53 protein-coding genes (1 of these 53 cut by a window edge) are annotated in these 56,363 nt (G+C 67.5%); 28 read left to right on the top strand and 25 right to left on the bottom strand.

The window, feature by feature from the left end; all coding sequences use genetic code 11:
• The 6 genes from EES48_RS13250 to EES48_RS13225 form a co-directional block, all read left to right on the top strand.
• Positions 1-5 carry the final stretch of an efflux RND transporter periplasmic adaptor subunit gene (locus tag EES48_RS13250; protein WP_122468064.1) on the top strand. Its footprint begins 1,195 nt before the window's first position, so 5 of the gene's 1,200 nt are visible here — the last part of the coding sequence; its start codon lies off the left edge, out of view; it ends in the stop codon at positions 3-5.
• A gap of 17 nt (positions 6-22) precedes the next feature.
• On the top strand, positions 23-3,268 hold the full coding sequence (locus EES48_RS13245; RefSeq protein WP_122468061.1) for an efflux RND transporter permease subunit: 3,246 nt from the start codon (positions 23-25) through the stop codon (positions 3,266-3,268).
• Positions 3,265-4,740 (top strand): efflux transporter outer membrane subunit, encoded by a 1,476-nt coding sequence (locus tag EES48_RS13240; RefSeq protein WP_122468058.1) that lies wholly within the window; start codon positions 3,265-3,267, stop codon positions 4,738-4,740. The genes EES48_RS13245 and EES48_RS13240 overlap by 4 nt, the downstream gene beginning before the upstream one ends.
• A 71-nt stretch (positions 4,741-4,811) precedes the next feature.
• Positions 4,812-6,005 carry an acetyl-CoA C-acyltransferase gene (locus EES48_RS13235; protein ID WP_122468055.1) on the top strand — a complete coding sequence of 398 codons (1,194 nt, stop codon included), beginning with the start codon at positions 4,812-4,814 and terminating at the stop codon, positions 6,003-6,005.
• 71 nt (positions 6,006-6,076) lie between these two features.
• A complete protein-coding gene (locus EES48_RS13230; protein ID WP_122468052.1) occupies positions 6,077-6,820 on the top strand; it encodes a DUF6065 family protein in 744 nt (247 codons plus the stop codon).
• Between the two features lie 62 nt (positions 6,821-6,882).
• Positions 6,883-7,422, top strand: coding sequence for a MarR family winged helix-turn-helix transcriptional regulator (locus EES48_RS13225; RefSeq protein WP_122468049.1), 540 nt, complete (start codon positions 6,883-6,885; stop codon positions 7,420-7,422).
• On the opposite strand, the gene EES48_RS13220 is transcribed toward EES48_RS13225, so the two are convergent.
• The 7 genes from EES48_RS13220 to ccmA form a co-directional block, all read right to left on the bottom strand.
• Complete coding sequence (locus tag EES48_RS13220; RefSeq protein WP_122468046.1) at positions 7,419-7,919, bottom strand: hypothetical protein; 501 nt, start codon at positions 7,917-7,919, stop codon at positions 7,419-7,421. The two genes, EES48_RS13225 and EES48_RS13220, sit on opposite strands and share 4 nt — an antisense overlap.
• Positions 7,920-8,005: 86 nt before the next feature.
• Positions 8,006-8,269 (bottom strand): hypothetical protein, encoded by a 264-nt coding sequence (locus tag EES48_RS13215; RefSeq protein ID WP_122468042.1) that lies wholly within the window; start codon positions 8,267-8,269, stop codon positions 8,006-8,008.
• Between the two features lie 48 nt (positions 8,270-8,317).
• On the bottom strand, positions 8,318-8,854 hold the full coding sequence (locus EES48_RS13210) for a DsbE family thiol:disulfide interchange protein (protein WP_122468260.1): 537 nt from the start codon (positions 8,852-8,854) through the stop codon (positions 8,318-8,320).
• Positions 8,855-8,892: 38 nt separating this feature from the next.
• Complete coding sequence (ccmD, locus tag EES48_RS13205) at positions 8,893-9,045, bottom strand: heme exporter protein CcmD (protein WP_240623363.1); 153 nt, start codon at positions 9,043-9,045, stop codon at positions 8,893-8,895.
• Complete coding sequence (locus tag EES48_RS13200) at positions 9,042-9,761, bottom strand: heme ABC transporter permease (RefSeq protein ID WP_122468039.1); 720 nt, start codon at positions 9,759-9,761, stop codon at positions 9,042-9,044. The genes ccmD and EES48_RS13200 overlap by 4 nt, the downstream gene beginning before the upstream one ends.
• 54 nt (positions 9,762-9,815) lie before the next feature.
• Entirely contained in the window at positions 9,816-10,481 is a 666-nt protein-coding gene (ccmB, locus tag EES48_RS13195; protein WP_122468035.1) for a heme exporter protein CcmB, read from the bottom strand.
• Positions 10,478-11,074 (bottom strand): heme ABC exporter ATP-binding protein CcmA, encoded by a 597-nt coding sequence (gene ccmA / locus EES48_RS13190; protein ID WP_122468032.1) that lies wholly within the window; start codon positions 11,072-11,074, stop codon positions 10,478-10,480. The genes ccmB and ccmA overlap by 4 nt, the downstream gene beginning before the upstream one ends.
• Positions 11,075-11,423: 349 nt before the next feature.
• Here ccmA and acnA point away from each other — a divergent pair, with 349 nt between their 5' ends.
• Positions 11,424-14,132, top strand: a complete 2,709-nt coding sequence (acnA, locus tag EES48_RS13185) for an aconitate hydratase AcnA (RefSeq protein WP_122468029.1) — start codon at positions 11,424-11,426, stop codon at positions 14,130-14,132.
• Between the two features lie 775 nt (positions 14,133-14,907).
• On the opposite strand, the gene EES48_RS13180 is transcribed toward acnA, so the two are convergent.
• The gene (locus tag EES48_RS13180; RefSeq protein ID WP_122468026.1) at positions 14,908-15,480 is read right to left on the bottom strand and encodes a PH domain-containing protein; all 573 of its coding nucleotides are present in this window, start codon (positions 15,478-15,480) and stop codon (positions 14,908-14,910) included.
• Between the two features lie 372 nt (positions 15,481-15,852).
• Here EES48_RS13180 and EES48_RS13175 point away from each other — a divergent pair, with 372 nt between their 5' ends.
• Positions 15,853-16,926 carry a helix-turn-helix transcriptional regulator gene (locus EES48_RS13175; RefSeq protein WP_122468023.1) on the top strand — a complete coding sequence of 358 codons (1,074 nt, stop codon included), beginning with the start codon at positions 15,853-15,855 and terminating at the stop codon, positions 16,924-16,926.
• 136 nt (positions 16,927-17,062) lie between these two features.
• Complete coding sequence (locus tag EES48_RS13170; RefSeq protein ID WP_122468020.1) at positions 17,063-17,638, top strand: hypothetical protein; 576 nt, start codon at positions 17,063-17,065, stop codon at positions 17,636-17,638.
• A 112-nt stretch (positions 17,639-17,750) separates the two neighbouring features.
• Here EES48_RS13170 and EES48_RS13165 read toward each other — a convergent pair whose 3' ends face one another.
• Positions 17,751-18,638 (bottom strand): hydrogen peroxide-inducible genes activator, encoded by an 888-nt coding sequence (locus EES48_RS13165; protein ID WP_122468017.1) that lies wholly within the window; start codon positions 18,636-18,638, stop codon positions 17,751-17,753.
• Positions 18,639-18,762: 124 nt separating this feature from the next.
• Between EES48_RS13165 and EES48_RS13160 the strand changes: the two genes are divergently transcribed.
• From EES48_RS13160 to ispG, 5 genes are all read left to right on the top strand, one after another.
• Positions 18,763-19,278 carry a prolyl-tRNA synthetase associated domain-containing protein gene (locus tag EES48_RS13160; protein ID WP_122468253.1) on the top strand — a complete coding sequence of 172 codons (516 nt, stop codon included), beginning with the start codon at positions 18,763-18,765 and terminating at the stop codon, positions 19,276-19,278.
• Between the two features lie 75 nt (positions 19,279-19,353).
• Complete coding sequence (gene trxA, locus EES48_RS13155; RefSeq protein ID WP_122468015.1) at positions 19,354-20,247, top strand: thioredoxin; 894 nt, start codon at positions 19,354-19,356, stop codon at positions 20,245-20,247.
• On the top strand, positions 20,247-20,903 hold the full coding sequence (locus tag EES48_RS13150; protein WP_122468013.1) for an LON peptidase substrate-binding domain-containing protein: 657 nt from the start codon (positions 20,247-20,249) through the stop codon (positions 20,901-20,903). Before trxA ends, EES48_RS13150 begins: the two co-directional genes overlap by 1 nt.
• A gap of 8 nt (positions 20,904-20,911) precedes the next feature.
• A complete protein-coding gene (locus EES48_RS13145) occupies positions 20,912-21,106 on the top strand; it encodes a Trm112 family protein (RefSeq protein WP_122468010.1) in 195 nt (64 codons plus the stop codon).
• A gap of 57 nt (positions 21,107-21,163) precedes the next feature.
• The gene (gene ispG / locus EES48_RS13140; RefSeq protein ID WP_122468008.1) at positions 21,164-22,318 is read left to right on the top strand and encodes a flavodoxin-dependent (E)-4-hydroxy-3-methylbut-2-enyl-diphosphate synthase; all 1,155 of its coding nucleotides are present in this window, start codon (positions 21,164-21,166) and stop codon (positions 22,316-22,318) included.
• 7 nt (positions 22,319-22,325) lie between these two features.
• On the opposite strand, the gene EES48_RS13135 is transcribed toward ispG, so the two are convergent.
• Positions 22,326-23,303, bottom strand: a complete 978-nt coding sequence (locus EES48_RS13135) for a glycoside hydrolase family 5 protein (protein ID WP_122468006.1) — start codon at positions 23,301-23,303, stop codon at positions 22,326-22,328.
• A 16-nt stretch (positions 23,304-23,319) separates the two neighbouring features.
• On the bottom strand, positions 23,320-24,354 hold the full coding sequence (locus tag EES48_RS13130; protein WP_240623362.1) for a cupin-like domain-containing protein: 1,035 nt from the start codon (positions 24,352-24,354) through the stop codon (positions 23,320-23,322).
• A 238-nt stretch (positions 24,355-24,592) separates the two neighbouring features.
• Between EES48_RS13130 and EES48_RS13125 the strand changes: the two genes are divergently transcribed.
• From EES48_RS13125 to EES48_RS13090, 8 genes are all read left to right on the top strand, one after another.
• Entirely contained in the window at positions 24,593-27,841 is a 3,249-nt protein-coding gene (locus EES48_RS13125) for a TonB-dependent receptor (RefSeq protein ID WP_122468001.1), read from the top strand.
• A 72-nt stretch (positions 27,842-27,913) separates the two neighbouring features.
• The gene (locus EES48_RS13120) at positions 27,914-29,434 is read left to right on the top strand and encodes a tryptophan halogenase family protein (protein WP_122467998.1); all 1,521 of its coding nucleotides are present in this window, start codon (positions 27,914-27,916) and stop codon (positions 29,432-29,434) included.
• A complete protein-coding gene (locus EES48_RS13115; protein ID WP_122467995.1) occupies positions 29,431-30,906 on the top strand; it encodes a tryptophan 7-halogenase in 1,476 nt (491 codons plus the stop codon). The genes EES48_RS13120 and EES48_RS13115 overlap by 4 nt, the downstream gene beginning before the upstream one ends.
• Positions 30,903-32,411, top strand: coding sequence for a tryptophan halogenase family protein (locus tag EES48_RS13110; protein WP_122467992.1), 1,509 nt, complete (start codon positions 30,903-30,905; stop codon positions 32,409-32,411). Before EES48_RS13115 ends, EES48_RS13110 begins: the two co-directional genes overlap by 4 nt.
• 231 nt (positions 32,412-32,642) lie before the next feature.
• Positions 32,643-33,854, top strand: a complete 1,212-nt coding sequence (locus EES48_RS13105) for a tyrosine-type recombinase/integrase (protein WP_122467988.1) — start codon at positions 32,643-32,645, stop codon at positions 33,852-33,854.
• A gap of 349 nt (positions 33,855-34,203) precedes the next feature.
• The gene (locus tag EES48_RS13100) at positions 34,204-34,929 is read left to right on the top strand and encodes a helix-turn-helix transcriptional regulator (RefSeq protein WP_122467985.1); all 726 of its coding nucleotides are present in this window, start codon (positions 34,204-34,206) and stop codon (positions 34,927-34,929) included.
• A 223-nt stretch (positions 34,930-35,152) separates the two neighbouring features.
• Entirely contained in the window at positions 35,153-35,386 is a 234-nt protein-coding gene (locus tag EES48_RS13095; protein WP_162998171.1) for a response regulator transcription factor, read from the top strand.
• A gap of 70 nt (positions 35,387-35,456) precedes the next feature.
• Positions 35,457-36,275, top strand: coding sequence for a TrmB family transcriptional regulator (locus tag EES48_RS13090; RefSeq protein ID WP_162998170.1), 819 nt, complete (start codon positions 35,457-35,459; stop codon positions 36,273-36,275).
• A gap of 52 nt (positions 36,276-36,327) precedes the next feature.
• Here EES48_RS13090 and EES48_RS13085 read toward each other — a convergent pair whose 3' ends face one another.
• The gene (locus tag EES48_RS13085) at positions 36,328-36,714 is read right to left on the bottom strand and encodes a hypothetical protein (protein ID WP_122467974.1); all 387 of its coding nucleotides are present in this window, start codon (positions 36,712-36,714) and stop codon (positions 36,328-36,330) included.
• Positions 36,701-36,931, bottom strand: a complete 231-nt coding sequence (locus EES48_RS13080; RefSeq protein WP_162998169.1) for a hypothetical protein — start codon at positions 36,929-36,931, stop codon at positions 36,701-36,703. The genes EES48_RS13085 and EES48_RS13080 overlap by 14 nt, the downstream gene beginning before the upstream one ends.
• A 479-nt stretch (positions 36,932-37,410) precedes the next feature.
• Between EES48_RS13080 and EES48_RS13075 the strand changes: the two genes are divergently transcribed.
• The 5 genes from EES48_RS13075 (at position 37,411) to EES48_RS15195 (ending at position 44,630) form a co-directional block, all read left to right on the top strand.
• On the top strand, positions 37,411-38,289 hold the full coding sequence (locus EES48_RS13075; protein ID WP_162998168.1) for a response regulator transcription factor: 879 nt from the start codon (positions 37,411-37,413) through the stop codon (positions 38,287-38,289).
• Positions 38,282-38,542, top strand: a complete 261-nt coding sequence (locus tag EES48_RS13070) for a hypothetical protein (protein WP_162998167.1) — start codon at positions 38,282-38,284, stop codon at positions 38,540-38,542. Before EES48_RS13075 ends, EES48_RS13070 begins: the two co-directional genes overlap by 8 nt.
• Positions 38,543-38,700: 158 nt before the next feature.
• Positions 38,701-39,012, top strand: a complete 312-nt coding sequence (locus EES48_RS13065; RefSeq protein WP_122467963.1) for a UrcA family protein — start codon at positions 38,701-38,703, stop codon at positions 39,010-39,012.
• A gap of 299 nt (positions 39,013-39,311) precedes the next feature.
• Entirely contained in the window at positions 39,312-42,410 is a 3,099-nt protein-coding gene (locus EES48_RS13060; protein WP_162998166.1) for a TonB-dependent receptor plug domain-containing protein, read from the top strand.
• Positions 42,411-42,683: 273 nt separating this feature from the next.
• On the top strand, positions 42,684-44,630 hold the full coding sequence (locus EES48_RS15195; protein ID WP_240623361.1) for a hypothetical protein: 1,947 nt from the start codon (positions 42,684-42,686) through the stop codon (positions 44,628-44,630).
• Here the strand turns inward: EES48_RS15195 and EES48_RS13050 are convergent.
• From EES48_RS13050 to EES48_RS13030, 6 genes are all read right to left on the bottom strand, one after another.
• Positions 44,603-45,679 (bottom strand): Kelch repeat-containing protein, encoded by a 1,077-nt coding sequence (locus tag EES48_RS13050; RefSeq protein WP_122467958.1) that lies wholly within the window; start codon positions 45,677-45,679, stop codon positions 44,603-44,605. The genes EES48_RS15195 and EES48_RS13050 overlap by 28 nt on opposite strands.
• A 71-nt stretch (positions 45,680-45,750) precedes the next feature.
• Complete coding sequence (locus EES48_RS13045) at positions 45,751-46,824, bottom strand: helix-turn-helix domain-containing protein (protein WP_122467955.1); 1,074 nt, start codon at positions 46,822-46,824, stop codon at positions 45,751-45,753.
• 27 nt (positions 46,825-46,851) lie between these two features.
• Complete coding sequence (locus EES48_RS14935) at positions 46,852-47,394, bottom strand: DedA family protein (protein WP_162998165.1); 543 nt, start codon at positions 47,392-47,394, stop codon at positions 46,852-46,854.
• A gap of 2 nt (positions 47,395-47,396) precedes the next feature.
• Positions 47,397-48,236 carry a hypothetical protein gene (locus tag EES48_RS14930; RefSeq protein ID WP_162998164.1) on the bottom strand — a complete coding sequence of 280 codons (840 nt, stop codon included), beginning with the start codon at positions 48,234-48,236 and terminating at the stop codon, positions 47,397-47,399.
• Complete coding sequence (locus tag EES48_RS13035) at positions 48,233-49,171, bottom strand: ABC transporter ATP-binding protein (protein ID WP_122467951.1); 939 nt, start codon at positions 49,169-49,171, stop codon at positions 48,233-48,235. Before EES48_RS13035 ends, EES48_RS14930 begins: the two co-directional genes overlap by 4 nt.
• Positions 49,171-49,575 (bottom strand): GntR family transcriptional regulator, encoded by a 405-nt coding sequence (locus EES48_RS13030; protein ID WP_122467948.1) that lies wholly within the window; start codon positions 49,573-49,575, stop codon positions 49,171-49,173. The genes EES48_RS13035 and EES48_RS13030 overlap by 1 nt, the downstream gene beginning before the upstream one ends.
• A 241-nt stretch (positions 49,576-49,816) precedes the next feature.
• Between EES48_RS13030 and EES48_RS13025 the strand changes: the two genes are divergently transcribed.
• Positions 49,817-51,757 carry a DUF3363 domain-containing protein gene (locus EES48_RS13025; protein ID WP_122467944.1) on the top strand — a complete coding sequence of 647 codons (1,941 nt, stop codon included), beginning with the start codon at positions 49,817-49,819 and terminating at the stop codon, positions 51,755-51,757.
• A gap of 15 nt (positions 51,758-51,772) precedes the next feature.
• On the opposite strand, the gene EES48_RS13020 is transcribed toward EES48_RS13025, so the two are convergent.
• The 6 genes from EES48_RS13020 to EES48_RS13000 form a co-directional block, all read right to left on the bottom strand.
• Positions 51,773-52,063 (bottom strand): hypothetical protein, encoded by a 291-nt coding sequence (locus EES48_RS13020; protein ID WP_122467941.1) that lies wholly within the window; start codon positions 52,061-52,063, stop codon positions 51,773-51,775.
• 591 nt (positions 52,064-52,654) lie between these two features.
• The gene (locus tag EES48_RS13015; RefSeq protein WP_122467938.1) at positions 52,655-53,518 is read right to left on the bottom strand and encodes a hypothetical protein; all 864 of its coding nucleotides are present in this window, start codon (positions 53,516-53,518) and stop codon (positions 52,655-52,657) included.
• A gap of 101 nt (positions 53,519-53,619) precedes the next feature.
• The gene (locus tag EES48_RS13010) at positions 53,620-54,123 is read right to left on the bottom strand and encodes a very short patch repair endonuclease (RefSeq protein WP_122467935.1); all 504 of its coding nucleotides are present in this window, start codon (positions 54,121-54,123) and stop codon (positions 53,620-53,622) included.
• Between the two features lie 2 nt (positions 54,124-54,125).
• Positions 54,126-55,607, bottom strand: coding sequence for a DNA cytosine methyltransferase (locus tag EES48_RS13005; protein WP_122467932.1), 1,482 nt, complete (start codon positions 55,605-55,607; stop codon positions 54,126-54,128).
• The gene (locus EES48_RS14925) at positions 55,607-55,783 is read right to left on the bottom strand and encodes a hypothetical protein (protein ID WP_162998163.1); all 177 of its coding nucleotides are present in this window, start codon (positions 55,781-55,783) and stop codon (positions 55,607-55,609) included. The genes EES48_RS13005 and EES48_RS14925 overlap by 1 nt, the downstream gene beginning before the upstream one ends.
• A gap of 70 nt (positions 55,784-55,853) precedes the next feature.
• Complete coding sequence (locus EES48_RS13000; protein ID WP_122467929.1) at positions 55,854-56,351, bottom strand: hypothetical protein; 498 nt, start codon at positions 56,349-56,351, stop codon at positions 55,854-55,856.
• Positions 56,352-56,363: the final 12 nt, after the last annotated feature.

Here is a 56,363-nt window from a genome sequence, read left to right as displayed (position 1 = left end):
ACTGAGCGCGGACCCCTGAATCATGAACATTTCCCGCTTCTTCATCGACCGGCCGATCTTCGCGGCCGTGATCGCGGTGTTCATCACCCTGATCGGCGTCTTCGCCTATCCGCTGCTGCCGCTGTCGCAGTATCCGGAGATCGCGCCGCCGACGATCACGATCAACACCGCCTATCCGGGCGCCTCGGCCGAGACCGTGGCCGAGACCGTCGCCGCCCCGATCGAGCAGGAGGTCAACGGCGTCGAGGGCATGCTGTATCTGTCCTCGTCCTCGACCTCGGACGGCACGGTCGGAATCACCGTGACCTTCCAGCCGGGCACCGACCTGGATGCGGCCCAGGTGCTGGTGCAGAATCGCGTCGCCCTGGCCGAGCCGCGCCTGCCCGAGCAGGTGCGCCAGATCGGCGTCACGGTGAACAAGCAGGAATCCGGCTTCCTGATGATCATCGGCCTGACCTCGCCGGATCAGAGCCTGGATAACGACTACGTCGGCAACTACGCCAACTCCCAGCTGCGGGACCGTCTGCTGCGCCTCGAGGGCGTCGGCAACGTCCAGGTGTTCGGCGGCGGCAACTACTCCATGCGGGTCTGGATCGACCCGGCCAAGGCCGCCGCGCGCGGCATGACCGGCCCAGACATCGTCAACGCCCTGCGGGCCCAGAACGTCCAGGCAGCCGCAGGCGCCATCGGCCAGCCGCCCTTCGCCACCAGCGCCGCGGCCTTCCAACTGCCGGTGCAGGTCCAGGGTCGCCTCGATACGCCGGAACAGTTCGCCGACGTCGTGATCAAGACCGACGCCGAGGGGCGCGTCACCCGCGTGCGCGACGTCGCCCGCGTCGAGCTGGGCGCCCAGGACTACGGCATCAACGGCTATTTCGACGGCCAGCGCGGCGTCGGCATCGCCGTGATCCAGCAGCCGGGCGCCAATGCGCTCGGAACCGCCGGCCGCGTGCTGGACGAGATCGCCGCCGTCGAGGCCGAACTGCCCCAGGGCATGGCCATCTCGGTCCCCTACAATCCCACGGAGTTCGTCGCGGCCTCGGTCGAGTCGGTTCAGCACACGCTGATCGAGGCGATCTTCCTGGTCGTCATCGTGGTCGTGGTGTTCCTGCAGACTTGGCGGGCCGCCATCATTCCCATCGTGGCCATCCCGGTGGCGCTGGTGGCGACCTTCGCGGTGCAACTGGCGCTGGGCTTCTCGATCAACTCGCTGAGCCTGTTCGCCCTGGTCCTGGCCGTCGGCATCGTGGTCGACGACGCCATCGTCGTGGTCGAGAACGTCGAGCGCTACATCCGCGAGGGGTTGACGCCCAAGGAGGCCGCCCACCGCTCCATGCAGGAGGTGTCCGGCGCGCTGATCGCCATCGGCCTGGTGCTGATCTCGGTGTTCGTGCCGACCATGTTCGTGCCCGGCATTCCCGGCATCTTCTATCGCGAGTTCGCGGTGGTCATCGCCACGGCCTCGGCGGTGTCGCTCTTGGTGTCGCTGACCTTGTCGCCGGCCATGGCGGCCCTGCTGCTCAAGCCGCACAAGCCGCATGACGGCACGCGCAAGAAGGGCCCGATCGGCGAGGTCGCCTATCGGCTCGGCTGGGCCGGCCGCAAGTTCAACCAGGGCTTCGACTGGCTGTCGGACCGCTATGGCCGCCTGACCGGACGCCTGGTGCGGATGGTGACCATCATGCTGGTGGTCTACGCCGGCCTTCTGGCCGTAACCGCCTGGCGGGTGATCGACACCCCGACAGGGTTCATTCCCGATCAGGACCAGGGCACGCTGATCGGCGTGGTCCAACTGCCGCCGGGCTCGTCTCTGGCCCGCACCGAGGCGGTGATGGAGCGCGCCTATGAGGTGATCAGCCAGACCGAGGGCGTCGACGGCACCGTGGCCTTCGCCGGCCTGGACGGCACCAGCTTCTCGTTCGGCTCCAACGCCGCGACCATCTTCGTGCGCCTGGACGAGTTCGCCGATCGCGAGAGCGCCGAGCTGACCGCCGCCTCCCTGGCCGGCGCCATCACCGGCGCCACCTCGGGCATCGAGGAGGCGCAGATCTTCGTCATCGCCCCCCCGGCCGTCCAGGGTCTCGGAACGGGCAACGGCTTCGAGATGATGATCCAGGACACCTCCGGCGGCGGCTATCGCGCGCTGGAGGGGGCCACCTTCGCCATGATGGGCGCCGCCGCCCAGGCGCCCACCGACGTGCAGCAGGTGTTCTCGACCTACAACACCGGCTCGCCGCGCATCACCGCCGACGTCGATCGCGACCGGGCGCTGATGATGGGGGTCCAGCCCAACGACGTCTTCTCGACGCTGGGGGTCTATCTCGGCTCGTCCTACATCAATGACTTCAACCTGCTCGGCCGCACCTTCCGGGTGACCGCCCAGGCGGAGCCGACGGCGCGCGACGACCTGGCCGACATCGCCAATCTGAAGACCCGCTCGGCCTCCGGCGCGATGGTGCCGCTGGGCTCGATCGCGACCCTCAGGGACGATTCCGGACCGTCCAGGATCGTGCGCTACAACCTGTTCCCGGCGGCGTCGCTGCAGGGGCAGGCCGCGCCCGGCGTGTCGTCCGGCGAGGCGCTGGAGATCATGGAGGGCATGGCCGCCCAGACCCTGCCCGACGGATTCAGCTTCGAGTGGACCGGCCTGGCCCTGCAGGAGAAGCAGTCGGCGGGCGGCGCTAGCCTGGTGTTCCTGATGGCGGTCATCTTCGTCTTCCTGGTGCTGGCGGCTCAGTACGAGGCGCTGACCCTGCCGCTGGCGGTCGTGCTGATCGTGCCGATGTGCATCCTGGCGGCGATGATCGGGGTCAATCTGGCCGGGCTGGACAACAACATCCTGGTCCAGGTCGGACTGGTGGTGCTGATCGCCCTGGCGGCCAAGAACGCCATTCTGATCGTGGAGTTCGCCAAACAGGCCGAGGAGAACGACGGCCTCAACCGCTTCGACGCCGCCGTCCGCGCCGCGCGCACCCGCCTGCGGCCGATCCTGATGACCTCCTTCGCCTTCATCTTCGGCGTGATGCCGCTGATGCTGGCGACGGGTCCGGGCGCCGAAATGCGCCAGTCGCTGGGCACCGCCGTGGTGTCGGGCATGCTGGGCGTGACCTTCTTCGGCCTGATCTTCACCCCGGTGTTCTACGTCGTCTGTCGCTGGCTCGCCGGCAAGATGCCCAAGGCGCCGGAGAAGGAGCGTCACATCCCGACCAGCTACGGCCTGCCGCCGCACGAATCCGCCGACGATCAGCCGGTGGGAGAGACCCGATGATCCGCATTCCGTCGACACGGGCCGCGCGCCCGACCCTGCTGGCCGTGTCGGCCGCGGCCCTGCTCGCCGCCTGCGCGGTGGGCCCCAAGCCGCCGGTTCCGACTGTGCCTCCCAGCGGAACTGGCGCCTTCGTCGGAACCGAGGGGTTCGCCACCGAGACGCCGGCCATCACCACCGCCGAAGCCCGCGACGACTGGTGGCGTCTCTACGCCGACCCGGCGCTGGACGCCCTGGTGTTGCAGGCGCTCGCCGAGAACAATGAGCTGGAGGCGGCCGAGGCCAATCTGCGCGCCGTTCGCGCGGCCCTGAGCCAGGCGCGGACCGCCCGGCTGCCGACCACCACCACCAGCGCGGGGGTGACCTACGGCCGCCAGTCGAGCTCGTCGTTCAGCATTCCGGGCCAGCCGACGACCGGCGAGCCTCTGGACGAGACCGAGGTCTATGACGTCGGACTGGACGTCGCCTATGAGATCGACCTGTTCGGCCGGGTCGGCGCTTCGATCCGCGCCGCCCAGGCCGACGCCGACGCGGTGGCGGCGGCGCTGGACGTGGTGCGGGTCACGGTCGCGGCCGAGACCGCGCGGGCCTATGCCGACGCCTGCTCGTCGAACGCCCAGATCGCCGTCGCCGAGCGCACCATCGAACTGCAGGCCGACACCGCGCGCCTGACCCAGACCCTGCTCGACGCCGGCTCGGGCAATGGCCTGGACGTGGCCCGCGCCCGTTCGGCGCTGCAATCGAGTCGGGCCGCGCTGCCGCCCCTGGTGGCCCAGCGCGACGGCGCGCTGTTCCGCCTGGCCACCCTGACCGGGGTCACTCCCGCCGAGGCCAGTCAGGCCGCCCGCGCCTGCGCCCGCCCGCCGCAGCTGACCCAGCCGATCCCGGTCGGTGACGGCGCCCAGCTGCTGGCGCGTCGACCCGACGTGGCCCGCGCCGAGCGCGACCTCGCCGCCGCCGCGGCGCGGGTGAACGTGGCCACCGCCGACCTCTTCCCGCGTATCTCCCTTGGCGGCTCGGTGGGATCGACGGCTCTGGACGCCGGCGACCTGGGCGACGACGGGTCCTTCCGCTTTTCGGTCGGGCCGCTGATCAGCTGGTCGTTCCCGAACGTCTTCGCCGCCCGGGCGCGGATCGAACAGGCCGGCGCCCTGTCCGACGCGGCGCTGGCCACCTTCGATCAGACGGTGCTGGTCGCCCTGCAGGAAACCGAGACGGCGCTGGCCACCTACGCCCGCGAACTGGATCGCCGCGCCGCGCTTCAGGCCGCCCGGGACGAGGCCGCGACTGCGGTGCGCCTGTCGCGGCTGCGTTTCGATGCCGGCGCCGACAGCTTCCTGCCGGTGCTGGACGCCGAGCGCACCCTGGCCGCCGCCGACGCCCAGTTGGCCAGCTCGGACGCCCTGGTGACGACCTATCAGATCGCCCTGTTCAAGGCCCTGGCCGGAGGCTGGACGGAGGCGCCGGCGGTCTGACCGGCTTGCCTTCGCGGACGGGAGGCACGATCTAGCGGCCCTAGCCCTTCAGCCGCCCAAGAGACCGCCTCATGACCGACGCCAGCACCGACCCCGTCGTCATCTGCTCCTTCGCCCGCACCCCCATGGGCGGCTTCCAGGGCGTGTTCGCCTCGGTGAAGGCCACCGAGCTGGGCGCGACGGCGGTGAAGGCGGCGGTCGAGCGGGCCGGACTGGACCCTGACAAGGTCGAGCAGATCTACATGGGTTGCGTCCTGCCCGCGGGCCTGGGTCAGGCGCCCGCCCGCCAGGCGGCGCTCGGCGCCGGCCTGCCGCGCTCGGTCGAGGCGGTCACCGTCAATAAGATGTGCGGCTCGGGCCTGCAGGCCGCGATGATGGCGCATGACGCGCTGAAGGCAGGGACGGCGGAGGTGATTGTCGCCGGCGGCATGGAGTCCATGACCGGTGCGCCCTACCTCCTGGCCAAGCACCGGGGCGGAGCCCGCATCGGCCACGACGCCATCAAGGACTCGATGTTCCTGGACGGGCTGGAGGACGCCTACGATCACGGCAAGCTGATGGGATCGTTCGCCGAGGACTCGGCCCGCGACTATCAGTTCACCCGCGAAGCCATGGACGAATACGCCATCGAGAGCCTGAGCCGCGCCCGCACCGCCATCGAATCCGGCGCCTTCGAGGCCGAGATCGCGCCCGTCGAGGTCAAGGGACGCAAGGGGGTCGAAACCGTCAGTCAGGACGAACAGCCACTGAAGGCAAACCCGGACAAAATCCCGACCTTGAAGCCTGCCTTTTCCAAGGACGGGACCATCACGGCCGCCAACGCTTCGTCGATCTCGGACGGCGCCGCCGCCCTGGTGATGACGCGCGAAAGCACGGCCAAGGCCCTGGGCCTGCCGATCGTCGCCCGCGTCGTCGCTCATGCCGCCCACGCCCAAGAGCCGGGCCAGTTCACCACCGCCCCGGTGCCCGCCATGCAGAAGGCGCTGAACAAGGCCGGCTGGTCGGTCGAGGATGTCGATCTGTGGGAGGTCAACGAGGCCTTCGCCGCCGTGGCCATGATCGCCATGAAGGATCTGGGCCTCGACCACGCCAAGATGAACGTCAACGGCGGCGCCACGGCCCTGGGTCATCCCATCGGCGCCTCGGGGGCGCGGGTGCTGTGCACCCTGCTGGGCGCGCTTCAGGCGCGCGGCGGCAGGAAGGGCGTTGCCTCGCTGTGCATCGGCGGCGGCGAAGCCGTGGCCATGGCCGTCGAAATGGCCTGACAATGGGGCTGACGAGGCCGCCCGCCTTGGCCTAAACAGCGGGCGGTCTTCCCTTCACGCCAGGTCCCGCGATGGAACTCGAGTGCTTCCCCATGACGCCGCGGCCGCCGGACATGATCCCCGGCCGCCAGACGCGCAACTGGATGGACGCCTTCGCCAGCCGGCATCCCTATCGCTGCCTGCCGCTGAACATGGCCAACACCACGGGGTGGGAGCTGCTGTGCCCCATGGGGTTCTCGGCCGAATGGAACGGCGGACCAAGCCAGGCCGACATCACCCTGCATCCGGATCGGCCGCATCCGGACTTTGCGCATTTCGTCACCTCGCACTTCTCGCGAGGCGTGCTGACGATGCACCCGCAGTATCTGTTCCGCACGCCGCCGGGCTGGGGGATGATGGCCTCAGGCTCGCCCAATCACGTCAAGGACGGCATCCAGCCGCTCGTCGGTCTGATCGAGACAGACTGGCTGCCCTTCCCCTTCACCATGAACTGGATTTTCACCCGGCCGGGACGGATCAAGTTCGAGAAGGGCGAACCCTTCTGCTTCATCAGCTTGGTCGAACATAGGAAGGTCGAGGCCTTCCAGCCGGTGATCAAGCCGCTCGAATCCGACCCGGTGATGCATGGCCAGTTCGACGCCTGGAACCGTCAGCGCACCGACTTCAACAAGCGGTTGGCCTCCGGTGAGCCCGACGCCGCCAAGGAGGCGTGGCAACGCTACTATTTCAAGGGCGAGCTGCCCGAGGCGTTGGGAACGGCGCCCGAGAGCCACGTCAACAAGCGCCGCCTGAAGACGCCGCGCGTCGGCTTCTGACGCGCTGTCGTCAAACCGCAACGCCGGGCTGCTAGCTGCGCCGTGAACGGAGCGGGGTCGGTATGGTCAAGGGCGACAAGACGCGGTCCAGGAAACAGGAAGGGCTGGACGGTTCGCCGGGCCACCTGATGCACCGGGCGCTGCAGCGGATGCTGGAGGCCTACGCCGCCGAGGCCGGCGCGGACGCTCCGACTCATCGCCAGTACGTACTTCTGGAAGCCGCCGCCCAGGCCACCGAGGCCGGCGGTCTCAGCCAGGCGGAGCTTGTGCGCATCACCGGCATCGATCGCTCGACCCTGGCGGAGCTGGCGGCGCGGATGACCACGCGGGGCTGGCTGGTGCGCGAACGATCCGATTCGGACGGCCGGGCTCGCTCGGTGACCCTGTCGGAAGAGGGCAGGGCGGTGCTGGATCAGGTCCGCCCTGCGGTGGCCGCCGCCGATAAGCGCTTCCTGGCGGCCCTGCCCAAGGCGCGGCGCGAGAAGTTCGTCGCGATCCTCACCGATCTGGCCGCCTCCGACGCCGCCGAAAAGGCCGAGGCTCGCCTGGCCGCCAGGGCCGCCAAGCGAGCCAAGAAGACTGGCAAGAAGGCCGAGGCCTAACGCTCGCGCGAGCGTTTCAGGGCGGGCTTGGCACCTTCGGCCGACAGCGCGCCGGACGGGGCGATCTTGGTGTTGGGTTGATCAGCCATCCCACGGCCGGCCGTGCGCGAGTCCGGCACGCCCTCCAGTGAACGGTTGCTCTTGCGGCGCAGCGCCTGACGCAGGTTTCGACTGGCGGTGTCGGCGCGGACGATGCCGCGACGCCGCTCCAGCTCCCTGTTGCCGCGCTTGACGGCCGCGACCAGAGCTCCGCGCCGCTTCTGGGCGCCGGGGCCCTCCGCATCGGCGCCGGCTCCTCGACCGCCGCCGGACTGGGCCTTGGCGCGGCGGCGATCCTGGGCGGTGTCGCGGGCACGGTCGCGTCGTTCGCGCAGCTGTTTGACCACCTTGCGCAGCTCGGCGTCCTTCAGTTCAGTGATCTCGGGGCGGCGGGTCTGGGCGACCAGGCCCCGCTCCTCGGCCGTCAGATGTTTCTCATAGGCTCGGGCATAGGCCATGGCCGGCTCCTTCCACGCTGTTCATGGGCATGGAAAACCAGCGCTAGGGCAGCGGAACCGTTCCCTTGCGACGGATGACGATGGCGTCAGACGCGAATGTCGAGCAGACGGCCGGGCCGGCCGGGCGCGTCTGCGCGCTCGGCATGACGCGTCTCGTCCATCGCCGCCGATCGAGCGGTGGCGGTCACCGACATCGGCTCGGCGCGTGCCGGAGCCTGCGGCGCCTTGGCGGCCTCCAGAGCGGCGCGGAAAAAGGCCTGGCGCGCCTCGATTCCCTGGGCCGTCAGGGCTCCCGGCGTCTGGGCCAGGGGGTTGGGTATGCCAACGGAAGACGGGCGAATCGGCATCATGCGATCATGGTTAACGCCAACTGGACGATCATGGGTTAACGCGCGCGATCAGGGGCGCCGGGGCGTATCCAGCGGCGCGATCAGCCGCTCCAGATCGGTCTGGTCGTTGATGGGGCCGGAGATCTTTCCGACGACGATTCCCTGGGCGTCGACCGCGAAGCTCTCGGGCACGCCCGAAATGCCCAGATCGAGCCCCGCCCGGCCCTCGCGGTCGACCATCACCAGGGCGAAGGGGTCGCCCAGTTCCTCCAGAAAGGCGCGGGTGTTCTCGGGCTCGTCCTTGTAGGCGATCCCGACGACGCGGACGCCCCGAGCCTGGAGCGCCATCAGCTGCGGGTGTTCGATCCGGCACGGCGCGCACCAGCTGGCGAAGACATTGATCACCATCGGTCGACCGACCGCGGCGGTCTTGAGGTCCAGTTCGCCCTCGCCCGACAGCAGCGGCAGCAGCGTCTCGGGGATCGGCTGTCCGATCAGGGCGTCGGGGCGATGCTCGGCGGTGTCGCGCTGGAGCGCCCAGAAGGCGAAGACGGCGGCGAGGGCGACCAGCACGGCGAGAGGCAGCAGGAACAGAGCCTTTCTCACGCCGATGGTGCGATCCCCATTGGGGCTGTCCGGGCGCGTCACCGTTTGGCCTCGTCTTTCAGCGCCCTGGACCAACGGCGCGCGGCCATGAGGGTGCGCACGACGACGAAGGCCAGGCCGAGCAGGCTCGCGCCCCAGGCCGGCCAGACGAAGGCGGCGTACTGGCCCATGTCCAAGGTCAGGCCGGTCACGCCATGGCCGCCCGGCGCTGGCGCAGGGTCAGAACGCGCCGGCGCGTCACCTCGGTGCGGATGGCGGTCACCCACACCGCCAGAAACAGCGCGCCATAGGCCGCCATCATGGTCAGGAGGGCCGGCAGGAAGGCAGGGTCGACCGAGGTCCCGCCCGAACGGATCAGCGAGGCCGGCTGATGCAGGGTGTTCCACCAGTCGACCGAGAACTTGACGATCGGCAGATTGACCAGCCCGACCAGGCCCAGCACCGCCGCGGCCCGCGCCGCCTTTTGCTCGTCGTCGATCGAGGCCCGCAGGGCCATGTAGCCGAGGTAGAACAGGAACAGCACCAGCACCGAGGTCAGGCGCGCGTCCCACACCCACCACGTCCCCCACATCGGCTGGCCCCACAGGGCGCCCGTGATCAGCGCCAGGGATGTGAACATCGCCCCCGGCAGGGCCGCGGCTCGGGCCGCGGCGTCCGCCAACGCATGGCGAAACACCAGGGCGAAGAAGCTGGATACGCCGAGCGCCAGATAGGCGCCGAGCCCCAGGGTCGCCGCCGGCACGTGGATGAACATGATCCGCACGGTCGAGCCCTGCTGATAGTCCTCGGGCGCCGAGAAGCTGAGCCAGACGCCGACCGCAAGCAGGATCGCCGCCGCGCCCCAGGCGAGCGGAACCAGCGGGCGCGTGACCCGCATGAACCGATCCGGATTGGCGAGGCCGAACATGGCGGGCTCCTTAGAACTCCCGGCGGTCGCTGACCAGAGACGCGACGCCGCGCCTCATGATTGAGCGTTGCGCACTGCCGCCGCAGCGGCCAGCGGGCTGACGGCGGCGGCGAACAGGGCGTAGGCGGCCAGCAGCGCCAGCGCCTGGAGCGGGGACTGGCCGTCGGCGGCGCGGGCCAGGGCGCCGCCGCCGAAAATCACCGGCGGGATGAACAGCGGCAGCACCACCGCCGCGATCAGAAGCCCGCCGCGCCGCGCGCCCAGGGCAAGGGCCGCGCCTAGGGCCCCGATGAAGCTGAACCCCAGGCCGCCGAGCAGGCCGGCCACGAGCGCCAGCGGCGCAAGGCTCGGCGCCAGGCCTAGCGCCAGCGCCGCGACGGGCGCGGCGAGGGCCAGCGGCAGGCCGGTGCCGACCCAGTGAGCCAGGGCCTTGAGCGCGCACACCGCCTCCAGCGGCAAGGGGCCCAGAGCCAACAGGTCCAGGGCGCCGTCCTCGTGATCCCGCTCGAACAGGCGCTCGAGGCTGAGCAGGCTGGCCAGGGCCAGGGCGACCCAGGCGACGGCGGCGGCCAGCGGCGCCAGCCGCGTCGGATCGGCGCCGGCCGCCAGCGGGATCAGGGTGGTCAGGGTGGCCAGGAAGCCGACCGCCACCAGCGGGCCGCCGCCCCCGCCCCAGCTGAGGGCCAGCTCACGCCGGAACAGGAGAGCGGCCGCGCTCACGACAGGCCGCCCAGATCGAGCGCCGCGGCCGGGATCGGCAGCGGATCGTGAACGGCCGCGAGGATGGCGCCGCCGCCCACCAGATGCTCGGCCATCAGTCGGCCCAGGGCCTCGCGCCAGCCGGCGTCCAGCGGAGCGAACGGCTCGTCCATCAGCCACAGGGGCCGGGGCGCCGCGATCAGCCGGGCCAGGGCCAGGCGGCGGCGCTGGCCCGCCGACAGCTTGCGCGTCTCGAGATCGAGCAAGGGGTCGAGGCCCAGCGTCTGGATGGCGTGCGCAGTCCCGGCCGCGTCCGCCCCCAGCCAGCGGGCCTGGAAGTCCAGTTCGTTACCGGTCAGGCGCTGGCCCTTCAGACCGTCCTGATGACCCAGAAAATGCAGCCGATCCCGCGCCTCGGCCGGCGGCTGGCCGTCGACGGCGATGGTCCCGGCGTCGGGGCGCAGAAATCCGGCGATGGCGCGCAGCAGCGAGGTCTTGCCCGCTCCATTGGCGCCGGTCAGGGCGACGGCCTGGCCTGCGTCCAGCGCCAGCGACAGGTCTCGAAACAGCACGCGCTCGCCGCGCGACAGGGAAAGACCGGTTACGCTCAACATGCCTTCCCCCCCTGCGGGGCAAGGTGGCGCGCGAAGCGAGACGGATGGGGGGTGTATCCGCCAGTGGTTGCGACAACGCGCGATCGAAGGCAGCCCGCCCCGCTCGACCAGCCCCCCCATCCGACCCGCTTCGCGGCCCACCTTCCCCTGCGAACGGGGAGGGAAGTGCGAACCCTTCGCAATGTCCCTGTCGACGACGTGGATACATGGACGCCGCGACCCAGCGTCGCTATATCCGGGCTCGCCGCAGCAGGCCTTCGCCGCGCGCCCTTGGGACCTGTGCGCCCCGGGGCAGACCGCGCGATGGCGCAACCGGATTGTCGGGCGGCGTTGACCAGAGGACTCCCCCATGCCGTCGATTGACAGCCTCAAGACCCGTCAGGATCTCTCCGTCGGGCGCAAGAAGTACGCCTATTACAGCCTTCCCGCCGCCGAGGAAGCCGGGCTGGCCGGGATTTCCCGCCTGCCGCGCTCCATGAAGGTGCTGCTGGAGAACCTGCTGCGCAACGAGGACGGCGTCTCCGTCACCGAGGCCGATCTCAGGGCCGTGGCTGCCTGGGTCGAGAACAAGGGCTCGGTTGAGCACGAGATCGCCTTCCGCCCCGCGCGCGTGTTGATGCAGGATTTCACCGGCGTTCCGGCGGTGGTCGATCTTGCCGCGATGCGCGACGCGATGGCCAAGCTGGGCGCCGACGCCACCAAGATCAATCCGCTGAGCCCCGTCGATCTGGTGATCGACCACTCGGTCATGGTCGACCATTTCGGCACGCCCGGCGCCTTCGTCCAGAACGTCGAGCGCGAGTACGAGCGCAACATGGAGCGCTACAAGTTCCTGCGCTGGGGCTCGTCGGCCTTCAACAACTTCCGTGTGGTGCCGCCCGGCACCGGCATCTGCCACCAGGTTAATCTGGAGCATCTGGGCCAGACGGTCTGGACGGGGACCGAAGGCAAGAAGACCGTCGCCTATCCCGACACCGTGGTCGGCACCGACAGCCACACCACCATGATCAACGGCCTGGCCGTTCTGGGCTGGGGTGTGGGCGGCATCGAGGCCGAGGCGGCCATGCTGGGCCAGCCGATCCCCATGCTGATCCCCGAGGTCATCGGCTTCCGCCTGACCGGCCGCCTGCCCGAGGGGGCCACCGCCACCGACATGGTGCTGACCGTCACCCAGATGCTGCGCAAGAAGGGCGTGGTCGGCAAGTTCGTGGAGTTCTTCGGCGACGCCCTGACGTCCCTGACCATCGAGGACCAGGCCACCATCGCCAACATGGCCCCGGAGTACGGCGCCACCTGCGGCTTCTTCCCGGTCTCGGCCGCGACCCTGGCCTATCTGACGGCCACCGGCCGCGACAAGGCGCGCGTCCAGCTGGTCGAGGCCTATGCCAAGGCTCAAGGGCTTTGGGTCGATGAGACGTCGGAGGATCCGGTGTTCACCGACGTGCTGGAACTGGACCTGGCGACGGTCGTCCCGTCCCTGGCCGGACCCAAGCGTCCCCAGGACCGGGTCGAGCTGACCACCGCCGCGCCCTCGTTCGAGACGGCCCTGGCCGATGTCTTCTCGCGCCCCACCGACGCGGCCCGCGCCAAGGTGGACGGCGAAAAGTTCGACCTCGGCGACGGCGATGTGGTGATCGCCGCCATCACCAGCTGCACCAACACCTCCAACCCCTCAGTGCTGATCGCCGCGGGCCTGGTGGCGCGCAAGGCCCATGCGCTGGGCCTGAAGCCCAAGCCCTGGGTCAAGACCTCCCTGGCCCCGGGCTCGCAGGTGGTCACCGACTATCTGACCGACGCCGGCCTGCAGGCGGACCTGGACGCGCTCGGCTTCAACCTGGTCGGCTATGGCTGCACCACCTGCATCGGCAACTCGGGCCCGCTGGACCCGGCGATCTCGAAGGCCATCAATGAGAACGGCGTGGTCGCGGCCAGCGTGCTTTCGGGCAACCGCAACTTCGAGGGCCGGGTGAACCCGGACGTCCAGGCCAACTACCTGGCCTCGCCGCCGTTGGTGGTGGCCTACGCCCTGGCCGGATCGATGCGGATCGACATCACCACCCAGCCGATCGGTCAGGACAAGAAGGGCAAGGACGTCTTCCTCAAGGACATCTGGCCGACCAATCAGGAAATCGCCGACATCCAGCGCAAGGCGGTCACGCCCAAGATGTTCGCCAAACGCTACGCCGACGTCTTCAAGGGCGACGAGCACTGGCAGGGCATCGCCGTCGAGGGCGGCCAGACCTACGCCTGGGACGACAGCTCCACCTATGTGCAGAACCCGCCCTATTTCGAGGGTCTGTCGATGGAGCCGACCCCGGTCGCCGATGTCACCGAGGCGCGCATTCTGGGGATCTTCGGCGACTCGATCACCACCGACCACATCTCTCCGGCCGGTTCGATCAAGAAGGCCTCGCCCGCAGGCGTCTATCTGACCAACCACGGCGTCGATCCGCTGGACTTCAACTCCTACGGCGCCCGCCGCGGCAACCACGAAGTCATGATGCGCGGCACCTTCGCCAACATCCGCATCCGCAACCGCATGACGCCCGACATCGAGGGCGGGGTGACCAAGCACTTCCCGTCGGGCGACACCATGTCGATCTACGACGCGGCCATGCGGTACCAGGCCGAGGGGCGTCCGCTGGTGGTCTTCGCCGGCAAGGAATACGGCACCGGCTCGTCGCGCGACTGGGCGGCCAAGGGCACCCGCCTGCTAGGCGTGCGCGCGGTCATCGCCGAGAGCTACGAGCGCATCCACCGCTCCAACCTGATCGGCATGGGCGTGGTCCCGCTGCAGTTCAAATCGGACGGCTGGAACCGCCTGGGTCTGACCGGCGAGGAGATCGTCACCATCCGCGGCCTGTCGGACGTCAACACCGGCAAGCTGAAGCCGCGCCAGGAGCTGTGGGTCGAGCTGTTCCGCCCGTCCGACGGCAAGATGGCCCGCTTCCCGGTCCGCTGCCGCATCGATAACCAGACCGAGCTGGACTACTTCAAGGCCGGCGGCGTGATGCCCTATGTGCTGCGGAACCTGGCGCGGGGCGACGCGGCGGAATAGGCCGCCGGGTCAGAGCGAATACGGAAAGGCCGGCGGAGCGATCCGCCGGCCTTTTTTGTTTCAGGCGCCGCTCACGAGCGGACGGTACGTAAGTCGGCAACGGGTGGAAAGGAGACCTACGGGACAAGCGGTCCAGGTGAGGATCGAGGCGTCCGTCCATCGTGCAAACCGTAGGCCTCCATGAACAAGAAGTAGTCGGCGTATCGCGGACGCTCAGCCGTCCCGCATGTGGTCTCTAACTGACGCTCACGGAGAGGCTCACCGGCCACCGAGACGAAGGGGGCTTGATCGTTCCTCGCTTCCAAGGTGTCGGCGTTTGGTCGGAAAAAACTGGCTTGAAATACTCTAAGCGTTCTTGCGCGACAGTCGATGTCGACCCACTCGTCGCTATAGGCTGGCGTCCTCCCAGCGGATAGCGGCAGCCCATTTCGGTGGACGGTATAAATGTGCAGGCGGAGACTACTGTTCGGCAGAGCAAGAGGGCTTCCGACTGCTGTGGCTGTTTCGTTATCGGCGTAGGCGACAAGGACATCGTTCCTTGGAAAGACGGGCCGGTCGCTCGTCGCTAACTGGAGTAGAAAAGCAGCTGCTACTGTAAGTTCGCTGATTGTCATGCCCGCATGAGAGCACAGGTGACGAATGTCGCCTATGGGTCGAGGCCGGTCACGACCTGACGAGTGGTAACCGGACATTCGGTCGACCACCCGAAAGCAGACTTTCTGAGCCGCTGCTATGGATGGTTATGTCGTCGTCTGACTGTCAATGTCTGCCGCTTTCACGTTTGAGGACGCGAGCCCTTTCGGATGAGCTTGTAGACTGTTCGTGCATTCTTGATGCGGAACATCTGGGTGGAAGATGCCGCTGGGGGTAACCACCAAGTCAGACCGCTCATAGCCAGAAACGCCATTTGGCTGCTGGACCCAAAAGTCAAAGTCCCAGTGCCATCACGGTGCTCGGAAAACTCCAGGCGCGGTAGCCGGTCAATCTTCATTGAACTGATCGTAGATCGGCGGAGGGTTAGAATGCGCTGGTCGGTGACCGCGTAGACCAACTGCTTCCGGATGTGCGCGTCATGAAGGAAGCGTCCGGCGATGAAATAGAGGCCGATCACGAGAAACGGCAGCCCCCAAAGCTTGAAGAACCAACCGGCCCCATCTTCTCCAAATGGAACAAACCAGACCGCAGCGTTCCAGAAGATCGCAAATCCACCCCAAAGGAGGCTGAACGGAATGAGAAAGACGTCTTTGCCAGCGAACGCCAAGCCCTGTTTTGGCTGACCTGCCCACAGCATGCGCTCGCCTGACAGTAGGTAGGGATCGAATGCCCGCGCCGATTTCTGGTCGTCCATCGGGTTACCAATAGGGGTGAGGTGCCTGAGACGCTAGACGGAGCAGCCCGAGCCCCAACGTCATGAGATGGTTGGAGTGTTCGACATCGATTCTCCGAAGCCTAACCGCGAGCCTGAGTGTTTGCTTTGCGTCGCGTCCCGTCATTGGCTCCATGCCGGCAACCGGACATTCGGCAGACACGCAGGCAGCGGACATTTCCCCACATCGGTGGGGGGTGGGGAACGGACCCTAGGTCAGCGCATCGGAGGTCGGACCTGAGGGCGGCGGGCCGGGAGCGGCGGAGAGACCGGCACTTGCCGGGTCACGCCTTTCATGTCACCTCGATCGCACCTCGCGAACCACGGTTCGTCGAGGCGAGCTGGGGGCCGGGCATGACGGACGCCTTGATCGACCGCATCTATGAATGCTCCGTCGTGCCGGAGCTGTGGCCCGACGTGCTGGACGACCTCGCCGCCCTGGCCCAGGCGCGGGGCGGGGTGATGTTCTCGGCGCGCCAGACCCTGAACTGGACGGCGTCAGACACTCTTCGCCCCGTGTTCGACGCCTATGTCGGCGACGGCTGGTTTCGGCGCTGCAGCCGGCGTCTGTGCCTTATGAGCCAGACCCAGCCCTCCTTCTTCGTCGAGCGTGATTTCTGGACCGATCAGGATCTCGACCGGGACCCGATCTATCGCGACTTCTTTCGGCCGCGTGGCCTGGGCTGGTCGGCGGGCACGGGCCTCAGGATTCCGACCGGCGACGACATCGTCTTCACCGTCGAGCGGGATTTCGAACGCGGCCCCATCGAGCCGGACCGGGTCGAGGCCCTGAACGCCCTGCGTCCCCATCTGGCGCGCAGCGCCCTGGTCACGGCCCGGCTGGGCCAGCAACGGGCCAAGGGCGCCGCCGAAATTCTGGAGGGCCTGGGACTGCCCGCCGCGCTGCTGGGCGACGGGGGCAGGGCGATCCAGGCCAGTCCGATGATCGAGGCGCTGGGCGACCATGTCGTGTTCACCGCCCACGGCCGCGTCTCCCTGACCGACCGACGCGCCAACGACCAGCTGGCCGGCGCCCTGGCGTCGATCAACACCGGCGCGGAGCCACGGTCGTTTCCCCTGCGCGACGGAGAGGGCCGCGCCGTCAAGGTCGTTCACGTCATGCCGGTGCGGCGCACGGCCCAGGATGTCTTCGGCCAGAGCTATGCGCTGCTGCTGATCACCCCGGTCGCGGCCGGGCGGGAACCCTCGATCGACCTGTTGCGGTCGCTGTTCGACTTCACCCCGTCCGAGGCGCGGGTGGCCGGCGGACTGGCCACCGGCAAGTCTGCCGAGGAGATCGCCGAACAGGGCGGGGTCGCGATCACCACCGTGCGAAGCCAGTTGCGCGGGGTGCTGGAAAAGACCGGCTGCTCGCGTCAGGCCGAGGCGGCGGCGCTGCTCGCCGGATCGGTCACCGTTCTTCACTGACCGCCAGCCGGTCGGAAACGCTCAGGCTTCATTCAAATGGATGAAGCCTGAGACGTCGCGCCGGACCAAAGTCCCTCATGGATCACCGCTCCGCCAAATCTCGGGGCGGCGCGAACCGTCTTGAGGAGGCGAACCGATGAAAACCCGAAACTCGATCACGACAGCCTGCGCCGCCCTGGCCCTGGCCCTGCCGACCGTCGCCCACGCCCAGAGACAGGCCGAACCGCAACTTCACGTGTCCTACCCCACGGACGCGGCCATGACCTGCGATCAACTGACTGCCGAGATCGCCCGCATGGAGCAGATTTCCGGCGTCTCCGCCCGAAACGCCGAGAACGCACGCGGCCAGGGCGCGATGGCCGATGGCGCGACCAGCGTGGCCCTCACCGCAGCGCTCCACTCCGGCGTGCTCGGTCGCGTTCCGGGCCTGGGCATGTTCGCCAACGCCGCCGGCGCCGCCGCTCGCCGCAGCGCCGAGGCGCGCGCCCAGGCCGAGGCCCAGCGAATCCAGACCGCCGACCAGCGGCGCACCTTGCTCAGCGGCATCTATCAGGGCCGCCAGTGTGGCGTCGCGCCCGCCCCGACCCCTATAGCGCCGGCCGCGACGTCCGTGGCGGCGCCGGCCGCTGACGCCTCACCCCCCGCCCCGCCCGTCGCTGCACCCTCGGTCGAGGCGACGCCGACCCAGACCCCGGCCGCCGCCGGCGCCTGATTGGCAAGGGGGCGACGATCGCCCCCGAGGTTGGGGACCCTGGCGCCTCGGCCGGCGATCGCGACGAGGCCGGCGGAGCCCACCGCCGGCCTCGCTTCAGCACGTTTCCGGCCTATTCCAGCGTCAGCGCCTCGGCCAGCATCCGGGCTTCCTTGGCGCGGCTGGAGCCGGAGCGCCAGGCGACCACGATCTCGCGCCGGGGGGCCGCGCCCTCCAGGCGCCGCACCACCACCGACGGCGTGTCGGCCAGACCCGCCTTGACCGCCATCTCGGGCAGGAAGCTGACGCCGAGCCCCGAGCCGATCATCTGCACCAAGGTGTGCAGGCTGGTGGCGGCGAAGACGTCCTCGCCGCGCGGCGCATCGATGTCGAAGGCGGCCAGGGCCTGGTCGCGCAGGCAGTGGCCGTCTTCCAGCAGGATCAGATCGTCGGCCCGGAGCGCGCCGGGGACCAGCGCCCCCTCGACCGCCAGCCGATGGCCGGCGGGGGCGGCGGCCAGGATCTCGTCCGAGCCGATCGATGCGCTCTCCAGCCCCGACAGGTCGTAGGGCAGGGCGATGACGGCGGCGTCCAGCGTGCCCGCCTTCAGCGCCGCCACCAGCCGGGGGGTCAGGTCCTCGCGCAAAAACAGCCTCAGCTTGGGATGGGCCGCCGTCAGGCCCGGGAGCTTGGCGGGCAAAAGGAAGGGCGCCACCGTCGGGATGACGCCAAGCCGGAATCGGCCGGACAGAGGCTTGCCGGCGTTTCGCGCGGCCTCGACCAGATCCTCGGTGCGGGCCAGCACGTCTGCGGCGCGCTTGACCGCCTCGGCGCCCACGGCGGTCAGCTGGACCTGACCCCGGGTGCGCTCGACCACCGGAGCGCCCAGCACCTTCTCCAGCTCCTGCACGCCCGAGCTCAGGGCCGGCTGGCTGACATGCGCCGCCTCGGCCGCGCGGCTGAACGAGCCATGCTCGGCGAGCAGTTTCAGATACTGCAGCTGGCGCAGGGTGGGCAGCACGGCGAGGCTCCGATCGTGGGGGTTGGCTGATAGGCCGCTGCTATCGCCCCGTCAAAGACCATCGACGATGTTTATCGAATGTCCCCCCTTGATCGTCGGGGCGGCGGGTGCTCCCAAGGATGGGATGTCCGAGCCCGCCTTCGATCGCGACCGCCTGCTGGCCTGGATGGCCGAGCGCGGCGTCGACCAGACCACCCTCGATCATCCCGCCGTGTTCCGCGTCGAGGAGGGGCTGGAGCTGAAGGCCGCCATGCCCGGCGTTCACACCAAGAACCTGTTCCTGAAGGACAAGAAGGGCCGGCTGTGGCTGGTTTCCGCGCGCCAGGACACGGTGATAGACCTGAAGTCCCTGCACCGGGTGATCGGCGCCGACCGGCTGTCTTTCGGCGCCGAAGCGCTGCTGTTCGATACTCTGGGCGTGCGGCCGGGGTCGGTGACGGCTCTGGGGCTGATCAACGACGCAGACCGCCGCGTGACCTTCGTGCTGGACCGCCGCCTCGCCGAGGCCGACGTCGTCAACTTTCACCCCCTAACCAACACCGCCACCACCGCGCTGAGGCGGGAGGCCTTTGACCGCTTCCTGAGCAAGATCGGCCGCCAGCCGATCGTGGTCGATTTCGAGGCCGGCGCCGTCGTCTGAGATTGCGACATCCGGTTCGCGCGACCATCTGGGCGGTATCGCGTTTCCCCAATTCACGACCGATCAAGAGCCGCCATGACCTTCGCCGATACGACCACCACACCCGAAGACCTGATCAAGGACGGCACCGACGCCGGCTTCATGCAGGACGTGGTCGAGGCCTCGCGCCAGCAGCCGGTGATCGTCGACTTCTGGGCGCCGTGGTGCGGCCCGTGTCGCCAACTGACTCCGGCTATCGAAAAGGCTGTTCGCGGCGCGCGCGGGGCGGTCAAGCTGGTCAAGATCAACATCGACGAGAACCCGGCCTATGCGGGCCAGCTGCGTGTCCAGTCGATTCCCACCGTCTACGCCTTCAAGGACGGCCAGCCGGTCGATGGCTTCCAGGGCGCCCTGCCCGAGAGCCAGGTGAAGGCCTTCATCGATAAGCAAGCAGGTGGAGAGCAGGGCCCGTCTGACGTCGATCAGCTGCTCGACATGGCCGAGGAGTCGGCGGGCCTTCAGGACTGGGGCGGCGCGGCCCAGGCCTATGCCCAGGTGCTGCAGCTGGAGCCCGATAACCAAAAGGCCGTCGCCGGCATGGCCTCGGTCTATCTGGCCGGCGGCGACGTCGAACAGGCGCGCCAGACCATCGCCATGGCCCCGGATCCGTCGAAGGAGCCTGCCGTCAACGCCGTGCGCGCCAAGCTGTCGCTGGGCGCCAGGCCGACCGGCGAGACGGCCCAGATCGAGAGCCGACTGTCTTCGGATCCGAGCGATCATCAGGCCCGGTTCGAACTGGCCGAGGCCCTCGCCGCCTCTGGCCAGTTGGAGGCAGCGATCGATCATCTGTTGAAGATCGTCGAGGCCGACCGCGACTGGAACGATCAGGCGGCGCGCAAGCAGCTTCTGACCGTGTTCGAGGCCGCCGGCCCCGGCTCGCCCATCGCCCGCGACGGACGTCGGCGCCTGTCGTCGATCCTGTTCGCCTGATGGCCCACGGCTACATCCGCGCCGGCGACCTGCCCCAGGTCATTCCCATCTTCCCGCTGGACGGCGTGCTGCTGCTGCCGCGCGGGCAGTTGCCGCTGAACATCTTCGAACCGCGCTATCTGAACATGATCGACGACGCCATGGCCGGCGACCGCATGATCGGCATGATCCAGACCCAGGGCGGGTCGCCCGAGGCGCCGGGTCTGGTCTCGGTGGGTTGCGCCGGCCGCATCACCAGCTTCGCCGAGTCCTCGGACGGTCGCTATCTGATCACCCTGACCGGGGTGGCGCGGTTCTCGGTTCTGGCCGAACTGCCCAGCCAGGCGCCCTATCGCCAGGTGCGCGCGGGCTTCCAACCGTTCGAGGGCGACCTGAGCGGCCCCGACGACGGCGAGGGCTTCGATCGCGAGGGCTTCTTCGACGCCCTGCGCCCTTATCTGGATCGCCGCATGCTGGAAATCGACTGGGAGACAGCCGAGGACGCTCCCACCGAGGCCCTGATCAATAGCCTCTCGATGGCCCTGCCGTTCGAGCCGGCGGAAAAGCAGTTGCTGCTGGAACAGCCTGGTCTGATCGACAGGGCCGATTGCCTTACGGCCCTGATGCGCATCGACGCCGCCGAGGCCGATGACGACGAGCCGCGATCCGTGCAATAGGGTCGGCCATGAGTGACGACTTCAACACCCCCGCCGAGGTCGATCCGCGCCTTCTGGAGGTGCTGGTCTGTCCGGTGACACGCGGACCTCTGACCTATGACCGCGAGGCCGGGGAGCTGATCTCGGCCGGAGCCAAACTGGCCTATCCGATCCGCGACGGCGTGCCGATCATGCTGGCGGACGAGGCGCGCGCCCTGGATTGACGCCGTTTCGCGCCTGTCGTGGAAAGGCCACGCGGATCGGCTTATGTTGAGGGCATCATGACCGCGCACTCCGACATCGGCCACATCCGCCCCTGGCGCCACATCGAGCGTCGTAACAGCCGTCAGATCATGGTGGGCAAGGTGCCGGTGGGCGGCGGCGCGCCGATCACTGTCCAGTCCATGACCAATACGCCGACCACGGATGCCGCGGCCACGATCGACCAGATCCGCCAGCTGGAGGAGGCCGGCGCCGACATCGTGCGCGTCTCCTGCCCCGACGAGGAGTCCACCGCCGCCTTTCGCACCATCGCCCGCGAGGCCAAGGTCCCGCTGGTCGCCGACATCCACTTCCACTACCGGCGCGGCATCGAGGCGGCCGAGGCGGGGGCCGCCTGTCTCAGGATCAACCCCGGCAACATCGGCAGCCCCGACCGCGTGCGCGAGGTGATCCAGGCGGCCAAGGATCACGGCTGCTCCATGCGCATCGGCGTCAACGCCGGCTCGCTGGAGCGTCACCTGCTGGAGAAGTACGGCGAGCCCTGTCCCGACGCGATGGTCGAATCCGCCCTGGACCACGCCCGTATCCTCCAGGACCACGACTTCCACGAGTTCAAGATTTCGGTGAAGGCCTCCGACCCCTTCCTGACCGTGGCCGCCTATCAGCAGCTGGCCGAGGTCATCGACTGCCCGCTGCACCTGGGGGTGACCGAGGCCGGGCCACTGCGCAGCGGCACCATCAAGTCCTCGATCGGGCTGGGCATGATGCTGTGGTCCGGCATCGGTGACACCATCCGGGTCAGTCTCGCGGCCGATCCGGTCGAGGAGATCAAGGTCGGGTTCGACATCCTCAAATCGCTGGGCCTGCGTCACCGGGGCGTGAACATCATCGCCTGTCCGTCGTGCGCCCGTCAGGGCTTCAACGTCATCGAGACGGTGGGCGTGCTGGAGGAGCGGCTTGCCCACGTGACCACACCGATGTCGCTGTCGATCATCGGCTGCGTGGTCAACGGCCCGGGCGAGGCCCTGTTCACCGACGTCGGCTTCACCGGCGGCGGCAAGGGGGCGGGCATGGTCTATCTGGCCGGCAAGATCGCCGGCAAGCAGGACAACGCCGGCATGGTCGATCACATCGTCGAACTGGTGGAAAAGAAGGCCGCCGAACTGGACGCCGAGCGCGCCGCCGCAAAAGCCGGGCTGATCGCGGCGGAATGATCCGCGTCTAGCGCTCCGCCGCCGAAGTCTCGGGATTCATGGTCCGCAGGCGGTCGCGGACCAGCCGTCCGGACTCCGTCAATTGATCGTCCGTCCAGCCGCCCTCGCCTGATGCCCCCGGTTGCAGAGCCGCGGTCGTCTCGACCTTGTCGGCGATTGACCAGTTGGCCTGGCTGATGTGGTTGTCTTCCATGAAATCCCACCAGCGGCGCACCTCGGCTTCGTCGATCGGGCCATCGCCGGTGGCTTCGCTGGTTCCCCATTCCGTCACGAACAGGGCCGCGCCCTGATCGAGCGCCGCCTGAGCCTTGTCGCGAAGCTGCTGACGATGGCTGCCGGCGTAGAAGTGCAGGGTGTAGGCGATACTGGCGAAGGGCAGCGGGTCGGCCGCGGCGATGTCGACGTCCTGGGACCAGGTCGGGGTTCCGGCCACGATCAGACCCTCGGGATCCAGCGCGCGGATCGCGGGGACCACGGCCATATGATAGGGTTTCACCACCTCGCCCCAGCCATGTTCGCGCAGCGGCTCGTTCCAGGTCTCATAGATGATGTTGGGATGGTCACCGTATTTCGAGGCGATATGGCTGAAGAACCGGATCGCCGCCTCGGGCTCTGGCTCATGGGCATGCCAGTCGACGATGACATAGAGGCCCGCGTCGATGGCCGCGTCGATTACCGCTTCGGCCTTGGCGGTCTCGCGCTCCGGGTGCTCGAGATATCCGCCCTCGGGAACGGCGACGGCGGCGCGAACCAGGGTGACCCGCCAGTCGTCCCTCAGCCAACGGATGGTCTCGGGCGTATAGTACTGCGGCATCCACTGACTCCAGAACAGCGACATGCCGCGCAGCGTCACGGGCTCTCCGTGCTGGTCCACGATGCGGTTTCCTTCGACGCGCAGCTGGCCGTGTCTTTCCACCGGCGTCTCGGCGACGGCGGGCGTCGCGAGAGACAGCAGGGCGGCGAGAGCGAAGAGAAGTCGGCGCATCGCGTGGTTCCTGAATTCAGCGGCTGAGGGTGCGCGCCAGGGCGGCGCGGATTTGGCGGGCGGTGCGGGGATCAAGCGGTCCTAACATGCCTTGGGCGTGCGGCGGCACATGTGCGGCGTCGACGGCCGCGTCATCGAACACATAGTGGTCGAACATGGCCCGCCAGGCCGCGCGATGGGTCGGCGGCAGGTCGCGGATGGCCAGCATCGCCAGCGTCAGGGCGTCCTGCGGCCGTCCTCGCTCGGCAGGCTGGGCGTCCCACCAGTAGTTCACCAGCATGTTCACCGCCTCGGTGGCCTCGACATGGTGCCACCAGAGATACGGAATGTAGAGAGCGTCGCCGGGCTCGAGCTCGGTGGTCCAGGCGGCGTCCAGCGCCTCCGCCAGCCGGGGAAAGCGATCCAGGTCGGGATCGGTCAGGTCCGCCAGGCTGATCTGGGCGCCGGCCGGGGTCAGTTCGAAGGGGCCGAGATAAAGGTTACGGGCCTGATCGGGCGGGAACAGGGTGAAACGCCGACGCCCCGCCACGCAGCAGGCGATGTTCTCTGACGGATCGTGGTGCGTCGCGACCACGCCGCGCGTGCCGACCCAGATGCGCGGCTCAATGGCGGGGTCCAATAGCGGCATCGGATTTTCGCGATCGAAGCCTGACAGCTGGCCGCGGGTCGACACCGACTGCACCGCCAGCGACGGTGCCTGAGCCTCCGATCCGTACTGGAGGATCGTGGTCAGGGCGTCGGCGAGCCGTAATTGCACGCGACGAAAATTGAAGCCCGTCAGATCGGCGTTGTAGTGAAACCGCCCCTGAGCGCTGGCCGGCGCCGTCAGGGCTCCGACCGGAGCGCCGGTGTCGCGTTCGACCAGATAGCGCCGCAGATCGTCGCCGCTCCGGCCCGCCTTAACCACCGGCCAGTCCGCCACCAGTCCGCGCATCACCACGGGGCGCCCCGCCGTCAGGATCTCGCGCTCGAAGAGATCGCGATCAACGTCGCGACGTTCAGGAATGGGGCGACCCCCAACCCGTTCGCCCGGTTCAGTCACAGCGGTCATGTCAACGTTGTTACACATTGCTACTTGGCGAGTCATGCCAACGTTGTCTAAAGCTGGAAACGACAGAATGACGCAGCAGCGTGCGGGGGCGCGCGGCCGGCCTCGAGGGGAGGCGGCGAAATCGGGAGAGCCTGGGCCGAGGGGCGGCCGGGGTGATCGCCGGATCAGATATCTCACTGTGTGAACGCCGGGCGCGAAACGACCCGGGATCAAGACATCGCTCGGGAGGCGAATCGGAATGAATAACTCGCTGCGGGGCCGTCGCGCCCTTCGTCATGGCGCGTCCTTGCTGGCGCTGGCCGCATTGGCCGTGTCCGCCGCTCCGGCTTTGGCTCAGGAGACTGAGCCTCCCGCCGATGAGGACGAGGCTGCGACCGAGCTGGAGGAGATCATCGTCACCGGCACGCGCCGGGCGCTGCAGACCTCGCAGAACATTCGCCGCAACGCCGACACCATCGTCGACACCATCACCGCCACCGACATCGGCGCCTTCCCGGACAAGTCCGTGGCCGAGGCCCTGCAGCGCGTCCCCGGCGTGACTGTGAACCGCTTCGCCGCCTCGGATGACACCTCGCACTTCTCGGCCGAGCCGTCGGGCGTGCTGGTTCGCGGCCTGATGCAGGTGCGCTCCGAATACAACGGCCGCGACACCTTCAGCGCCAACTCGGGCCGTGGCCTCAGCTGGGGCGACATCTCGCCGGAACTGATGGCGGGCGTCGATACCTACAAGAACCAGACCGCCGAACTGATCGAGGGCGGCATCGCCGGGACGATCAACCTGCGCACCCGCGTGCCCTTCGACCAGGGCCGGCTGATGCAGATTTCCGGCACGGTCAACTATGGCAACCTGTCGGACGAATATACGCCCGAGGTGTCAGCGATCTATTCCGACCGATGGGTCACCGACATGGGCGAGTTCGGCTTCCTGGCCAACCTCGCCTATTCCGACATCACCACCCAGTCCGAGATCATCCAGTATGGCCGGATGGGCATCTTCGAAAACGTGTTTGGGCCGGGAACCCAGTACATCCCGTCCAGCGTCGGCCTGCGCGAAACCGAGTATACCCGCGAGCGCAACGGCTACGCCTTCGCCGGCCAGTGGGAGAGCCCCGACGGCAAGCTGCTGCTGACCGGCCAGTACAATCGCTCGGACTTCTCCAACGAATGGCGCGAGCACGGCGTCATCAGCTACAACGCCGACATGTTCGCCCAGCCGGTGGACTTCGCCTACACGCCCGGCGGTCCGCGCTCGGTGTGGATTCCGTCGCCCGGCACGGGGGGCTCGCCCTTCGTGTTCGGCTCTGACGGCAATTTCCAGAGCGGCACCCTTCTGGTTCAGCAGACCGACACCTTCTGGTGGGGCGCCAATGAGGGCGAGTCGGCGGCGATCGCCGTCAACGACCAGGGCCGGGCCATGCTCAGCCCCTGCTACAACTGGCAGCCGGAATGCGTGAACCCCGTGCGGGGCGGAGACCTGAACGCGGTCACCCGGTTCAACCGCACCGAAAACATGACCCAAGACGCGGCGATCAACCTGCGCTGGGCCGTCAGCGACCGGCTGCGCACCAGCTTCGACCTGCAGTGGATCGACTCGACCGTCGAGAACTATGATGTCGAAGTCGGCCAATACACCTTCGCCAACCTGACCCTGGATAACACCGGCGACCGCCCGGTAATGACCCTGGGCGCGCCGACCAACATCAACCAGTCGGCGGGCGGGCTCTCGAACCCGAACAACTACCGCTACAATCACGTGATGGACCACATCGAGGACAGCGAGGGCGAGCAGTTCGCCGTGCGCGCCGATGCGGAATATGACATCAACACCACCTGGCTGGACTCGCTGCGGGTCGGCGTGCGCTTTGCCGATCGCGAGCAGACGGTCCGCTACAGCGGCTTCAACTGGGGCAATATCGCCAACAACTGGAACCTCGGCAGCGGCCAGGCCGCCTATTGGAACATCGACCGGCACGAGCCGAACGGCGCCTTCACCGGCTATCCGCGCGGCCTGTACGAGACCCGCCAGTTCGGCAACGACTTCTTCGGCCAGCAGGGCGAGTTCGTCTTCTTCAACATCGATCGTCTGGCGGAAGGCGGAGCGGACCTGCTCAGCTTCGACAACATCGGCGTGGGCCAGGATCAGTGGCGGCCGATCTGCACCCGTCCGGGTGAGGTCGATGGGTGTTTCCGGGCCAACGAGTTGAACGACGTCTCGGAGACCACCCAGGCGGCCTATGCGATGCTCAAGTTCGGCGGCCCCGACGCCTTCATCGGCGGCGCCCGTGTGTCGGGCAATATCGGCCTCCGCTACGTGCGGACCGAGAACGAGAGCACCGGCTCGCTGTCATACCCGGTCGTCTTCCCGCCCGAGACCCTGGAGTGCGACGATGTCGAGGTGATCCCCGGCCAGCCCGCCCCCGGCGTCCCGCAAACGATCGGCTGCTATCTCTCGGACGACGAGATCGCCTTCAATTCCGGCGGCGGATCGCGCAGCACGGCCGAATCCTCCAGCGACATCTGGCTCCCCAGCTTCAACATCAAGTTCGATCTGAACGACGAGTGGGCGCTGCGCTTCGCCCTGTCGCGGGCGATGAGCCGGCCGGACATCGGGCTGCTGAAGAACTATGTCGAAATCTCCCGGTCCCTGCCTGGCCAGGACCCGACCGATCCACGCTACACGCGCGGGCCCGACGGCCAGATCAACGGGGTCAATCCGACCTACACCGCCAACGCCTACAATCCCTATCTGAAGCCGGTCACCGCCGATCAGATCGACGCGGCGCTGGAGTATTACTTCGCGGACGTGGGCTCTGTGACGCTGACCTTCTTCTACAAGAAGTTCAACGATTACATCCAACAAGGCGCCTATGATCTGGATGTCACCAACGACGGGGTGACCCGCACGGTTCAGGTACGCGGCCCGATGAATGGCGACGGCGCCAAGGTTCAGGGCTTCGAGGTCGCCTTCCAGCGCTTCTTCGACTTCCTGCCGGGGGCGTGGGCCGGCTTGGGGATGCAGGCTAACTACACCTATCTCGAGAACCAGGGCGTCACGAACACGAACCTCAAGGTCGCCTCCGGCGGCGCCAGCGGTGACACGGCCCAACCGGGCAGCGCCGGCACGGTGCTGACGGTCGACCGCCTCGAGGGCCTGTCGGATCACCAGTTCAACCTGGTCGGCATGTACGAACGCGGTCCCTGGGCGGCGCGCCTGGCTTACAACTGGCGTTCGGAATACCTGGTCACGGCCGTGGACTGCTGCGTCTATCTGCCGATCTGGCAGGAGGAGATCGGCTTCCTCGACGGCTCGATCCGCTATCAGGTCAACGACAACCTCGAGCTCAGCCTGCAGGGGTCCAACCTGCTCGACAGCGAAACCAAGCTGTTCCAGCAGGTCTCGAACGCCGAAGAGGGCGGGGTGCTGACACCCAACGCCTGGCTGCGCAACGACCGGCGGGTTATCCTGGGCCTGCGCTTCCGCTACTGATCGGCGGACCGACGATCACAGGGCGCATCGTCAAGGCGACGATGCGCCCTGTTTCGTTTGACGGGAGACGTGATGCAGCGACCCTTGCGCGTGGTCATCCTGGGCGGCGGCACGGCCGGCTGGATGACGGCCGTCGCCTTGGTCAGCGTGCTCAAGCCGCATCAATGCGCCGTACAACTCATCGAATCCGACGACATCGGCACGGTGGGGGTGGGTGAGGCCACCCTGCCTCAGATGCGCGACTTCAACGCCATGGTCGGCATCCTCGAATCCGAGATGATGCGACGGACCAACGCCACCTTCAAACTGGGCATCGAGTTCAGGGACTGGGGTTTTCTGGGCTCCGACTATCACCACCCATTCGGCGCGCACGGCAAGCCGATCGGCGGGGTCGCCTTTCATCACCAATGGACCCGGGCGCGGCTGGCGGGCCATGACAGCGACATCGGCGAGTATTCCTACGCCATCGCCGCCGCCCGCCGAAACCGCTTCGACTTCCCGGCCGAAGACCACCAGGCGGTCAATTCGACCTATAATTTCGCCTACCACTTCGACGCCGGGCTCTACGCCCGATACCTGCGCGAAGTGGCCGAAGGGCGCGGCCTGAGGCGGATCGAGGGCAAGGTCAGGGACGTTGGTCTCAATCCCCAGACCGGCGACATCACCGAGCTGAGGCTTGAATCGGGCGAGACGGTCGAGGGCGACCTGTTCATCGACTGCTCCGGCTTTCGCGGGATGCTGATCGGCCAGACCCTGAACTCGCCGTTCGAGGACTGGACACGCTGGCTGCCCTGCGACCGGGCCCTGGCCGTGCCGACCGAGCGGTCTGAGGACTTCACCCCCTACACCCGCTCCACCGCGCTCGAGGCCGGCTGGCAGTGGCGTATTCCGCTGCAGCACCGCACCGGCAACGGCTATGTCTATTCCAGCGCCTTCATCTCGGACGATGAGGCGGCGACGCGGCTGATGGGCAATCTGGACGGCAAGCCCCTGGCCGATCCCAAGCCGATCCGCTTCCGCTCGGGTCGGCGCACCGCGTCCTGGACCCGGAACTGTATCGCCATCGGCCTGGCGTCCGGCTTTCTGGAGCCGCTGGAATCGACCAGCATCTATCTGACCCAGGTGGCGGTGCAGGCGCTGATCCAGCTGTTTCCCGACAGGGCGATCGACCCGGCCCTGGCCCGCGAGTTCAACCGGCGGGTCGATAACGAATACGACCGGGTGCGCGACTTCCTGATCCTGCACTATCACCTGAACCGTCGCGATGACGCAGAGATCTGGCGGCACTGCCGCGAGATGGAGATTCCCGACAGCTTGGCCGAAACACTGGCGCTGTTCGCCCATCGCGGGCACATCCCGCAGTATAAGGACGGGCTGTTCTCGCCGCCGAGCTGGCTGAGCGTGCTGGTGGGGCAGGGGCTGTCACCCTCCGGCTACCATCCGTTGGCGGACGCAGTTTCTCTGGAAGACGCCCTGGAGGAGATGCGCTGGTGGCGCGATCAGGTCTCGGATCGCGTCGAGCGCATGCCCAGCCACGCCGAGGTGGTGGCCGACTATTGCGGCGGCGCCGAACCGCTGAGGGCCCAGGCATGAGCCCGCCGGTTCGCACCGTCTTGATTGTCGGGCGGGACGCCGACGCCTGGCTGGCCGCGCTGGCGCTTCATCGGGCGGTCGGGCGCCTGGGCGTGACGGTCTCAGTGCTCGAGCTGCCCAGCCTGCTGACGCCGGCGGATGTTTATATCGGTCTGCCGTCTCTGGGCGGCCTGCACGCCTTGCTGGGGTTGGACGAGGCGGCGGTGATGGCGGCCGCGTCGGGCGCCCCCGTCCTGGGTCAGCGCTACGCCAACTGGGGCCGGACCAGACCGGCCTTCGTCCATGGTTACGACGCCCAGCGGGTCGGGATCGAGGATATCGATTTCCACCAGTTCTGGACCAGGGCGCGCGCCGAGGGCCTCCCGGTCGCCTTCGAGGATTTCCACCTTGCCTCGGCGGCGGCGCGCCAGGGGCGATCGGCGGTCGATGCTGAGGGCCGGACGGTCGAGGCGCCCATCGGCTGGGGCCGCAACCTCGACGCCCGGCGCTACGCCGCCCTGTTGCGCCGGGTCGCGATCCAGGCCGGCGTCACCGCTCGCAAGGGCAGGGTCGCGTCGGTCGAGCGCGACGGCGACCACATCCGCGCCGTTATCGACGACAGCGGCGAGCGACTTGAGGCCGACCTCTATCTCGACGCCTCGTGCGCCGAAGCCGTGCTGGCCGCCGGTCAGCCGGGTGCGGCGTTCGAGTCCTGGCGGGACCTGTTCGGCGTTGATCGGGTTATGGCGGCTTCGGCTGGTCGTCTTGATCCGCTTCCGGGCTTCAGCCAGATCGCCGCCTTCCGGGCTGGCTGGGTCGGGCAGTACCCGCTGGCCGACCGGACCGCTGTCGTGGCCTGCTACGATTCCCGCCTAATGGATGACTCGGCGGTGCTGGAGGCCCTGCCGGTGCTGACCGCGCGGGCGCTCGGCGTCGACGCCTCGGTGGAGGCTTTCGAGCCGGGCATGCGGCCCGCCTGGACCGGGAACTGCGTCGCCCTGGGCGCCGCCGCCGCGCGGCTGGAGCCTCTGGACGGCGCGCCGCTGCATCTGGCCCACATTGGCCTGTCACAGCTGATCGCCTGGTTCCCGGTCTCGACCGAGGCGATGCCCGAGGCGAAGGCGCACAACAGCGCTTTGCGCCGCCATGTCGAGGGCGTCCGCGACTTCCAGCTGGCCCACTACCGACTGAATCAGCGGTTTGACGAGCCGTTCTGGGACCGCGCCCGTTCGGCGCCGACGCCCGAGCGCCTGTCGTGGAAGCTCGAGGCCTTCGCCGCACGGGGTCTGCTTCCGACCTATGATGATGAGACCTTCCAGGAGCAGAACTGGACCCAGATCCTGATCGGTCACGGCCTGGTTCCCCGCGGCCATGACCCGTTGATCGACAAGGTCTCGCCCGAGGAGCAGATGGCGCGCTTTCGCGGCTTGCTGAAGCGCATCGCCGAACAGGTCCGCGACCTGCCCACCGCCGAGGAGGCCATGCGCCGATGACGCGCCCCGACACGCCGGTGCGCGACATCGTCATCGTCGGCGGCGGCACGGCCGGCTGGATGGCCGCCGCGGCCCTCGCCCGGATCGCCGGAACCCAGGCCTATTCCCTGACAGTGATCGAATCCGACGCCATCGGTACGGTCGGGGTAGGCGAGGCGACCATCCCGCCGATTCAGCTGTTCAACCGCCTGCTGGGGCTGGATGAGCGCGAATTTCTGCGCGCCACCCAGGGGACATTCAAACTCGGCATCGAATTCGTCGACTGGGGCCGGCTGGGCCACACCTATCTGCACCCTTTCGGCCTGTTCGGCGCCGAAATGAACGGCATCGACTTCGCCCACTACTGGCTTCGTGCGCTGGAGAGCGGCGGCGACCCGGACAATCTGCTCTATGTCGCCGAAGCCGAGGCCATGCGGCGTGGCCGCTTCATGCACGCGCCCCAGACCCGACCGGACGAGCCGGGCATAAGCTACGCGTACCATTTCGACGCCGGTCTCTATGCTGCGCATCTGAGAGGGTTTTCCGAGCAGCGCTGTGTCCGGCGGCTCGAGGGGAGGATCGTCGAGGTCGCGCGCGATCCCGAAAGCGGCCTGATCGCCGGCTTGTCGCTGGAGGATGGACGTCGGGTGAAGGGCGACTTCTTCGTCGACTGTTCCGGCTTTCGCGGACTGCTGATCGAGGAGGCGTTCCGGGCCGGCTACGACGACTGGAGCGAATGGCTGCCTGCCAACCGCGCGGTGGCCATGCCGTCGGCGCGCGTCGCCGATCCCGTGCCCTACACACGCTCGACGGCATCGGAAGCCGGCTGGCGCTGGCGGATTCCGCTGCAGCACCGGACCGGCAACGGCTATGTCTTCTGTGACGCCTTTCTCGACCAGGACCGCGCCGCCGAAGCCCTTCTCGCAGGGCTCGACGCGCCAGCCGAGGCCGAGCCGCGCGCGCTGAAATTCGTCACTGGTCGCCGTCGCAAGAGCTGGGTCGGCAACTGTGTCGCCCTGGGTTTGGCGTCAGGCTTCCTGGAACCGCTGGAATCGACCAGCATCCATTTGATCCAGGCCGGTGTTTCCCAATTGCTGGCCAACTTCCCGACGATCGCGGCCGAGCCGGACGCCGCCGCGCGCTTCAACGCCTTCATGGATGCGCAATACGAAAGCATCCGTGACTTCATCATCGCCCACTATGTCGTCGGAACGCGCGACGACACGCCCTTCTGGCGCCACTGCGCGGCGATCGATCCGCCCGACAGCCTGAAGGCGCGGCTGGAACGGTTCAGGCGGCGCGGCGAGGTGGGGGTGGCCAATCACGAGCTGTTCCGGGAGAGCAACTGGTTTCCGGTGCTCTATGGTCAGGGTCTGGTTCCGATGGGTCGCCACCCGCTAGCCGACAGCCTGTCCCCCGATGAACTGAACTTGAGCCTGGCCCGTATTCGGGCGGCGGTCCGGCGCCGCGTGGACGGCATGCCGGCTCACGGCGACTATCTGCGCCGCTGGCTCGCACCAGGCTGATCACTGACTGTCTCGGCCCAAATGTTGAATGAAATCAACAGCGGTGGCGGACAGAGAGTCGGTTTTTTCGCGTTTCAGGCATTTTCAGCCTGTTGAAAAGTCGCGTTTAGACAGAGACTTACTCAGAATCGACTGTTCACAGTTGTTCACTTTGTGCCTTCCAAGCGCAAAATTTTTGTTGGGTGGGATGGTGGATGTATTTCGACCGAGTTATAGTTCCGCTCGTCCGCCATGCCCCGCAAAGCCCTCGAACTCGGCCCGCTCGCTGTCTCCCGGCTCACGCAGCCGGGACTGCATATGGTGGGCGGCGTAGCCGGTCTGGGCTTACAGGTTCTCCCTACCGGCGGGAGAACCTGGGTTCTTCGCGCCACGATCGGGACCCGCAGACGGGAGATGGGTCTGGGCGGCTACCCGGACGTCACGCTCGCTAGAGCGAGAGAGGCCGCGCGAGAGGCGCGCGATGCCATTCGTCGCGGCATCGACCCGATCGAGGCGGGTCGCGATGCGCGGCGGGCGTTGAAAGCCGCTCCCCCGCCCATGATGACGTTCCGTTCAGCGGCAAAGGCGTACATCGCAGCGCACGAGGCGAGCTGGAAGAACCGTAAGCATCGCGATCAGTGGACGGCCACCCTCAGAAAGTACGCCTATCCGGTGCTTGGCGAAGTGGATGTGGCCGAGATCGAACTGCCGCACATCATGCGCGTCCTGGAGCCCATCTGGCTGACGAAGACGGAGACGGCCAAAAGGCTTCGCGGACGCCTGGAGATGGTCCTGGACTGGGCGACCGCCCGGGAGTTTCGTGCAGGACCCAACCCGGCTCGGTGGCGCGGCCATCTCGACAAGCTCCTGGCCAAGCCCTCCAAGGTTCGCCGTATCGTTCATCACAGGGCGCTTCCCGTCGACGATCTTCCGGGCTTCATGCAAGCGCTCCGGTCGAGCGAGGGGGCCGGGGCCAGGGCGTTGGAATTCGCGATCCTGACCGCGGCGCGATCCGGCGAGGTTCGCGGGGCGACCTGGAGCGAGATCGACACGACAAATCGGCTGTGGACCATCGACGGGGCGAGGATGAAGGCCGGGCGCGAGCATCGCGTCCCTCTGTCGGACGCTGCACTCCGTTTGTTGGCCGCTCTCCCGTCCGGAGGTCCGGAAGAGCCGGTGTTCCGGGCGGTGCTCGGCGGGAACCTGTCCGACATGACGATCTCGGCGGTCCTGCGTCGCATGGGCGTCGATGCCGTCCCCCACGGCTTTCGTTCGACCTTCAGGGACTGGGCGGCGGAGCGAACCACCTACCTGAACGAAGTCGCCGAGATGGCGCTGGCGCACACCGTCGGCAACAAGGTCGAGGCTGCCTATCGCCGAGGAGACCTGTTCGAAAAGCGGGTCGAAATGATGCGCGACTGGGCTCAGTTTTGCGAGGGCGGGCAACCCTCGCGAGCCGCGTAACCTGGTCGGCCTCGTTGGCTGGCGAAGCCGCACTGGACATCGGCGGGTCAGACTTGGCCTTACCGGAGATATGCAGGAATGCCGCTGGCCATTAAGTCCGAGAAAAAAGCGGCGTGTCCAGCTCAGCTCGAACCGGCGACTTCGCTGTGCTCGACCTTCTCCGGCGCCGGCGCCGGCGCCAGGCCTGGCTCGGCTTACCGGGAATTCACTAGGCGGGCGGCCGCGGTCCCTCCACGCTCTGAGTTGAGGAGTTTGGATCGAAGATGCGTAAGCGGCTTATTGCCAGCTTGGAGCGGAGCTCGACGCCCCCAGGAGAGGGCTCGATAGCTCGTCCCACCGCCCTGCCGAGATGGTGAGCGCGCCTGATCGCCTGTTAGAGGACACGCTGCGTTCGATCGAGCAGATCGGCGTCGCGTCGGGCCCCGAAGCGGTTATGGGCCAGGTCGCCGCCACGGTCGGCCGGTACGGCTACAGCGCGCTTGTCTTGACCAAACTGCCCGGAGCCGGGGACCGTGGGGGACCCCAGATCCTGCTCAATGGTTGGCCACAGGGCTGGAGCGAGCGCTACGAGGCTGCGGGCCACTTCGCGCATGACCCGATCGCCAGACACTGCGTCGCGTCGGCGTCGCCCTTCTCTTGGGACGAAGTTCCGCCGCCGCTCGTCGCGACGCGGTCGGCGGCGCTGATCGTGAGCGAGGCGTCCGAGTTTCAGCTGCGACGAGGCCTCTGCATTCCGCTCCCCTCGAGAAGCGGATCGGGCGGTCTGTCCCTGGCGGGCGACAAGGTCGAAGATACGCCGGGTCTGCGTCAAGCGATCAGGCTACTGGCCTATCGTGCTGACCAGGCCTTGGACGGCGGCTGGTTCAGCGCCCAGAAAAGACCGCTCACCGCCCGCGAGTGCGACGTGTTGAGCTGGATCGCCAGAGGCAAGACGGTTGCCGACGTAGCCGCCATCCTCCTCATATCGGAACACACCGTGGGCGAGCACCTCAAACACATCCGCCGCAAACTTGGCACAACCAACAGCGCTCACTCGGTGGTGAGGGCGCTTCAGCGGGGTCTGCTGCGACTTTAGCGTTGCCGGACATCGCCCTGAAACCGTGGCTTCGCAGAACCCTGAGTAGCAGCACTAGGATGACAGGGGGGAGGCTTGATCACGTCATCGGACATATCGACGCCGACATCGCCCGAATTTAACCTCCGGAATTAAACATTCGTAATCGCAACGGATTTTCCCCTCCTCCTTTTTGGAAGGAGTATTGTGCTGACGTCGCGGGATTGATTCAGTGGAGGGTGACTTGGCTGTCGCGGACCTAAACGAGGAAGATCGGCCCGCGCTCACTCCCCGCGAACGCGACGTGGTCAGATGGACGGCGCAGGGGCTGACGACGCGGGATATGGGCGCGCTGATGGGCATCTCGCCCCACACGGTGGGGGAGCACCTGAAGAATATCCGCCGCAAGCTCGGAACCCAGAATAGCGCCCACACGATCGCGGTCGCCTACCGTTGCGGCGAGCTGACGATCGACTGACGGAGGCCGGAATGTAACCTGTATGGCAACATTGTTGCCATATGATCGGCAAAGCTTCTATTGCGGGCCAATGAAGCTCGAAGAGCTGCCCCCCCTGTTAGCCCCTCTCGGCTTCACCGAGACTGAAGCGCTTGTCTATGGCGAACTCCTCAGCCGTCCGGATCAGACGGGTTATGGATTGGCCAAGGCGATCAGGAAGGGGCAGCCGGTCACCTACGCCGCCCTTTCCGGCCTCGAGGCGAAGGGGGCGGTCATGTCGAGCCTCGCCCCGGCGCGGGTGTATCGCGCCGTGCCTCCAGGCGAGTTGATCGCCGCCCTGAAGGCGGACTTTCAGAGAAAGTGTCAGCAAGCCGAGACGTCGCTTGAAACGTCGATCGCCGGCAGCTCGACCGACCAGATCTACCACCTCCGCTCAACCGAACAGGTCCTGGAGCGGGCACGGAGGATGCTGGCGCAGGCACGCTCGACGGTGCTGTTCGAACTCTTTCCCTTTCCCCTGAATGCGCTTCGAGGCGATCTGACGGCCGCCGCATGCCGGGACGGTGTCGCCGCAGTCGGGATGGTGCTTCGTTCCGAAGACCAGGTGGAAGGCGCACGAAGCCTCATTCCGGCCAACGCCTCGCAGATACGCGAGGTCTGGGACAGCGAGGTGCTTACCCTCATCGTTGACGCCGAGCAGGCGCTGGTCGCGACGTTTTCGGATGAGCGGGTTGTCCAGGGGTACTGGACCGACAGTCTCTATCTCGCCGTTCTTCTTCACAACGCCATTTCCGCCGATGTCGTGCTTCACGAGCGGGGCGGACCGGATTGGAAGGGGCCCAATCTTCACCTGTTCGGCAAAAGGCCGCCGGGGTTGGTGGCTCTCAACCGCGTTGCCGAAAGGCCATAGCCGAAGGTCGCGGAACCGTCCTGACGCCTCTGCGGGGCGAAGACAGGGAAGATCAGGCGTCGTCGGGGTCACCCGTCGATCCGATGGGGACGGATTTTGCGATGCAGGCGTCGATCCTGTCTCTCAATTCACGTCCCAAATCGCTCAGCACCAACGCTCGCACGCGCCCGAGCTGATCGACCCTGGCGAGCGCGCCTGAGACGTCGGCCGCCCTGCGGCCCGTCAGGACGGCGCCGGCCCGTGAGGCGGCCGCCATGTTCACCCCGGCGAGGTCTGCGAGTTCGCTGATGCACAACCCCTCATTCTCGCAGAGATAGAGGAATGCGATCATCGTCGGCGCCGTATCCAGCGCCGACTCCCGCATGAGCTCGATCGCCTCGAGGATCGTGTTCCGTTCGCGCAACGGCTTGTGGCCGTCGTCGGCGTCAGTGTCGGCCATTGGCGTAGCGGTTCACCCGTCCGGTGATGTCCCTTGGCGCGCCGCGCATGGCTCCGACCGGGCCGCGCTGGCGCCGGCGCTCCGTCAGCGTCAACTCAACGTCGGGGTATTGCGACTGCAAATCGCCGAGGATCGCCTCCAGTCGGCGCTGATGGTCGGCGGCGTCGCCCAAGTCCTCTGCGAGGATCTCTATGGTGAAGGTGGCGCGTATGTGCACCTGGATTTTCCTTTGAAACGAGCCCGAAGACTTGAGGGAATACTCGCTCGGTCCCGTCGGCCGCGCCATACCGTAAACCCGGTATCAGCGGCTGATGACGGGCTGAGGAGAGGCCGAACGCCGACAAGCCAGGGCGCGCGAAGTCCGACGTGGCGCGACGTGACAGCCCATTACGGCGACATTCTCGAGCCATCGCGCTCCGGCTTGAGCGTTGCCCAACCTCGTCAGCTCGTTGTGGATACTGGGAGATGAATGCAGCGGCCAGGCGCTGCCTTATACTTAGCCGATTTGCAATTCTGAAAATGACAGAGGCTTAATTCTAGGGGCATGGACATGATCGTTGCGCCTAAATAGATATTTCATAGCCATACGCAGAGTAGTGAAAGCAACAAGGGTATCGTTTAGTCATGAATGGCAGGGTTGCTGCATCGGCAGAGGCTTGTCGCGACCCTGCACGCCTCGCCCCGTGGCGCGAGGGGATGGCCGTCACAGCCCTTCTCGTGGGTCCGTCGGAAGCGGAATTCTGGAGCGTCACGGGGATGCTGACGGCCATGGGCTGTCAGGCCACACACGTCTCGGATCCCGAAGCGGCGGCGCAGGCCCTGGTCGCCCTCCGGCCCAGCCTGCTGCTCCTCGACGGCCGCCTGGAAGAGGCCGCCGTTTTATCCGCCCAGGCGTCCCGGGATGGAAGCCTGGTGGTCGTTCTGGCGACCAGCGCCGACGAGTCAGCGCAGATCAATGCCCTCAACGCCGGCGCTGACGACATCCTGGCTCGACCGGTGACCCTGACCGTGCTCGCCGCACGTATCAGAGCTCTGGTGCGGCGAACCCAGCTCAACGGGCGGCGGGACGATCCGCCGGAAGCGCCGCCCGGCTGGTCCGTCGACGTCGCACGGCGTCTCGCGACCAGCCGACATGGGATTGCTGTTCCCCTGCCCTTTCAGCAGGCCGCCTTGCTACAGCTTCTGATCGAGTCTCGTGCGGCAGTCGTGTCGCCGACCGACATCCTGGCCTCGCCGGGTTTCGAGCGGATGTCGGACGAAAGCGTGAGGGTCTGCATGTGCCGGCTCAGGCGACGCCTGATGGCGGTCGACCCCGCCGACCCCATTCGAACGGTATATGGTCGCGGCTATGCCTACGTGGGGCATCTGGTCGGGGCCGAAGACGATCCTGAGGAGCAAGAGCGAAACGCTGTCGATCGCAAGGCGGATGGCGCGTTTTTCAGGCCGCAGGCGGAGGCTCCTCGACAGGCGGGGCCATCGACGCCGGGGCCGGCCGGCGGGCCGACGCCGGTATTGCCCGCGAGCTTTGGGGGCGCCCCTCGCGTCCAGAGCGCTCAGGGGCTTCGAGATGGGTGACCGTAGAGACGCCGGCGCCCGTCGCCCCATGGCGCTCCGGGCCGTCATCACCGTCGACATAGACGCGGTGGACTTCATAGAAGCGGCTGAGCAGCAGGCGGACCTGCTCAAGGCCATCGAGCCCTTGAAACAGGAGTTCCCTGGCGCGCACCTGAAGATCATCGAGAGACGGTCGCGGCGCGCCGGTCTCGGCGTCTCGTCCGCACCGCAGGCGGACGCCCCGCGGTCCGAGAGCGGTCCTGCCCCATCATGATGGGAGAACGATTACTATCTTATCATGTTTTCATTACTGATAATATTATAGAGATGGATGCGAGTTAAATAGACTGCCGACATTAGTTCAATGCAGGATGATGCCAATAGAGGAATGCCCTGGGTGGTCCCGGGCATCTCTGTTGGAGGCTTAGGGCCATGTCGCTCTCACTTGTCGTCGCAGCGGCGCTTTCGATCACGGCTGCGGGGTCGCCCCTTTCGAAAGGCGACTATTCGATCGATATCCGCGGCATCGATTTCGCCACGCCGTCGGGCGCCGACGAATTCGACGCCAGAGTGTCGAGGGCGGCGCGACGCGCCTGCTCATCCGGTTATGTCGGCGTGCGGCGCGTGACCTGCCTGCAGCAGTTTCGGATTGAGGCGGCCGCCTCCCTCAAAGGCGAGTCGCGAGATTCCTACCTGGCGTCGAGGCCGCAATATGTCGCCGCCTTGGCCAATCGCGAGCTGTAGGTCGAAACACCTCTAAATCGAGGAAACTTCCGTCGACCAGCTGGACCATCCAGCTGGTCGCGTTGGTTCGTGCCCGCGGCCAATCGCAGACACTTACAGTAATGTAAACGTCTATACTGTTTCCAATCAGATACGGCACTCGCAAATTGGCCGCGAGATTGCTTTAAATCGTTCAACAATATGTCCAAAGGCGTCAGGTTACTGATGCGACCCGACGAATGGGGCCGATGTCCGCATCGGGTTCGAGGCCATGGGGCTGGTCGGCGCGTCGCCAAAAATCAGGAGATGTCACGTTGCGTATGACCACCAAGACCCGACTTCTGACCACGACGGTCATGGCTCTGCTGGCGGCCACCCCGTCCCTGGCCCAGGAAGTGTCCCAGCCGGCGGCGGACGGCCCGGCGTCAGCCGAGGACGAAGCGACCGAGCTGGAAGAGATCGTGGTCACCGGCACCCGCCTGCGGGTGAAGGATTACGTCGCATCGAACCCCGTGGTCACCGTCACGGGCGAGGCGCTCGAATACGCCGGCGTCACCAATGTCACCGACTTCCTGACCGATATGCCGGCGCTCGTCGGGTCCACGACGCTGCAGGACAATTCCAATGCAGGTTCGCGCGGCTCCGTCGGCCTGAATCTGTTGAACCTGCGCAACCTCGGCACCGATCGCACCCTGGTGCTCGTCGACGGCCGACGCCATGTGGCGAGCTCGGCCGGCAGCTCGGCCATCGACACCAACACCATTCCGATCGGCCTTATCGAAAACATCGAGGTGCTGACCGGCGGCGCGTCTGCCGTGTACGGCGCCGACGGCGTGTCGGGCGTGGTCAACTTCATCATGAAAGACGACTTCGACGGCGTGGACATCCGCGCCCAGACCGGCGTCTCCGATGCAGGCGGAGCCGAGAACACCTTCATCAGCGCTCTCGTCGGGCGCAATCTCCTGGACGGAAAGGCGAACCTGACCTTCGCGGGCGAGTATTCAACCACCGACCGGCTGGCCTCCGGCGACCGCGACTTCTCGAGCCTGAGCGGCGCCGAAACGGTCGTGGTCAACCCGAACTTCGACGAGGCGACCTTCGACCCCAATGATCCGGAAACCTATCAGCGGATCTTTCGGCGCGGTGTGCGCTATATCGATACGTCGCCGGGGGGCTCGGTCTACACCGATCTGAACTTCGGCTCGATCTTCGGCGATCCGGGCTCCCTCTCGGGCGTCGACTTCAACGGTGACGGCACGCCGTTCCAGGACGGGATCTACACCAGCGGCTTCTCCATGATCGGCGGCGACGGATCACAGTTGGCCGCCTTCGGGACCGACCTGATTCCTCAGCTGGACCGCTACTCGTTCAACGCCACGGCCCGCGTGGAACTGGCGCCGAACCACTGGTTCTTCGCCGAGGGCAAGTTCGTCCGCTCGGAAACCCAGTTCCAGTCCCAGCCGTCCTACGACTATTCTCTCTTTATTCCGATCGACAACCCCTTCATCCCGGATGCGATCTACGACGCGGCCACCGGACCGGGTGGCATAGCGAATGCTCTGGGCGGCGTCCTTGTCGCCCGGGACAATTTCGATCTCGATTTCATCCGCCGGGACATCACGCGTGACACGGCGCGCTTCGTGGCCGGGTTCGAGGGCGCCATCACGCCCAATCTCTCCTACGAACTGTCGTTCAACTATGGCCGGACGTCGGAGACCAACATCGAACTCAATAACCGGATCAACGAGCGTTACTACGCCGCCACGGATGCGGTGGACGAGGGCGAGTTCCTCACCGGCACGCCCAACGGCAACATCGTCTGCCGTTCCAACCTCGATCCGACCGCCGTTCCATTGGGCAACTATCCGGGCTTCGGTTCCGATCCTTTCGACGCCGACACCTGGGGGACCACCTTCACGCCCGGGGCGAACTCAGGATGCGTGCCGCTGAATGTGTTCGGCGACGGCTCCCCGTCGCAGGAAGCGATCGACTGGGTCATGGTGGAGTCGACCGCCCGCGAGCGGATCGAGCAGTTCGTGATCAACGGGTTCATCACCGGCGACACCTCTCCGTGGTTCAGCCTGCCGGCGGGTCCCGTCTCGTTCGTGCTGGGTGGCGAATATCGCCGCGAAGAGGCCCTGTCGCTGCCGTCGATCGAAGAGGCCCTGGCCGAACAGGCCGGCTATGACATCAGCTGGCTGGGCGCAGGCTCGACGCTCCGCGGTGAGTTCGAGGTCAAGGAGGCCTTCGCCGAACTCAACATCCCGCTTCTGCGCGACGTGCCGCTGTTCCAGGAGCTCACGCTCGGCGGCGCCTATCGCTACTCGGACTATACGACCGTCGGTGAGACAGAGGCTTGGGAAGGGCGTCTTCGTTGGGAGGTGATCGACGACCTTTCGTTCCGCTCCAGCATCGCGCGTGCGGTCCGGGCGCCGAACATCGCGGAGCTGTTCCTGCCTCTCTCGCAAACCTTCGCGTCGATCAGCGACCCCTGTGACGACAACAACTATCAGCTCGGCATCAATCCGGAGGTGCGGGAGGCGAACTGCCGCGCTGCGCTCGGCCTCGGCCCGAACGACCCCTACACCTTCAACAACATCGCCTCGTCCTCGATCGAGGGCGTGATCGGGGGCAACCCGGACCTGGGTTCGGAAACGGCCGACACCTTCACGGTCGGCGCTGTCGTGCAGCCACGGTTCCTGCCGGGCTTCTCCATGGCGATCGACTACTATGACATCGAGCTGACGGACGCGATCCAGTTCTTCTCGGCCCAGAACATCGTCAACAAATGCTACGACCTGCCGCAGCCGAACCAGTTCTGCGGCCTGCTGACGCGCGATCCAGCCAACGACCAGATCGACTTCTTCCAGCAGTTCGGCGTGAACGTCGCGTCCTACGTGGCGCGCGGCTACGACCTGTCCTTCCGCTACCTTCTCGACCCCGCCGATTTCGGCATCGAGCAGGATATCGGGCGTTTCGGCTTCTCGCTGGTCGCGGGCAAGACCGAAGAGTTGACCTTCACCGAAGATCCCAACGATCCGCTCAGCGCCGACGAAACAGTGGGTCAGGCCTTCGTGCCGGAGTGGCAGGCCAGCTTCGACGCGACCTGGGAATGGCGCAACCTGCTGGTCAACTACGGCTACAACTGGTTCGACGAAACCCGACGCTACGAAGGCGTTCCGGACAATTTCATCGCTCCGGAGTACGCCAACTACGCGGCGCGCTCCACGCATGACATCCAGGCGCGGTACAGCATCAGGGATGGCTTCGTGGTGTACGGCGGCGTGAACAATATCGGCGATCAGCAGCCGGACCGAGGCCTTCGGGACTATCCGGTCGGGCCGCAGGGCCGATACTTCTACCTGGGCGCCACCGCCAATTTCGCGTCCCTGGGATCGCTCCTGCGTAATCCTTTCTGACGGCAGCCGGAGTGATCATGAGCGGGGCCGTAAGGCCCCGCTCGCATGTCCGGCGCCTGACAACCGGCTCGAAGGGGGGGCTCGCGCATTCACACGCGCGCCCTCTTCGTGGCATCGCGGGCCCAGCATTCTGTTCGATTGGGCCCCCCGGAACATGCCCCTCCGACCCAGAACCCTCGAAGAATGGCGTCTCCAGGCCGGATCGAACCGGGGACGTCGCCGTCCCAATCGTCTCTCCCTTGCCGGCGCTTCGCCGGCCTTTCCGGAGAGACCATGCCTCAGCCGCCCGCCAGACGCCGCCCGGGACCGAAGCCACGCCCCGTCGTCGACTACCCCGAAAGCCTGTGGGACCCGGTCGACGAACCTTCAGGCTTCGCCGACGCCCTCGATTTCCACATCGCCCGCCACGGCGAGACGGTCTGGGCTCTGCACCGCGCCGTGCGGGCCAGGGGCGGGCTGATCGACCGCACGACGCTCGTCAGCTGGAGGCGGGGCGAAAAGCTTCCCTCGACGCCCGCGACGCTGAAGGCGGTGGCGCTGATCGAGGACCGCTATCGGCTCGCGCCGAATTCCCTGGCGTCGAAGGTGGCGCGCTCTCACGCGGTGCAGCGCCCGGCCATCGCCGGGGTCGCGCGGTCCGAGCAAAGGCGGCTGGCCTGGCATCTGCCGGACGATTTCCACGCGCGGTCCCCGGCCGAACAGGCTGAGATCATCCACTGGGTCCGGTCCAACATCCTGACGGGAGGGACCGCCTTCAGCCGCTTCCACATCGAGGTGTCGAAGCATCGCTTCGCCTTCCGCTTCGATCTCAGCAAGGGCGGGCGGCGGCCGTCGGGGATGGCCCCGCCGCCGCAGCTGGCCGAGGAGGTCGCTGCGCTCATCGCCTTCAAGAGCGCGACCCTGGCGCCGGCCGGCTATCGCCGCTCCGGCGTCTGGGGTCCTGAGACCGCCGCCCAGAGGGCCGAACATCTCGGCCTGCTGTTCGGGGCGTTGGCGGCGTCGCGGGACGGACCGGTGCGCGGTATGGGGCTCCGTCCCCAGGACCTGACGCTCGCGATGCTGGCGGTCCCCGCCGTCTGGGACTGGTACGTGCGTTGGCGGGAGGCGCGGCGAGGCTTCTACACCGGTTGGGAAGTCGACATGATCCTGCTCGGGGTCGCCTTCACCCGTCGGGAGACGGGTTGGCTGCGGCAGTCACCGCAGCTGGCGGAGCGCCTGGTCGCGGCGCCGGGCCTGATCGAAGCGGGGGACATCGAGACCATCCGCTCGGACTGGGATGCGGCCTGCGAGAAGATGCATTCCCACGGCCTCGCCCGGGCCAAGGAGATTCAGCGGGTGGCGAGGGTCCACCGCGATCCGTTCGAGCCCTTGTTACCAGTGCTGGAGGCGGCGAGCCCGGTCGCGGAGTACCGCAAGATCACCGACGAGATCCTGCGACGCATGCCGGACGCCCGGCGGGCGCCGCGCGCCGCCGCCGAGGCCTCGCGCGGCTTCCTCATGTTGCGGCTCGGCCTGCATACGGGGCTTCGCCAGAAGAACCTGAGGCAGCTGCTCTATCGGGAGCGTGGCCAGCCCGCTCGCACGGAACGCGAGCTGGAGGCCCTGAAACGCGGCGAACTGCGGTGGAACGCGCGGGAAGGCGGCTGGGAGGTCTTCATCCCCTGTGCAGCCTTCAAGAACGCGGACTCCGCCTATTTCGCGAAGCGGCCCTTTCGGCTTTTGCTTCCGGATCTGGGAGAGCTCTATGCCGTGCTTGAGCGGTATCTTGAGCGCGAGCGGGCGCTGCTGCTCGGCGACGCGACCGATCCCGGGGTCCTGTTCGTCAAGACGGTCAAGCGGACCAGCGCCGACGCCGCCTACAACCAGACCACCTTCTACGAGGCCTGGCGGCTGGCGATCCAGCGCTATGGCATCCGCAATCCCTACACCGGCAAGGGCGCCATCGAAGGCTTGCTGCCTCATGGGCCCCATAGCGTTCGCGATGTGCTCGCGACCCATGTGCTGAAACAGACGGGGTCCTACGAGCAGGCGAGCTACGCCATTCAGGATACGGCGGCGACGGTGGCGGCCCACTACGGGCGCTTCCTTCCGCAGGACAAGGCGGCGCTCGCGGCCAGGATCCTGAACCAAGTGTGGGAGACGGACGGAGCGGCGGTTCAGACTTCCAGCGAGAGCGCCGCCGGCCGGGGTGATCAATCGCAGGTCATCGGCGGTCGATAGACCTGCATGGCGTTGGTGCCGGTGTTGCCGCCGAGGGTGACGGCGCCCCCCGGGAGATGGATGCGCCCATCGAACACGGCGGCGCCCTTCAGACCGTGCACGGCGATCGGCAGATCGGCCAGGCGTGTCCAACGGTCGGCGCGGGGGTCATAGCCGTAGGTGGTGGGGGTGAGGCCGAGCACGTGGCTGCGTTCGCCCTCGCCGCCGAAGACGAACAGGCAGCCGGCGTGGACCGCGGCGGTGATCCCGCCGACGGCCGTGGGCAGGGGCGCGCCCCGGCTCCAGGTGCGCGTGGCGGGGTCGTAGATTTCGACCACATCGACGCGTTCGGCGCCCGCGCCGGGTCCGATGCGCCCGCCGGCGACAATCACCTTGCCGTCGATGGCCGCCATGGCGAGGTGGTTTCTCTGGGTCGGCATGTCCGGGAGCCGCTCCCAGCTGTCGGTCGACGGGTCATAGACCTCGAAGGCTGCGCCTCCAGGGGGGCGACCGCCGGCGACATAGATTTTGCCGTCGATCACCGCCTTGCCGCCGCCGCTGCGCGCGGTGGGCATGCGCGCCCGCTCGAGCCAGCCGCCGGCCGCCGGGTCATGCATCCAGACCGTGTCGACAAAGACTTCCGGCCGCCCGGTCGAGGCGCCGTCCAGTTCGCCGCCGATGACATACATGCGGCCGTCGACCGATGCCGCCATCATATGGTGCATGGGCTGCGGCAGGCGCGGACCCAGGCTCCAATGGTATGTCCGTGAATCATAGATCTGCACCAGGTCGGACGGCAGGCGACCGGGCGGATAGCCGCCCATCACCCACATGCGTCCGTCCATCTCTGCGATCGCGTGCTCGGACCGGGCCAGCGGCATGGCCGCGCCCAGACTCCAGCCCTCGACCTCGAGGCCGGGGGGATAGCCGCCCGTGATCCGTCCGTTCCAGGTCTCGGTGAGCAGGTCGCCCTGGGCGATGACGGTCGGGCGCGTCGCGTCGGGCTGGGCCGTGGCCGACGACGCCATGAGAAGCACCAGGGCGGCGATCGCCGCGCGGGTCGTGGTCATGTCGATCCTCCTCTGACGGAAGGCATCGGAACAGTCGGGTCCAGACCCTGCGCGCCCTTTTTCGAATTCGGCTAGGCGGACTCCGCAATCGGCGAGGCCGCGCGCAGGCTCGCCTCCAGCCGGAATTCGCTCGGCGTCATGCCCTCGGCCGCCTTGAAGGCCCGGTTGAAGGGGCCCAGCGAATTGAATCCGGCGTCGAGGGCGATGGTGGAGATCGGCACGTCGTGCTGGGCCGGATCGGCCAGGGCGGCGCGGGCCTCGGCCAGCCGCCAGGCGTTCAGATAGGCGTTGAAATTGCGATAGCCGAGCCGGCGGTTGATCAGTCGCCGCAGCGCATATTCCGGGGCGCCGATGCGCGCGGCCAGGGCGCCGATGGTCAATCCCTCGGCGCGGAAGGCCTTGTCGACCTCCATGGCGCGCCGCAACCGGTCGTGAAGCCGGACTTCCGAGGCTTCGCCGATGAAGGGCAGGTCGCGCACGCCGGGCGTGGCCGTGGCCGGCGCCCGGGCGAAGATCTCGGGGGTCCTCAGTCCCGCCACCAGCCAGGCCATGGCGAGCCCGGTGACGAAGATGCGGATGACATTGAGGTCAACCACCAGCGCCGACGGTCGGCCGGGAGCGAGGTAGGAGGTGGTGATCCCCACCATGAACAGGGCGCTGATCAGGACGAAGGCGACCCGTGTCCGCCGGCGCGACTCCAACAGGTCCGCGCCCCGTCCCCGCCAGGCGATCCAGGCGGCCGAGAGCGCCAGAGTCACCTGGGCGATCTGGTGCGGGACGCGGATCCAGTCGGTCGGCAGGCCCAGCCGGCCGGACACCATCCAGAGGCCCCCGCCGACCACCATGGTGCCCCAGATCACCCAGTCTTGCGGCCTCATGCGGAAGTCGTCATCGAACAGGGCGCGGGTGAACAGCCAGAAGGCGGCGGCCTTGCCGAAGGCGACAACGAGCAGCGGGAAGGCCCACTGGTGCGCCCAGAGGACGAAGGGCGGGATGTTCAGCGCCCACCAGCCGGTGCTAAGGGCGAACAGCGCCCCCAGGCGCGCCAGGGTGCGGTCGCCGCCGTCGCGCAGGAGGATGACGGCCAGCACCAGGAAGGTGGTGGCGGCGCCGCCTCTGAGGACCATTTCCAGGGCGTCAGGCATGGGGGCTCCCGAAGGACGCTCGGACAGTCAAACGCTAGCAGAAACCACGCCCGCGCCAAGCTTCAGACCGACCGCGGCGAGGTAGCCGGGCGCCAGCATCAGAGGAACCCACACCACCGCCGAGATGATGTTGAGGGCCTGAAACCGGCGCGAGGTCATGGCGCTCATGCCGGCGATCAGCGGGACGAAGGCCCGGACCGGTCCGGTGAACCGGTAGAGCAGCAGAACAGGCAGGCGGCTGGTCTTGAAGAACAGCCGGGTGCGGGCGACCTGCCGCCTCTGGGGGCGCAGCCAGCGGTGCCGAAAGGCGACGGGGCCGAGACGGCGTCCGAGCCAGTAGGACAGCGCGTCACCCAGGATCGCGCCCATCAGGCACCAGAAGATGATGGAGACGGGGTCGATGACGCCGCCGGCGCAGAGGCCGCCGGCCACCACCATGACGGCGGTCGCCGGGACGACGGCGCCGACGAAGGCCAGCGATTCCCCGAAGGTCAGCAGGCCGAGCAGCGGGCCGGCCCAGGCGAGGTGGCTATGCAGGGTGTTGTTGAGGAGCGTCTCGACGGCGTTCATGGTCAGACGTCCCTTGGCCGCAGCAGGGCGACGGTCACCGCCGAGAAGGTCACGGCGGCCCAGAACAGCAGGGCGAGGATCCAGTCCTGGAATGTCGGGAGCCCCGACCAGGCGATGACGCGGCGGCCGTCGGGAAGGGTGAGCTCGACATCGAGCCGCTCCAGCCCGCCGGTGACGAGGTGATCCAGACCGACGGGGCCGATGCCCAACCATTGGAGAGCGCGGGCGACCAGATCGTCGGGGCCGAGCTCGAGGCCGATCAGGGCCGCGACGACGCTCCCGATCAGCCAGACCGCGGGGCGCCGCAGACCCAGGACCCAGGCGGTCCCGAGGCCGTAGCTGACCGTGACGGCGGCGAAAGGCGTGACATAGCTCCACCAGGGCGCGACGCGCGCCAATGGTCCCGCCGACGGATCGGAAACGAGCCGGCGGACGTCCGTAAGGACGATCTCCCCGGTCGTGGACAGCGCGACCAGGCCGACCCAGGCCAGGACGAGGGCCAGGGCCGCCATCGCCCACAGCCATCCGGCCGTCATGCGGGCGATCATGTGTCCGTGCCGCCCGATGGGCATGGCGGCGAAGGGGGTTGGGCCGAAGGCGGGGGTCTGTTTCCACAGGGTCCAGGGCAGGGCGAAGCCGGCGGCGAACATCAGGGCGACCGGGACGATGGCGAAGTCCAGGGTCGAATCGGGCTGCATGTAGCCGGTCGCGATCGTCAGCGAGACGACGACGATGAAGCCCGCCACGAGGGCGGCTTCGAGCCTGAGCCCCGCGACCAGGAGCCTGAACTGGGCCATGGTCGCCGAGGCGAGGAGCGCGGGAGCGGCGGGGGCTTGGTTCATCGGGGTGTCTCCGCGCGCAGCAGGACCAGGACGGTCTGTTCGAGGGACAGGGTTCGGACGTCGGTGACCGACACGCCGCATTGTCTCAGGCGCTCGACGCCGCGGCCGGCGTCGTCGCGCAGGATCCAGCGTCGCTCCAGCCCGAGGCGGTCGACCGAGAGAATCTGCGACTGCAGATCCGCGGGCGGGCTCCAGTCTTCGCTGGGCGGGCGGCCGCGACACTCGCGCAGGGAGGCCTGCAGGTCGTCCAGGCTCTGCTCGGTGGAGACCCGTCCCGCGTTGATCAGGGCGACGCGGTCGGCCAGCCCCTTGATCTCGTGGACCAGATGGGTGGAGATCAGGGTGGCGCAGCCGGTATCGGCCAGATGTTCGGCCAGGAGCGCCAGGGCGTCGTCGCGGATGACGGGATCGAGACCGTCGGTCGGCTCGTCCAGCAGGAGCAGCGCGGGGCGATGGGCCAGGGCGAGGAGCAGCTGGACGCGTCTCGCCTGTCCCTTGGACAGCTGGCCGACCCGGCGTTTCAGGTCGATGTTCAGACGGCGGACGATGAGCGCCGCATAGGCCTCGTCCCAGGCCCGGTAATAGGCGCGGTGGTGATCGACCAGACGGCCGACCGTTGTCCATCGGTGTCCGAGGTTGGTGTCCTCGCGCACATAGCCGGTGTTGGCCCGGATGCGCGCGCCGTCGATCGCCGGGTCGAGGCCCAGGACCCGGAGGTCGCCGGCGTCGCGGGACTGGATACCCTGGAGAACGCGCAGGAAGGTGCTCTTGCCCGCGCCGTTCGCCCCGACCAGGACGCAACAGGATCCCGAGGGGAGCGACAGTGTGAGGTCGCGGAGCGCCGACGCGCGCCCAAATCGGCGGACGACACCGGTCGCGGCCACGGCGAGCGGCGGTGCTTCGGGATCGACCCTGGCTGCGGAAAGGGACGGCATCAATCGTGGCCTTCGTCGTGTGGTGTCGGGGAGGGGGCCCGATCCGCCTGGCGGATGGCCTCCATGAGCATCTTGGCGGTCAGGCCGTGCTTGGTGGCGTCGGCCAAGGCGCGGCGCGCCACCCCCTGGGCCAGAAGCGCCTGGTCCTCGCCTAGCGCGGCTCCGTCGGCGGCCGTCAGGAAGGTGCCCTGGCCGCGCTGGACCCGAACGACGCCTTCCCGCTCCAGCTCCCGGTAAGCCTGGGCCACGGTGTTGGGATTGATCCGCAGATCCACGGCGAGCTGGCGAACCGACGGCAGCGGCTCGTCGGGGGCGATCAGGCCGAGCAGGCGCGCTCGCCGCACCTCGTCCATGATCTGGAGGTACAGGGGCCGCCGATCGTCAGGGTCGATGGAGAAGGCCAAATCAATTCGCCGGTGAATGGGTGTACTGGTAGACTAGTACACTAACTCACAAGGCTGGCAAGGGGCGTAGGTCAGGCCGGCGGATGGGAATCCAAATCATCGAGAGGCAACCACCCCCACAGCGACAGGGAGGAAGGGCAAGATAAAATCGGCTGTGCGACCCTGAAGGATCGCTCGCCGGTACATCTCTGGAAGTGAGGGTCGGAGGAGAGCCGGGTCCGGGGTCGCGGGAGGCGACGTCGTGGGTGAGTTCGACGAGGACCGGGCCGAGATCAGGGCGACCCTGATGGCCAGTCGCGAGCGGGCGGCGGTCTGGCTCAAGGGCCTGACGTTCGCGGGGCGGGCCACCCGGGCCATGACGCCCCGGCAGCGGGCGCGGCACTTCTCCGGCAAAGGCGGGCCGGGGCGCTTGAGGGGCGCTCCGTCGGGCGCCGCCGGCGGTCAGCGGCGGGTCATGGTCAAGGCGCGGGTGGTGCGGATGACCCCGCAGGCGGCGAAGGCTCTGCGGACCCATGTGCGATACGTGGCGAGAGACGGCGCGGGGGAGGACGGGGCCGAGGGGCGGTTCTTCGACCGGGGGTCGGATGAGGCGGACGCCCGGGCCTTCGTGGGACGCTGCGAGGGCGACCGGCATCATTTCCGGCTGATCGTGAACCCGGAGGATGGGGCCGAGCTTCCCGATTTGAAGGCGTACGCCCGTGAGTTCATGGGGCGGGTGGAGCGCGATCTCGGAACCTCGGTCGATTGGGTGGCGGGCGCGCACTACGACACCGGGCGACCGCATCTGCATATCCTGATGCGGGGCGTCCGGGACGACGGACGAGACCTGGTGATGTCGCGGGACTATGTCAGCCATGGTTTGAGGAACCGCGCGCAGGAGCTGGCCACTGAGCTCCTGGGGCCGAGGCTGGAGCGGGACGTCGATCGTGGGGTTACCGCCAACCGGGTCACGGCGCTGGACCGGACCCTGGTCGAGGTGACGCGGGACGGGAAGCTGGGGCTCGCCGATCTGCCGGAAGGGTCACGCGAACAGCTGCTCCGGCGTCTGGTCCATCTGGAGACCGAAGGGCTGATCACACGCGAACGGGCGGGTCGCTGGTCCGTGCCGGACGACCTTCGCTGGCGATTACAGGTGCTGGGGGAGCGCGAAGGAAGGGAGACGGCGGCGGTCGAGGCGGTGCGGAGCTCCGGAGGTCTGGCGGATTTCGGGCGGCTGGAGGCGGTGGAGCTTGCGCCGGGCCAGGGCGTGGTGGGGCTCTATCGGGGGGCGGCGCCGGTCGGGAGCCATGCGGACGGGCCGCAGGTCCTGGTGCTGGAGATGGAGGATGGACGGCTGGGGCATCTGCGGATGCCGAGCCTGCGGTCGGTGGTGGAGCTGGACCAGACGCCGGCCCGGGCCGTGGTCGAGGTGAAGGCCAAGCCGGTCGCGCCACGGCCCTCCGATCTGACCATCGCCGAGGTGGCCTCGGAGCGGGGCGGGGTGTGGTCGCCGGAGGATCACCGGGCGGTGCGGCCGCGGGACTCTTCGGCCTTCATCGAGCGGCATCAGAGGCGGCTGGAGGCCATGGGGCGCGAAGGGGCGTGCCGGTCTCTGGGCGGCGGAAAGTTCGAGGTGACGACGGATTACGTCGGCAAGGCCACCGCGACGGAGCGGGATCGTCATGGCGGCGCTTCGCTCGAGATGAGCGTTCTCGACGGACGGTCCGTCGAGCAGCAGGTGACGGCCCGGGCCGAGACCTGGCTCGACGATCAGCTGGGCAAGGATCCGGCGGCCCTGGGCTCGGGTCCGTTCGGGGAGCTGGTCCGGGATGCGCTCCCTCGCCGGGCGGAGGCGTTGCGGGCGATGGGCATTCCGGCGGAGCTCGGTCGCCCGCTGACGCGGGAGCAGGGCCACCAGCTGCTGCGCATGGAGATCGAGGACCTGGCGCGGTTCGCGGTCAACGGTCGGAGCGTGCGGCTGGCCGTCGAGGGACAGCGGTTCACGGGGACCTATCTGCAGAAGATCCAGTTCGGCCGGGTCTCCTTCGCCGTCATCGAGAACCCGGCGGTGGTGACCCTCGCCCCCTGGCGGGCGGCGCTGGAGGCCTGCCGGGGCCAGGCCATGAACGGGGTGATGCTGGGCGGCCAGGTCGACTTCCGGTTCGGACGTCAGGCGTCCGGCCGCGACGGGCTGGAGCTCTGACGTCCGAAGCCGAAGTTAGATTGAAGGGCGGTTCTCGCTTGGGGAGGGCCAGTCGCCGTCGCGGCGTGGCTGACTCGACGACGAGCGAAGGCCGGTCAGCCGGCTGCGGGCCCAGTCGTGGAGCAGGCTCTTCGGATAGTAGGGCGTGCGCCCCAGGTGGGTGACGGGCGGACCGTCGGAGCGGGTGCAGAAGATCTTGGCCAGCGTCGCCGGGGATCGGCGGATGCCCATCTTCAGAAGCTCGCGCGAGGCTTCCTTGCGGTTGAGCAGGACGTCGTCGGAGGCGAGGATATCGAGGTCGGTCATGGCGGGTCTCCCTTTGCTGTGGAGACACGCTGGGCTGTGGAAACTGGGAGGCGCAAGGGCTGGGCGAGGCCGGTTCCGGACGGTGAAACACGGGTTCAAACGGCGCCGTCGGCGCCCAGGTCTTTCCACCGGAAACGGTCTGAAACCGTCTGAAATCACACCCGCCTCTCGGGATCGTGATCGGTCGGGATCCGTCGCGAGATTGCTGGTGTGTGACGGCTATTGCCTAGCCTGTTTGCGGAGATTGTCGATCCGCTCGCGGCAGGCCTCGGCGACCAGGTCGCGGAGGCGGGTGGCGGCCTCGGTCAGGGCGGCCAGGTCCTCCGGCGTCACGTTGTGCTGGCCGGAGTAGCTGGGTCCGCATTCCCCAGAAATCGGAGCGATGGCGATCTCATTCGTGAATTGAACAAGGCCGCCATCGTTACAGCCAAGAAGGGTCCAATAAATGGTTCAAAGTGGTCACCCACGAAACTAACAGGAAGACCTGCGATAGCTGCCCAGGTCCGGCCGGGCCGGGCCCTCGGCCAGAGCGCATCCGGCCATCCTGCTGCACGAAGTGGCAAACGAGCCGTAGCTTTGGCCTGACAGGGGTCAGTTTTTTGCTCTCACCATGACCAGCTGAGCTCCCAACGCCCAGGCTTCCGCGCCGACCGCCAGCGCAAAGGCTGCTTCTTCGCTCGGCGCTCGTATTCGCAGTCGTTCCAGCCGGCGCGCTCTCAACCCGGGCTGTCGTCCGGACTCGGACGGAATGGCGTACATGAGGCGCTCACTGCGTTGCTTGTGCTCCGCCTGATCAGGGCGACGGATCATGTCTCTTCGATCGAAGCCGGCATGGACGCGCCGTAGGGAGGCGGCCAGAGTTTCGCCACCCTCCCGCACCTCTCGCACCAACGTCTCGTCAAGGCCGACGGGAGTCAGGCTTTCGAGGGGAGCGGGCTTGGAGCAGGCGTAGGCGCTCCTGCGGTCGTATACGATCCGGTGACGGCCGTCAGGCTGACCGGTCGCTTCCAGGGCGTCTCGGATCGCCGAAGGGGCGACGATGAGGGATTGCGCAAGAACCCTATTGGCCTCGTAGTGCCCGAGGTAGATTTCCCAATCATGAAATTTTGGGGAGACGTAGACGACCTGGGCGCCATCCTGTTCAGCCTTGAGCAGGAGCTCGTACTGACCGTCGGGCTCTGCCGTGTCGACCCTGAATCGCCAGAAACCATCTTCAAGCGGCGGCCTGGGCGCCGGACGAAAGCGCTGCATGGCTTGGCCTAGCTTGAACTGCAGCAGCAGCGGTCGTCCCGGCCGGTTGAACCCAACGTCGAAGCCAAGCTCAGCCTCATGCAGAACGCTTGGCAGGAAGGGCGTAACCTCCAGTCCGGCGGCCCGCAGCCGCCGCTCCGTCTCGCGGGTCACGCCGTAGCCGTAGGAGAATTCTGAGAGGCGTTCGTGCAGCTCGATGGGCATCAGGTGTCCTTTCAGAGGGAACGGCGTCGAACTGGTCCCAAGCGTTCCTCAAGGGTCCGCGCGACGTCCTGGAAGGCGCTATTTAACGTCTGGGGAGAACTTCAGTCCCGGTGGTGTGGGGTGAACGGACGGTTTCCGCGGATGGCGAGGCGGTCTGCGCTGTCCATGCGAATGAACTGAGCGAGGTCATGTAGGATCCTTGCTTCAGGCCTGCGATCACGGCCTCGCAGAGCACACTCCCAGACCGTCGCCACCCTCCAGCCCTTTGCGAGCAGGTCAACCTCGGCCTGCGCGTCGCGCATGCGGTTGAGATTGATCTTTGTTTCCCAGAATGCGGTGTTGGTGCGCGGTCGGACGCCAAGATCGCAGTCATGTCCATGCCAAAAGCAGCCATGGACGAACACGACCGCCCGCGCTGACCGGAAGACCAGATCCGGCGTGCCGGGCAGACGCCGATCGTGAAGTCTAAAGCGAAGACCGCTGGCATGCAGCCCACGACGGATCAGCATCTCCGGCTTCGTATCAGCGCCTCGGATGGCGGACATGTTGCGCCGACGCTGTTCGGGGGTCAGCGGATCGGCCCGGGTCGCCTGCCGACGCGTCAAGATCAGGCGGCCAGTCTGCCTGGACGACGCTGATTGCGGCCAACGGCGCGTTCGAATACGGCCGCGATCTCGCCGGCGACAGCGCGAGCAAGCAGGGGTGGAACGGCGTTGCCGATCTGGCGGAAGGCGGCGTTCATCGCGCCGCAGAAGACGAATCCATCCGGGAAAGACTGCAGTCGCGCCGCCTCCCGCACCGAGATCGTCCGCGACTGGGCGCTGTCGTAGTGGATATGGCTATAGCTGTCCTTGCCCAGATGAGCCATCAGGGTCCGGGCCGGTAGGTCCGGCTCCATCTTGCGCCATTTGTTCGGGAACTTGCCGGTGTCGTAGGGCGGCACGATCGATGCCCGAAGCGCCTCCCACTCCGCACTTCCGGTCCGAACGATCTTCCCTCGCCGCTTAAGATCAGCCAGAGCCTCCTCGAACATGCGGACCGCGGCGGCATGCGCCTGCGGATACTGATCGCCGGGCAGCAGACGTCCGAACAGCTTCCAATCCCGCGGCAGATAGCGGATCACGTGGTCCCACACCCCCTCGGCGCTCTCAAACCCCGGCCAGCCGCGCATCAGCGTCGCGTAATCGGTGTTCCGGCGCGTCGGGTAGGCCGCCAGTTCATCGAAACGCCGCGCGCCGCGTCCGATGTCTCCCCGCAGATGGGCGGTGATGGGCGGCAGGTCGCCCATAGCGTCCATGGCGGTTACCGCAGGCTCCAGGCCCGGATGGGGCAGCGCCGCCGGCACATAACCCGGCGCGGCCCCGTCGTGTGATCGCAGGAGCTTGAGCGCGACCTGACGGCTCCCGGCATAACCAGGCGGCAGTTCCACGTGATGGGTGGGTTCTGGGAACCGTATGTCGACGTCAAGTTCGCGCCGGACAGCGATCAGGATCATCCGCTCACGCATCTGGGGCACGCCGTAGAAGGCGGCGTTGAGCAGGGTGTAGCGGGCCTCATAGCCCAGCTCCTCGAGGAAAAGCCGGGTCTCCTCGGCGACGTTCTGGCCGCCGTGATTGAGGACGTCGGGCACATTCTCCATGACCAGGGCGAGAGGCAAGAAGGCCTCGACGTAGCGCAGATACTCCAGATAGAGCCGGGCCCGGGCGTCCATGCGGAAAGCTTCCGGGTGTTCGGCGATCTCTCGCAGCTTCGAGCGGCCGACCCGCGCGAATGCCTGACAGGGCGGGCCGCCGACCAGGACGTCGATGGCCTGGTCGACCGGCCCCAGGTCAAGCTCATGCGCCAGCTGCTGGGGCGTCAGTTTCGTGATGTCGCGCGCCCGTGCATGTCTGGGATCGCCAGGATGGAAGTTGGCGCCATGAGAGGCGGCGGCGTCACGGTCGAACTCCACCGACGCCGCGATCTCGAACCCCTGGGCGTGAAACCCCAGGGACAGGCCGCCGCAGCCCGAAAACAGATCCAGAACCCGAGGCGCGCCGCCCTTTCGGAGGCGTTCGATGCGGGCGAGGACGGACGCATCGCCCGACATCAGGCGGTCCGCCGGCGAGGCGAGGTGTCGCGACCGTAGCCTTCGCGGTCCAGGTGGTCCCTGATCAGTCGGGCGATCAGGGTCGACTTCTTATGGCCCCGCGCCTCGCAGAAAGCCTCGAACCGCCCGGCGTCCTCGGGGGGCATCAGCACCTGAACGCGCACGGTCTGGGTCATTGATTCGGCTCCTTGGCCTAGCGTCGTCGCTGGCGAGTCCGAGGTCAACACAAGTGTGCAGTTCTGCGCATCAGCGCGAGGCGGACGCGGGCAGATAGATTTTCGCCTGAGCCAGGGTGCGGGCGGAGGCTCCGACGTACCAAGCGTTCATGCGGATGTCCCAGCTGCGAACCTTCACGAACAGATCCCAGTCGATCTGATAGATCGCCTTCAGCGACCAGTCGTCGTCCAGCATGACGATCAGCAGATATTCGAACAGCCTTTTGTCGGGATCGGCGCGATCCGGATAGATGGTTCCGGTCTTGCGGCCCGTCTGGATGCATTTGATCGAATAGCGTTCGCCGCGATCAGAATTGGCGTCGACATTGGCCGTGCCCGCCCGGGCCTCCTGCAGCTTGGGCAGGCCCCGGGTGCTGTTGAAATACCGGATCGCCAGCTGCTCGGCGACGCCGCCCACGGTGGTCGGCAGATCGCGCCGCCTGATCTCGCGCTGCAGTCGCGCCCGCAGACGATACAGCGCCTCGTCGCTGAGCCCTTCCAGGCTGATCTCTGTCGTCTCGTCGTCCATCCGCCGCCTCCC

Source organism: Brevundimonas lutea (assembly GCF_003704105.1).
GTDB lineage: Bacteria > Pseudomonadota > Alphaproteobacteria > Caulobacterales > Caulobacteraceae > Brevundimonas > Brevundimonas lutea.
Note: the sequence above shows the minus strand (reverse complement) of the source record. Positions and strands in the feature narration are given on the sequence as shown.

What these genes read in the sequence shown, in the direction of transcription:
- EES48_RS13180 (WP_122468026.1), bottom strand. Translation starts at nt 15,480, where the DNA reads ATGGACGACCAGAAATCGGCGCGGGCATTCGATCCCTACCTACTGTCA.
- acnA (WP_122468029.1), top strand. Translation starts at nt 11,424, where the DNA reads ATGCCGTCGATTGACAGCCTCAAGACCCGTCAGGATCTCTCCGTCGGG.
- ispG (WP_122468008.1), top strand. Translation starts at nt 21,164, where the DNA reads ATGACCGCGCACTCCGACATCGGCCACATCCGCCCCTGGCGCCACATC.
- EES48_RS13150 (WP_122468013.1), top strand. Translation starts at nt 20,247, where the DNA reads ATGGCCCACGGCTACATCCGCGCCGGCGACCTGCCCCAGGTCATTCCC.
- EES48_RS13065 (WP_122467963.1), top strand. Translation starts at nt 38,701, where the DNA reads ATGTCGCTCTCACTTGTCGTCGCAGCGGCGCTTTCGATCACGGCTGCG.
- EES48_RS13120 (WP_122467998.1), top strand. Translation starts at nt 27,914, where the DNA reads ATGCAGCGACCCTTGCGCGTGGTCATCCTGGGCGGCGGCACGGCCGGC.
- EES48_RS13135 (WP_122468006.1), bottom strand. Translation starts at nt 23,303, where the DNA reads ATGCGCCGACTTCTCTTCGCTCTCGCCGCCCTGCTGTCTCTCGCGACG.
- EES48_RS13060 (WP_162998166.1), top strand. Translation starts at nt 39,312, where the DNA reads ATGACCACCAAGACCCGACTTCTGACCACGACGGTCATGGCTCTGCTG.
- EES48_RS13035 (WP_122467951.1), bottom strand. Translation starts at nt 49,171, where the DNA reads ATGCCGTCCCTTTCCGCAGCCAGGGTCGATCCCGAAGCACCGCCGCTC.
- EES48_RS13005 (WP_122467932.1), bottom strand. Translation starts at nt 55,607, where the DNA reads ATGTCGGGCGATGCGTCCGTCCTCGCCCGCATCGAACGCCTCCGAAAG.
- EES48_RS13175 (WP_122468023.1), top strand. Translation starts at nt 15,853, where the DNA reads ATGACGGACGCCTTGATCGACCGCATCTATGAATGCTCCGTCGTGCCG.
- EES48_RS14935 (WP_162998165.1), bottom strand. Translation starts at nt 47,394, where the DNA reads ATGAACGCCGTCGAGACGCTCCTCAACAACACCCTGCATAGCCACCTC.
- EES48_RS13020 (WP_122467941.1), bottom strand. Translation starts at nt 52,063, where the DNA reads ATGACCGACCTCGATATCCTCGCCTCCGACGACGTCCTGCTCAACCGC.
- EES48_RS13160 (WP_122468253.1), top strand. Translation starts at nt 18,763, where the DNA reads ATGTCCGAGCCCGCCTTCGATCGCGACCGCCTGCTGGCCTGGATGGCC.
- EES48_RS13015 (WP_122467938.1), bottom strand. Translation starts at nt 53,518, where the DNA reads ATGCCCATCGAGCTGCACGAACGCCTCTCAGAATTCTCCTACGGCTAC.
- EES48_RS13245 (WP_122468061.1), top strand. Translation starts at nt 23, where the DNA reads ATGAACATTTCCCGCTTCTTCATCGACCGGCCGATCTTCGCGGCCGTG.
- EES48_RS14930 (WP_162998164.1), bottom strand. Translation starts at nt 48,236, where the DNA reads ATGAACCAAGCCCCCGCCGCTCCCGCGCTCCTCGCCTCGGCGACCATG.
- EES48_RS13045 (WP_122467955.1), bottom strand. Translation starts at nt 46,824, where the DNA reads ATGCCTGACGCCCTGGAAATGGTCCTCAGAGGCGGCGCCGCCACCACC.
- EES48_RS13075 (WP_162998168.1), top strand. Translation starts at nt 37,411, where the DNA reads ATGGCCGTCACAGCCCTTCTCGTGGGTCCGTCGGAAGCGGAATTCTGG.
- EES48_RS13240 (WP_122468058.1), top strand. Translation starts at nt 3,265, where the DNA reads ATGATCCGCATTCCGTCGACACGGGCCGCGCGCCCGACCCTGCTGGCC.
- EES48_RS13090 (WP_162998170.1), top strand. Translation starts at nt 35,457, where the DNA reads ATGAAGCTCGAAGAGCTGCCCCCCCTGTTAGCCCCTCTCGGCTTCACC.
- EES48_RS13170 (WP_122468020.1), top strand. Translation starts at nt 17,063, where the DNA reads ATGAAAACCCGAAACTCGATCACGACAGCCTGCGCCGCCCTGGCCCTG.
- EES48_RS15195 (WP_240623361.1), top strand. Translation starts at nt 42,684, where the DNA reads ATGCCTCAGCCGCCCGCCAGACGCCGCCCGGGACCGAAGCCACGCCCC.
- EES48_RS13220 (WP_122468046.1), bottom strand. Translation starts at nt 7,919, where the DNA reads ATGGCCTATGCCCGAGCCTATGAGAAACATCTGACGGCCGAGGAGCGG.
- EES48_RS13215 (WP_122468042.1), bottom strand. Translation starts at nt 8,269, where the DNA reads ATGATGCCGATTCGCCCGTCTTCCGTTGGCATACCCAACCCCCTGGCC.
- trxA (WP_122468015.1), top strand. Translation starts at nt 19,354, where the DNA reads ATGACCTTCGCCGATACGACCACCACACCCGAAGACCTGATCAAGGAC.
- EES48_RS13225 (WP_122468049.1), top strand. Translation starts at nt 6,883, where the DNA reads ATGGTCAAGGGCGACAAGACGCGGTCCAGGAAACAGGAAGGGCTGGAC.
- EES48_RS13200 (WP_122468039.1), bottom strand. Translation starts at nt 9,761, where the DNA reads ATGTTCGGCCTCGCCAATCCGGATCGGTTCATGCGGGTCACGCGCCCG.
- EES48_RS13125 (WP_122468001.1), top strand. Translation starts at nt 24,593, where the DNA reads ATGAATAACTCGCTGCGGGGCCGTCGCGCCCTTCGTCATGGCGCGTCC.
- EES48_RS13000 (WP_122467929.1), bottom strand. Translation starts at nt 56,351, where the DNA reads ATGGACGACGAGACGACAGAGATCAGCCTGGAAGGGCTCAGCGACGAG.
- EES48_RS13100 (WP_122467985.1), top strand. Translation starts at nt 34,204, where the DNA reads ATGGTGAGCGCGCCTGATCGCCTGTTAGAGGACACGCTGCGTTCGATC.
- EES48_RS13070 (WP_162998167.1), top strand. Translation starts at nt 38,282, where the DNA reads ATGGGTGACCGTAGAGACGCCGGCGCCCGTCGCCCCATGGCGCTCCGG.
- EES48_RS13235 (WP_122468055.1), top strand. Translation starts at nt 4,812, where the DNA reads ATGACCGACGCCAGCACCGACCCCGTCGTCATCTGCTCCTTCGCCCGC.
- EES48_RS13105 (WP_122467988.1), top strand. Translation starts at nt 32,643, where the DNA reads ATGCCCCGCAAAGCCCTCGAACTCGGCCCGCTCGCTGTCTCCCGGCTC.
- ccmA (WP_122468032.1), bottom strand. Translation starts at nt 11,074, where the DNA reads ATGTTGAGCGTAACCGGTCTTTCCCTGTCGCGCGGCGAGCGCGTGCTG.
- EES48_RS13085 (WP_122467974.1), bottom strand. Translation starts at nt 36,714, where the DNA reads ATGGCCGACACTGACGCCGACGACGGCCACAAGCCGTTGCGCGAACGG.
- EES48_RS13230 (WP_122468052.1), top strand. Translation starts at nt 6,077, where the DNA reads ATGGAACTCGAGTGCTTCCCCATGACGCCGCGGCCGCCGGACATGATC.
- EES48_RS14925 (WP_162998163.1), bottom strand. Translation starts at nt 55,783, where the DNA reads ATGACCCAGACCGTGCGCGTTCAGGTGCTGATGCCCCCCGAGGACGCC.
- EES48_RS13050 (WP_122467958.1), bottom strand. Translation starts at nt 45,679, where the DNA reads ATGACCACGACCCGCGCGGCGATCGCCGCCCTGGTGCTTCTCATGGCG.
- EES48_RS13115 (WP_122467995.1), top strand. Translation starts at nt 29,431, where the DNA reads ATGAGCCCGCCGGTTCGCACCGTCTTGATTGTCGGGCGGGACGCCGAC.
- EES48_RS13110 (WP_122467992.1), top strand. Translation starts at nt 30,903, where the DNA reads ATGACGCGCCCCGACACGCCGGTGCGCGACATCGTCATCGTCGGCGGC.
- EES48_RS13130 (WP_240623362.1), bottom strand. Translation starts at nt 24,354, where the DNA reads ATGACCGCTGTGACTGAACCGGGCGAACGGGTTGGGGGTCGCCCCATT.
- EES48_RS13145 (WP_122468010.1), top strand. Translation starts at nt 20,912, where the DNA reads ATGAGTGACGACTTCAACACCCCCGCCGAGGTCGATCCGCGCCTTCTG.